Here is a 57,427-nt window from a genome sequence, read left to right as displayed (position 1 = left end):
GCTGCGCGGCTTCACCAGCGGCGATCTCCTGACCAAGCTCACGGGCACCCTCACGCATATGGCCTATGGCTGGCTGCTCGCCTCCGCCGCCGGCATCGCGCTCGGCGCCATGATCGGCTCCTCGAAGGCGATGCGCATCTACGTCGCACCGACCCTGGAGCTGCTGCGGCCGCTGCCGGTCTCAGCGATCATTCCTGTCGCCATCGCCGTTCTTGGACTGAGCCAGGGCATGGCGCTGTTCGTGATCGCGTTCGGCTCGCTGTGGCCGCTGCTGCTCGGGACGATCCACGGCTTCGCCGCGGTCGAGCCGCGACTCTATGAAGTGGCGCGGGTGCTGCACATGTCGCGGCTCGCCGTGATCTTCAAGATCGCGCTGCCATCGGCGGCACCCGACATCCTCGCCGGCATGCGGCTGAGCCTCACGGTCGCGCTGATCCTCGCCGTCGTCTGCGAGATGCTCGCCGGCCTCGACGGCCTCGGCCAATGGGTGCTGCTGTCGGCGCGCTCGTTCCGCTCGGCGGATCTGTTTGCCGGCGTGATGCTGCTCGGAATCATCGGCTACACGACCGCGCTCGCGATGGCCGCGGCCGAGAGCCGGCTGCTGCGCTGGCAGCACGCGCGGCGGTGAGGCTCAGGTCGCGCGCGATCGCGGTGAAATATTGCCGGAGGCCGCTCAAGCCGGCTTCCAGGAGCGCGACTGGACCGACCGCCCATGGCTCCGATTGCGGAGCCAGCACCTGACCCGCCCCCTGAAAGAAAGAGGCCGCCGACACACAAGGTGCAGGCGGCCCAAGTCCAGGGAGGAAACGCCCCAAGAAGGGCTAGGTTTTACTTACTAGATCAGGAGATTCGTGGGTATCCGGATGATACCGGAGGTTGTCATCGCGCTGACGGTTCCCTATCCTGACCGAGATACCGCCAGGTCACGCCGTCTGACGCTCCTCGTGGCGAACGAATTCCAGCGTGACCTTCTCGACATCGGAGTCGACCCACTCTGCTCTCCGTTCCTCCTCCTGCAGCGACTGTTCGAGCGGCGCGCGGGCGTCCTCGACGCCGGCGGCACAGCGAGAGCAGCGACGTGTAGGCGGCGATCTCAAATTTCTCGAATGCGTTGTTGGCGAAGGTGTTCTTCAGGAACTCGTCGCCGGACATCGCATGTCCGATGGCCGCCGAGAACGAATCCTTCTCAGCGCCACATGGTCGGTGTGACAAGATGCGCGCCATCGGACCGTTTCCGACCGAGAGCGCCAAGGCTTTGTGCAGCCTGATCGACATTGGGCGCGGGATCGATTGCGGGCGCGTGGTCGAGTTGGATCACGGGAACCGCGGCGGAATGTTCCGGAGCGCTGCGCTGATCGCGCGCGCAAGGAGAAGCGGAACTTACCGAATCACTCGGCTGGTCAACGGGGTCGTGCATGTGGCAGCTCCGAGCCCTGAAGCGGCGTTTACTAATCTCTTCCGAGACTAGGCGATATCAACTGCGTTAATCCATGCGCGATCTCGCCGCGTGCGGCCGATTCGCCCGCAACGCGACGAACCAGCGTGTGCTTGCCATCCGTTCATGGCTGCTCGATGACGCCTCCCGCACTGCACGCGAGATCGTGATGGGCGTTGCACCGGCATCAGCGCTCGCGCGCGCCGACGCGGTCGAGCAGTGCCGCACCGGTGCGAATGCCATTGTAGAAGCAGTCGATCGTCATGTTCTCGTTCGGCGCGTGATTGGCCTCGTCGGCATTCGCATAGGGAACGACGAAGGCCGGGACGCCGAGGATCTTGGTGAAGACGTAGTCCGGCAGACTGCCGCCAGTGCACGGAAATTCGAGGGGCGTGACGCCCTGTGCCAATCGAATCGCGTCGCGGATGATTGCGCCATAGGGCGAATCGAGCGGCACGCGCGAGGGCAGCATGCCGCCGCGGGGGATGAACTCGACCTCGGGCGCGTGCTTCCTGACATGGGCCTCGACCTTGGCCAGCACGTCGCCCGGCGTCATCGCTTCGACCAGGCGGATGTCGCATTTCACGACCGCCTCGCACGGCAGGACGGTCTTGCTGCCGGGGCCGCCATAGCCGCCGTGAAAGCCATTGATGGTGAGCGTCGGGTGGAACATCAGCCGCTCGTAGTAGCCGTGTTCTGCCGGCGCATCGAGGCGGCTGAGACCGAGGCTTGCCTTGGCGGCATCGAGATCGAGCGGCAAACGCTTCACCGCAGCGACGTCAAGCGCACTTGGCGGCACGATCGCGTCGTGGAGACCGTCGATGGTGATCTCGCCGGCGGCATTCTTCATCGTCGCAAGCAGATGCACCAGGGTCCAGATCGGATTCGGCACGATGCCGCCGAGATTGCCGGAATGAACGTCGCGGATGGCGTGCTTGGCGCGCAGCTCGAACGAGCACATGCCACGGACGCCATAGGTCATGGTCGGCCGTCCCGACGCATGCATCGGGCCGTCGGCGGTGACCACGAAATCGGCCTTCAACTTCTCGCGATGCGTGGCGACAAACTCGGCAATGCGTGGGCTGCCGATTTCCTCCTCGCCTTCGAGCAGGAAGACGACGTTGCACGGCAGCTCGCCGTGAACCTTGAGATGCGATTCGATCGCCATGAGCTGCGCGAAATGCTGCCCTTTGTTGTCGCCGATGCCGCGCGCATAGATGCGGCCGTCGCGGATGGTCGGCTCGAATGGCGGACTCAGCCACAACTCGAGCGGATCTGGCGGCTGCACGTCGTAGTGACCATAGAGCAGCACGGTCGGCACGCCAGGCTTCTTATTCCAGCGTCCCAGCACCATCGGATGACCCGCGGTCGGCACCGCCTCGGCCTCGAGGCCGATCTCCCGCAGCATCCTCACCAGCAGCGCAGCCACCTCGGCAATGCCGACATTGTGCGCGCTGATCGAGGGATGGCGCACATAGTCCATCACGCGGGTGAGAAAATGCTCCCTCTCGGCGTCGATGTGCCGGAACACGGCAGCGAGACCGGCGGAAGGAGATGGAACGGTGCGGGCATCGCTCATGAGGTCGTCTTTCGTCGCGTGACGTTGCAGTCACACCATGTTCGATCGAAATCCCCTCAAAAGCAAATGACGCGCGGAGCGAGTCCGCGCGTCACCCTCGATCACATTTGTCCGAGCCGAGGCGTTGTGCTCAGCCCTTCAAGGCGGTGATGACGATCTCGATCAGCGCGCCGCCGCCGAGATCGGAGACGCCGACCGTGGCGCGAACCGGCAGATCGTCGCCGAAAAACTCGGTCCAGGCCGCATCCATCTCCTTCTTCTTCGACAGGTCGGTGACGAAGATCTGGCCGGAGACGACGCGCGACTTGTCGGTGCCGGCCTCTTTCAGGAAGCCGTCGATCTTGCCGAGAATATTACGGGTCTGCTCGCCCATCGACACCGAGGTGTCGTCGGCGATGGTGCCGCCGATGAAGACGAAGCCGTTGGCCTCGACGATGCGGTGATGAATGGCGGAGCGGATCTTGCGGGTGATCGTCATCATGTCCTCATGTCGTTGACGAAGGGGTGGAAGTCTGAAAGCGCGCAATGCCGAGATCGCCGATGCGCGTCTGGGTGCCGCCGTGCACGATGAGCTCGGCCATCACCGCGCCGGCGCCGGGGCCGAGCTGGAAGCCGTGCGCGGAGAAGCCGAACTGGTGATACAGCCCCTCGTGCCGCGCACTCGGTCCAAACACCGGAATGTCGTCGCGCATGCGCGCCTCGATGCCGGCCCAGGCACGCACGATGGTCGCGCTGCGCATCACCTCGAACAGCTCCGCGACGGTGCGCGCGCTCTCCGATAGCTTGCGCCAGTCGAGCACGGTCTCGTTGCGATCCTGATAGGGGATGGCGAGGTGCCCGCCGCCGATCAGCACCGTGCCGTTCGGGAACTGCTTGAATGACAGTTTGCGGCCGCGCAGGATGACGACGGGATCGATGAAGTGCGCGACGGGAGACGTGATCATCAGCATCGGCGCGATGGTCTCGACCGGGACCGGCTCGCCGAACTGTTCTGCAACGCGGCCTGCCCAGGCGCCGGCGGCATTGACCAGCACCGGCGCGGCAAAGCTCTCAGGGCCGACGTCGACATGCCAGAGCTTGCCGTCCTTGCGGATGTTCGTCGCGGCCACGCCCTCGCGAATGAGGGCACCGAGCTGCTCAGCCTTGCGGCGGAACGCGGTGGTGGTTCGCGCGGGCTGCGCGGCGCCGTCGCGCCGCGACACCACACCGCCCGGACAGCTCTCCGCCACCGCCGGCACGAGGCGGCGCAATTCCGTGCCGTCGATCAGCTCCTCATGGGTGAAGCCGCGCGCATTGAGATCGGCGACGCGGGCACGGCAGGCGTCGAGCTCAGCGTCGTTCTCGGCGACCAGCACCTGGCCGAAGCTTTCGAAGCCGCAATCATCGTCGACCAGGTCGCTGATGTTCTCCCAGATGCCCATCGAGCGGATCGACAGCGGAATCTCCGCGACGTCGCGCGCGAGCTGGCGCACGCCGCCGGCGTTGACACCGGAGGCGTGGCGGCCGGCATAGTCCTTCTCGATCAGCACCGGCTTCAACCCGGCCAGGCATAGATGCAGCGCGGTCGAGCAGCCGTGGATGCCGCCACCCACGATGATGGCATCCTTCTTCACCGTCATCCGCGCACCACGGCCTTGGTGGCCTCTTCGGTCTTCGGCAGGCCTGCGAGCTCGGACAGCATGATCGGCTTCACCGGCGCGCGCAGCCGGTAGTAGCCGATCTCCTGCGGGCTCTTGCCGCGCGCCTGCGCCATCAGCTCGGTGACGGTGAGGCCACACAGCCTGCCCTGGCACGGCCCCATGCCGGTGCGGCGATAGGCCTTGAGCTGGTTCGGTCCGGTGGCCCCGATCGCGGCGGCGTCGAGCACGTCCTTGGCGGTGATCTCCTCACAGCGGCACACGATGGTGTCGCCTTGCGGGATACGGAACTGTTCTGCCGGCTGGAATAGAACGTCGAGGAAGACACGGCCACGCTCGGCGCGTTTCAACTGCGCTGAATAGTCCAAAACCTTTGCCTGGGGCCGAAGGGCCTTGATGGCGCTGGCTGCCGCGATGCGTCCGCGCCACAGCGCGGCCTGCGCACCGCCGATGCCGGCACCGTCGCCGGCAATCGCGATGCCCGGAATCGAGCTGTTGCCGCCGGCGTCCAGCACGGGCGTCCAGCACAGCTGCAGCTCATTCCAGCGATGCTCGACGCCGGCGGCCATCGCCAGATTGACGTTCGGCACCACGCCCTGATGCAAGAACAACAGCTCGGCCGGCAGCGTCTCGCGCTTGCCGCCCGCGGCGACATAGCTGACGGCGTCGAGCTTGCCGTTGCCGGTGGCAGCGAGCTCCGTCACGCCCGTGGTGACCGGCACCTTCGCGCGCACCTCGCGCATCATCGCCAGACCCTTGAGAAAATAGGACGAGGTCACGAAGGCGAAGGCGTGCGGCAGTGCTGTGATGTAGTTCGCGCGCGGCGTGGTGTCGAGCACGCGGTCGATGCGGCCGCCAAGCCGCAGGATCTGGGCGGCGAGCAGCCACAGCAGCGGTCCCTGCCCTGCGATCACCGTCGGACAATCCGGCACCAGCCCCGACGATTTCAGCATCGTCTGCGCCGCGCCCGCCGTCATCACGCCGGGCAGGGTCCAGCCGGGAATCGGGAACGGGCGCTCCTGCGCCCCGGTCGCGATGATGACCCGCCCGGCCTTGATGAAGGCCGAGCCGCCGCCGACGGAGACGCCGAGCTCGAGCTTGCGATCGAGGCTCCACACCGTGGCGCGATGGACGATCTCGGCCCCGCTGGTCTCGGCAGACTTTGCGATCTCGGCCCCGGACCAATAGTCGGTGCCGAGCAGCGCTTCACTCTTCACCGGCGTCGAATTGATCGCGCGCCAGACCTGCCCGCCGGGACCAGCATTCTCGTCCAGCAGCAAAGTCGACAGGCCGGCGCCGGCCGTCGCGGTCGCTGCGGCCAGCCCGGCCGGGCCAGCGCCGATCACCACGACGTCGTATTGATCATGCTTCGGCGCCGCGGTCATTTGCCGATCTCCCGCTTGCCCTTCTGGATTTCGATTTGCATGCCCTCGGCGACCGGGACCAGGCAGCCCTGCCGATTGCCGACGCCATCGATGGTGACCAGGCAATCGAAGCACACGCCCATCATGCAGTAAGGCAGCCGCTTGGCGCCGCTGACCGCGGTCGAGCGCCTGACGTCGAGACCCGACGCAAGCAGCGCCGCCGAGACCGTGTCGCCTTCGCGCGCGGTGACCGCCTGCCCCTCGACATGGATCGTCACCGATCGCCTCGCATCACCGTCAGCTCGTTTGAACATCATCGTCTCCGTGGCCGTCTCGGGCCGATCAATCTCAGTAGTAGCCACTGCCACCTGCTCCAGCATCGGCCGCGAAGCGCTTGGCCGTGAATGCGCCGACCAGCTCCGGCTCCAGCGCGCCGTCCTTGACCATGCGCGCGATGTCGAACGCGTGGTTCGCCGCGAGCGTCACGCCGGAATGGCAGCAGGCGACGAAGGCGCCTGGGTGGCTCTCCGACTGCTCGTAGATCGGGAAGCCGTCCTTCGGCATCACGCGGATGCCGGTCCAGCTCCTGACGACGTTGAGCCGCGCCAGATGCGGGAAGGTGCGCTGGGCGCGATCGGCCATGACCGCGTTGATCGGATGGTTCTGCACGCGATCGTCGAGCTCGTCCTCCTTGCTGTCGCCGATCATCACCGTGCCTTCGTCGGTCTGGCGGATCGTGGTCAGCGGATGCGGCAGGAACGGCATCGTGCGCTCGGTCACGACGATCTGGCCGCGCGTCGGGCCCATCGGCGCCGACAGTCCAACCATGGGGGCCAAGGCCTGGTTGGCATTCCCTGCCGCGAGCACCACCTTCGCTGCGCGTACCTCGCCCTGCGCCGTCGTCAGCCTGAACTCATCGCCCTCACGGGCAATCGCGCCGACCGCGCGTTCCGGCAGATAGTCGACGCCGAACTGCTTCATGCCGGCATGCAGGGCGCGGAAGGTGCGCAGCGAATTCACGTGGCCATCATAGGGACAGAAGCTTCCGCCGGAGACCTCCGGGCCGATCAGCGGCAGCATCTTCTTCACCTCTGCCGCCGGCAGCATCTCCATCTGGTAGTCGGCGGCGCCGACCTGATTGTGCATGCGCGCGACGAGTTGCGTGCGCTGCTCGTACTCGGCCTCGCCGAGGGTGAGATGAAAGCCGCCGTTCTGCTGCAGCACGACGTCGAGCCCGGTCTGAGCCTTCAGCTCCTCGGCAAGCTTCGGCCACGCCTTGGAGCCGCGCACCGTCCAGCCGGTATAGGCCGGCATGCCCAGGCCCTTGCTCTGCACCCACACCAGCGCGAAGTTGGCGCGCGAGGCGCGTTTGGCAATATCGCCCTCGTCGAGCACGGCGACGCGCTGGCCGAGCCGGCCGAGCCCCCAGGCAATCGCAGAGCCGAGCAGGCCGCCGCCGACGACGGCGACGTCATAGTCTCTCATCGTAGTGTCTCCTATCGTCCTGCGTCGCCGCCTTTGGCGGTGAGCACGCGGTCGAGCCCGTAGAAGCGGTCGAGCAGGATCAGGACGGTCATGGTGATGGCGATGACGCTGGCCGATACCGATGTCACCAGCGGATCGATGTTGTCCTGGATGTAGAGGAACATGCGCACCGGCAGGGTCTCGGTGCCGGGTGTCGCCAGGAACACGGTCATGGTCAAATCGTCGAACGACTGGATGAAGGCGAGCATCCAACCGCTCACGATGCCGGGCAGGATCGCGGGTAAGGTGACGCGGCGAAACATCGTCCAGCCGTCGGCGCCGAGCGAGATCGCGGCCATCTCGATCGAGCGGTCCATGCCGGTCGCGGCCGCAAGCGTCAGCCGCAGCGCGAACGGAAACACCACGACGACATGGGCGATCACCAGCGCCACGAACGTGCCGCCAATGCCGACCGACGTGAAGAAGCGCAGGAAGGCGATGCCGAGCACCACATGCGGGATCATCAAGGGCGACAGGAACAGCGCCGACAGCGCGTCACGGCCGTGGAAGCGATAGCGGCTGATCGCGAGCGCCGCCGGCACCGCGAACAATAGCGCCACGCACGACGACAGCGCGCCGAGCCACAGGCTTACGCCGAAGGCGTGGACGAATTCCGGATAGTCGGCGAGCGCCCTGAACCAGCGCAGCGAGAAGCTCGTGATCGGAATCGACAGAAAGCCTTCCGGCGTGAACGCGACCCAGCACACGACGAGTATCGGCGCCACCATGAAGACGACGAAGACGGCATGGAAGATCAGCGCCAGAGGACCGTTCCTGCTCATCGGAACATCTCCTGGTAGCGGCGCTCGATCAGCGCGTTGGAGCCGACCACGATCAGGACGAGCGCGATCAGCAGCAGCACGGCAACCGCGGCGCCGAGCGGCCAGTTCAACGTATTGAGGAATTCGTCATAGGCGAGCGTCGCGGCGACCTTGAGCCTGCGGCCGCCGATGATCGCCGGCGTCGCGAACGCGCTGGCGGACAGCGAGAATACGATGATGGCGCCCGACAGCACGCCCGGCATGATCTGCGGCAGCACGATGCGGCGGACCACCGTCAGCGAGCTTGCCCCCAGCGACAGCGCCGCATTCTCGACCTGCGGATCGAGCCGCTGCAGTGCGGTCCATACCGCGAGCACCATGAACGGCATCATCGCGTGCGCCAGCGCGATCACCATGCCGGTCTCGGTGAACATGAACCGAACCGGCGAATCGATCAGGCCTGATGTCATCAGGAGCTTGTTGGCGAGGCCGTTGTTGCCGCCGAACAGCAGCGCCCAGCCGAGCGTACGCGCGACGACCGAGATCAGCAGCGGCCCGATGATCACCAGCAGGAAGAGGCCCTTCCACGGCCCCTGCATGCGGTTGAGGATGTAGGCCTCGGGCACGCCGAACACCGCCGTTATCAAGGTCGCCAGCACCGCGACGCGGAAGGTGCGCCAGAACATCTCGGCGTAGTAGGGGTCGTCGAAGATCTCGATCCAGTTCTTCAGGATGAAGACCGGCTCGATGCCCTTGTACTGGCCCCAATCATGGAACGACAGCATCACCGTCATCGCCAACGGGATCACGACGACTCCCAGGAACAGCATCAAGGCCGGCAGCGCCAGTGAAAGGCCGGCGCGCGTCTCGGACGAGTTGGACGCGATGGTCGCGCTCATGCTGCAGCCTTCGCGGCGCGCAGGCTCATGTCCGAGACCTGCCAGACGAGATGCACCGCTGCGCCCTGCTCAGGCTGCGGCTGGCCGTCATTCTGCCGGATCACGATGGCGGGCCCGCATTCGGTGTCGCATTGGAACAGCCAGTGATTGCCCTGGAAGATGCGGCTCGTGATGCGCCCTGCAAGACCGGCGTCACCGAAGTTGATGCGCTCGGGCCGGACGCTGACGGCAACGGAGCCGGCCACGCCGGCCGGCGCCGGCGCGCTCCAAGATCCCGCGACCAGTCTGGCCTGCCCCCCGGTGCGGTCCACGGTCGCAGCAAACTCGTTGGTCTTGCCGAGAAATTGCGCGACGAAGGCGGAGGCCGGCTGCTCGTACACCTGCTGCGGCGTGCCGATCTGCTCGATCCTCCCCTTGCTCATCACGACGATGCGGTCGGATAGCGACATCGCCTCGATCTGATCATGGGTGACGAGGATGGTCGTGGTGCCGAGATTGCGCTGGATCTGGCGCAGCTCGATCTGCATGTCCTCGCGCAGGCGCGCATCGAGATTGGACAGGGGCTCATCGAGCAGCAGCACGCTCGGGCGGATCACCAGCGCGCGCGCCAGCGCGACGCGCTGCTGCTGGCCGCCGGACATGCGGCGCGGATGACGGTCCTCATAGCCGGCGAGGCCGACCAGCGCGAGCGCCGCGCGCACGCGCTCCTCACGATCCTTGCGCGCGACCTTGCGCATCTCCAGGCCGAAGGCGACGTTCTCGGCCGCCGTCATGTGCGGAAACAGCGCGTAGCTCTGGAACACGATGCCGAGCCCGCGCTTCGCCGGCGGCATCGCGACCAGATCCCTGCCCTCGAGCCGGATCGCGCCGTGCGACGGGTCGAGGAAGCCCGCGATCATCTGCAAGGTTGTCGTCTTGCCGCAGCCGGACGGCCCCAGGAACGAGATGAACTCGCCCTTGGCGACGCCGAGACTAAACTCCTCGACCGCCGTGTTGGGGCCGAAGGACTTGCCGACGCGATCAAGCTCGAGGAAGGACATGCTTTGGATCCAGATGGGCGAGGAATGCTGGCGCCGCGCGCACGGTGCACTCCCCTCCCCCTTGCGGGGAGGGGCCGGGGGTGGGAGGCGGCCCGAAGACCATTGGTGTGGTGCCTCCCTCCCCCGACCCTCCCCCACGAGGGGGGGAGGGAGAAGACCGCCGTCGACGAGAGAGGCTCGCAACAAACGACTGATTAGCGCTCGACCTCGCGATTCCAGCGCTTGGTCCATTCCTCGCGCTTCTCGTTGACCACGCTCCAGTCCGGCGCATAGACCTTGGCGGCGCGCTCGCCGATCGGCGCCATCGCGCCGACGCCCTCGGGGACCACGACGGACTTCACCACCGGGCCATAGCCATATTCCTTCAGCATCGTGAGCTGGATCTTCGGATCGAGCAGCAGCTTGATGAAGCTCGAGGCCAGCGGCGAGACCGACGGCTTGGCGATTGGACACGCCGTCGTCAGCAGGCTAACGGCCCCTTCCTTCGGATAGACGAAATCGACCGGGAAGCCGGTATTGGCGAAGCTCTGCACACGGCCGCTGCCCCACACGGCGATGACGGCCTGGCCCGATTGGAAGAGCTCGGTCATCTTGCCCGGCGACGGCTCGTAGGCCAGCACGTTCGGATTGATGTCGGTCTTGAAGATCTTGAAGCCGGCATCGACGTTGGCTTCGCTGCCGCCGTTCATCTTGGCCAGCATCAGCAGGACGTTGAGGCCGTAGGTGTTGTTGATCGGCGGGATGACGAGCAGCTGCTTGTATTTCGGATCCTTGAGATCATTCCACGACGTCGGCGCGGCCCAGCCTTTCTCGGCGAACACCTTTTTGTTGTACATCAGGCCGGTGGCGACGAGACCGATCGCGACCGCCTTGTCGTCCTTGAAGCGCGCGACATCGAGGAGATCGCCAGGCAGCCCGGTGACCTTGTCGCAGAAGCCGAGCTGGATCGCCTGGTACATCGGACCGTCGTCGACGATGGCGACGTCGATCTGCTGATTGCCCTTCTGCGCCTGCAGCTTGGCGAGTGTGTCGGTGGAGTTGCCGGCGACGTATTCGACCTTGACGCCGTTGGCCTGCTCGAACGGCGGGATCACTTCCTCGCGGATGGTCTTCTCGAACGAGCCACCATAGCCGGCGACATAGAGCGTCTTCTGCTGAGCCCAGACCTGGGAGGCTGAAGCCAGGACGGCGACGCTGACCGCCATCAGGAGTTTAGGGTGCTTCATCGGACCGATCTCCATCATCTTGGATATGAGACGGTATTAAATAACCGCCCCAGGGAGATCGGGCTTGGCCGATGCATCCGCAGTCCAGAAAACCCGGAGCTGACGAGCCTAAAAAACGAGCCACCCCTCACCCTGCCAAAAAAGATCGCAGCAGAGGCTTTGATCGTCCAATGAATAATGGCACCCTGTTCATACGCAAATGTTATGGACTGGAGGACTGATGGCGCGGATCAACTCGCGGCAGGTCGAAGCCTTCCGGGCGATGATGCTGAGCGGCAGTGTGACCGAAGCCGCCAAGCTGATGGCGGTGACGCAGCCGGCGGTCAGCCGGCTGCTGCGCGACCTTCAGGCGCTGCTCAAGATGGAGCTGTTCGAACGGCGCGGCACCGGGCTGGTGCCGACCGCCGCGGCAACGGCGCTCTACATGGAGGTGGAACGCTCCTTCGTCGGGCTCGATCGCATCACTGCAGCAGCCGAGGAAATTCGCGGCCGGCGCACCGGCACGTTGCGCATCGCCGCCCTGCCAGCTCTTGCCAATGGCTATCTGCCACGGCTGGCGGGCGGCTTCCTGCAGGAGCGGCCCAATCTCAATCTCGCATTTTTCGGCGTGATCTCGCCGATCGTGATCGACTGGGTGCTGAACGCGCAATGCGACGTCGGATTTGCCGAGGTGCCGATCGCCCATGCCGGCCTGCCGAGCATCAAGCTGCCGGCGCTGGCGCGCGTCGCCGTCCTCCCGGCAGGCCATCGGCTGTGTGCGAAGACAATCTTGGTGCCGCGCGACTTCGAGGGGGAGACCTTCATCTCGCTCTCGTCAGGCTCCACCAGCCGGCATCTGATCGATCAGATCTTCCATCGCGAGGATGTCAGGCGTGTGCTGCGGGTCGAGACGACGCTGTCGGAAATCATGTGCGGGATGGTGTCGTCGGGATTGGGCGTCTCGATTTGCGATCCGTTCACCGCGCGCGAATTCGACGGCCGCGGCGTGGTGATGCGGCCATTCACGCCGCGCATCGATTTCGAATTCGCCGCGGTGTTTCCGCCGCAGCGCAGCCCCTCGCCGGTGGCGCTGGACCTCGTCGAGTCGGTGCGACAGGCCCTGGAAGAGCTCAGCCGGGCATCAAGCGCTGGAGAAACCGGGGAAGGCTTGGTGGGGGCCCTGGTGGGCGCACCTACGACCTGCTGATTGAGCGGCGTATGATCCGGTCCTTCGCCTAGACCAGGGTTCAACTGGTCAGGCCGCGGGCGCTTCAGCGATTGCGCCCCCAGGGCCGGTATCGCGCGGAAAGCGCCATGTCGACAGCTCCGCAAGCTCAGCCTCGGGCCGTTGTGCGACGATTTCGCCGCGTCCCAGGTAGAGACGGCCCGTATTGCCGTCGACGGTGATCCAGTCGCCGGGGGACACGACCGCTGCGCCGATACGTGCCTGCTGCGCTTCACCATCGACCCGGATCGCGGCGCAACCGACCACGCAGGGCTTGCCCATCTGACGGGCGACAAGCGAGGCATGCGCGGTGCGGGCGCCAACGGCCGTGACGATCCCGGAGGCCGCGGCGAAGCCGGCGATGTCTGCGGTGCTGGTGTCGTGACGGATCAGGATGACCGGATCACCTGCCGCCGCGAGGCGTTCCGCGGACGCGCTGTCGAAGGCCGCCCGCCCCGTTGCGACACCGCCGGAAGCCGCAACTCCGACGGCTGCGGGCTGGCCGGCCGAAACGAGCGACGTCTCCGTGAGTGCCTCGACATCGATGCCTTCAAGTCTTCCCAGGGCCTCCTCCTGCGTGATCGATCCTTCGTGCACGAGGTCGACCGCGATGCGGAGCGCGGCGCGCGGGGTGCGCTTGGCTGCCCTTGTCTGCAGGATCCACAATCGGCCTTCCTCAATGGTGAATTCGATGTCCTGCACATCGCGAAATTCACTTTCCAGCCGCTTCAGAGTTGCACGCAGCCCCAGCGCCACATCCGGCAGCGCCCGTGACAGGGCCCTCTCGGTTTCCGGCGTCCTTCGGCCGGAGACGACGTCCTCGCCCTGCGAATCGAACATGACGTCGATGACCGGCTCGTCCGCTCCCGTCGAGGGATCGCGCGAGAATGCGACGCCCGCACCGGACGACATGCCGCCATTGCCGAACACCATGGCCTGCACCGTGACCGCCGTGCCCTCGAGATGCTCGAGGCCCTCGAGCCGGCGATAGGTCCGCGCCCGCTCACTGGTCCAGGATCGATAGACGGCCCGCGCCGAGCGTTCCAGCTGCACCGCGGCATCTTCGAGCCATCCGTCATCATCGGCCTCTTCCAGGAGCTTGTGTTCGTCGCAAACCAGCCGCTCGAGCGCCTCGCTGTCCAGCTCACGCTCGCTGCTGACGCCTTCAGCGGCAATCATCTGGCTCAATCGCTCGGCGAGCGGGCCGGGATCGATCCCGATGACCGTTTCGGCGTAGCTCTCGAGCAGGCGCCGCCGGCAGTCCCAGGCCAGCCGCGGCCGCCCCGTTGCGCGCACCAGACCGCGCACGGCGCGCGACGTGCAGCCGACATTGAGAACGGTATCCAGCATGCCCGGCATCGACCGCGCCGCACCGGACCTGACGGACACGAGCAGCGGATTGCGCGAGCAGCCGAACGACTTTCCGGTCGCCTGCTCGAGAAAGGCGATCCCTCCTTTCAGTCCGTCAACGAGCTGGCGCGTTGCCTGCCCCTTGCCGGCCACCACGTCGGCGCAGAGCTGCACCGGCAGCACGAATGCAGGCGGCACCGGCAGACCCAGCGCCGCCATCCGTGCGAGATTTGCCGCCTTCGCCCCGACCTCTTCGGCGCCAGGCAGCTCGCGCCGGCCATCCCCGATCCGCACCATCATCATCGCTTCGTTCCCTAGGCCGAGAGGTCACTCATCGTGTAGCGCCGCAGCAAATGGCCGAAGCTCGCCAGGCAGTCGGTCGCGCGCTCGATCGCCCGCGCGAGCTCCAGAGCGCCAAGAGAGGCTGCCAGATCGAGCCCGCCGGAGAACACGCTCGCAGTGATTTCCCGTTCTTTGGCATCCGCCTGGTGCTCGGCATCCATCAGCCGGGCAACCGCCGCCAACGCATCTTCCGAATCTGCCCGGCGGCCTTCCTGGACCTCGGCAGCGGCGGCGAGGCCCGACGCGGCGTGCTCGGTTGCCGACACCGCCACCAACGCGAGCGCCCCCAGTGCGGATCTGATCTCGGGCTTCAGCGCGCCCGGCGCCAGCGACGCAATGAACGCAGCCTGCTCCAACTCATCGATCGCCTGCTCGATCCGGTCGACCAGGTCGCCGATCACCGGCCGCGCAGCGAGCCGCGCGATTTCCGCACGCGCCTCGATGGCGATCCTGTCGGCCTTCCGCTCGATCCGGCCCGCCCGCTCCGCGAGCTGCCTGACCAACATCGGCTCCGGCTCGATCATCGACACGGCCTGTTGGACCAGCGCCGCCACATCGCGCGCCAGGCCGATCTGTCGGAGCACCATCGCGAGCAATCCGCTATCGACGCGATCGAGATGCCTGACCAACTCGGCGCTGATCCGGTCCCGCGCCAGCCGTGACGACTGCCCCTCGCGCAAAGCCTCGGTCGAGACCTGCAGGCACGTCTTGAGGAAACCGATCGCGGCCTCTCGCCCCAGCACCTGGTCGAGCCGCTCGCCGAAGCCGATGCGCGTCGGTGCCGCGCTGCGCACGGCTGCGCCGAGCAGCTCGCTGCCGCCAAGCTCCAGAAAGCCGCGGTGACCGACACGCTGCCGCGCCGCCCATTCCAGGATACGAACCGCATCGGTCTTGGCGACCCAGCTGCGCAGCAGTTTGCGCGCCTTGTTCCAGTCGATCAGGAACACCAGCGAAGATCCGATGGCGGCGAGCAATTCGTCGCGATCGTCGGGCGCTCCATACTCACAAGATCCGGTGACGAGATAGAACGTCCCGTCGTCCTCGAGCCCCGCGGCGGCATGCTTGTCCAGGCCGCTCCATTTCAGCGAACACTCGTCGAACAGCGATACGAAGAACTTCGCGCGCGCCAGATGAACGTCGGTATAGGTGATGGTCACGGCTCTCGCCGTGACCACGATGACGATCACATGCGCATCGGTGGTGCCGATGTCGTTCTGGATGACCAGCCGGTCGCCCACCCGGATTGCGGTCGTATCGAGCCCGGGATGATTGAACTTGAGCAGTCTCGTCTCGTTGAGCCCGCGCATGAAGCTCGCGATCGGTGCGCGATCGGCGTCCTGCACGCCGAAGACATGCGCGCCGGCGATGATCTCCTCCGAGTGGGTCGCGGCCAGACGGTTCAATGCCTTGTGCAGGTCCATCACCAGCCGATGCAGGCTGTCCGGTCCGTCATGCTCGACCCCGGTCAGCCGACCGACGCGGGCGATCTCGATCTCCGGCGTCGCTTCGAGGTGACCCGCGCTGCGGATCGAGGCCAGGCGTCTTTCGAACTGCTGGCCTTCCGACGGATTGCCTGCGGCGGCGGCACCGATCATCGCGAGAATATCGCCCTCGATGCCCCTCAGCAGAGGAGCGAGTCCCGGTGCCACCACCTTGTCATCGCCAGCAAGATGTGCGCCGCCGATCAGTGTGACGAGCGCCGCAGGCGCCAGCCCGGCAGCGCGGCTCTCCATCGCGAGATCAGGCACGTTCGCGCGCGGCTGTCTTGCATGTTGGACCGCGGCCTGCAGCGCGCTGAGGCGGAGCTTGATGCGATCGTTGGCGGCCAATCCCTCTGCCACGAGCTGCGGCAGCAGGATGTCGGGTTGTCCGAGCTCTCTGACAATTTCAGTTTTCATCGGCGCACGTCGCAGTTTGATAACGGCCTCGTAGCAGCCGGCGAACGGTGCAGTGTTGCGCTGGATCATTCATCGAAGTGTCACATTCGGCGATCAGCGCTGAAGCTCGGCAGTCCGCAGGTTACGCGCGTCTTTCCCAAAATGTCGCAGTCGTGCGATCGATGCCTTCGTCCAAGCCTGCGACGACAGAGCTGAACCTTTGTCTGGATCGAGAAAAAGGTTAGCCAGCGCCCCTTCAAAGGCCGACGTATCCCCCGGCCATGAGTCCGGGTACTAGAACTCGATCAGTACCTTCAGGGCGTGCGTACTGGCAGCTGCTCCGAAGGTCTCATAGGCGTCCAGGACCTTTTCGAACTTGAACCGATGGGTGATGAGCTTCTTCGCGTCGATCCTGCGAGATTGTACCGTTTTAAGCAGCATCGGCGTGGTGACAGTGTCGACGAGCCTTGTCGTGATCGCAATATTGCGGTCCCACAGTCGCTCCAGGTGCAAATCAACCTTGACGCCGTGAACACCGATATTGGCAATGACGCCGCCGGGCGCAACGATATCCTCGCAGACGATGAAGCTCGCCGGCACACCGACCGCTTCCATGGCGGTGTCGACGCCGCGACCGCCCGTCATCTCCATGATCTTTTCAACAGCCTTGCCATCCTTGTTGTTGATGACAGTTGTGGCGCCGAAGCGGGACGACATCTCCAGGCGATTGTCGTCGAGGTCGATCATGATGATTTCGGCCGGGGAGTAGAATTGGGCCGTCAGCAGGGCTGCCAAGCCGATCGGACCGGCGCCGACGATCGCCACCGTCGAGCCGGGCTGGACCTTACCGTTGAGCACGCCGCACTCGAAGCCGGTCGGAAGAATGTCGCTCAGCATCACCAACGCGTCTTCTTCGGTTCCGGCCGGCACATGATAAAGGCTGGTGTCAGCAAACGGAGTACGCACGTATTCCGCCTGCGTTCCGTCGATTCGGTTGCCAAGGATCCAGCCGCCGTTCACACAATGGGAATACATTCCGCGCCGGCAATAGTCGCAGGTCCCGCAGGAGGAAATGCAGGAGATGATGACGTGATCGCCCGGCCTGAAGGCGGTAACGGCGCCGCCGATCTTGTCGACGATGCCGACGCCCTCATGGCCAAGAATTCGGCCGGGTACGCAGGTCGGAACGTCGCCTTTCAATATGTGGAGGTCAGTCCCGCAGATTGTCGTCTTCACAAGCTTGACGATGGCGTCGGTCGGAGCCGAAATCTCGGGTTTCGGCCTTTCCTCAACGACCTTCTTTCCCGGACCATTATAGACGAGCGCCTTCATGACCATCTCCTCTGCGTCGCGGACGAAAAATTCGCAGAGGAAGCTAAATGGGCGACGATGCGCGAGCTTGATGTTGGTCAAACCTCTCCATCCGGCTGCATCACGATGATTTGTCGGAACCAAGATCCAGCATCGAAAGCCAATCCACCGCATGGCCGTTTGCCGCCGTACCTAGGCAGCTAGGCGGAGCGCGTGCACATCGACCTCACCCATGTGATGGATCTTGCCGCCTCATCTCCGCCGACGCTGCCCAAGGCACCTCGAACGCCGGACCGACCGGAATCTCGACCAACCTCTCGTTCCCTCGCTGGATAAGCAGGGCACTGAGGCCCTGCTCCTGCGCCAGCGCCTTGCTCTGCACCGGACCGAGGACCATGAATGCCGTCGCCCATGCGTCAGCATCCATGCAGCTTGCCGCGACGACGGAGACTGAGGCGATTGCGTTGTCGATGGGACCGCCGCGTGACCGGTCCATGGTGTGAGACAGACGTTTTCGCCCGAGATCGATCCAATGCCGGTAATCGCCTGAAGTAGCGACCGCCGCGTCCCATAATTCAATGACGCCAAGCGGACCGCGCCGTTCGTAGTCGGGCTTTTCCACCGCCACGCGCCACGGTGTTCCGTCCGCCTTGGCGCCTCGTGCTTTCAGCTCTCCATCCAGACTGACGAGCGCATTGGAAATACCGAAGGCCTCGACCGTTCGCATCATCTCGTCCACGGCGAAACCCTTGGCGATTCCTGAAAGGTCCAACGTAGACTGCGCGTGTTTGCGCACCCTGCTTCCCGGCACATCCAGCTCTAGAACCGTATGGGTTGGCGGCAGTCGCTCACGAAGCGCCATCTGGATCGCGTCCTTGTCGGGAGCAGAGGCAGCAGGTCCGAAGCCCCAGGCATTGACCAGGTGCCCCAGGCCGATGTCAAAGGCTCCGCCCGATGCATGTCCGATCGTCACGCCCCGTTGCAGAACTTGCATGATCTCGGCAGGTAGGGATACCCAGACGCCTTGCGCGGCCGAGTTCAATCGCATCAGATCGCTGTCCGGCTTCCATGTGGACATCTGGCGGTCGACGCGATCGACGGCACGAGCCAGGGCGGCCTCCAGTGCGGCAATGTCGGTGTCAGGAAAAGCATAGACCAGCGCCGACCAGCGCGTTCCCATCGTGGCGCCGCTCAATGCGTGGCGAACAAGATCAGTAGACATCTTCAGCAAGCCTCCCCTGGGCCTTGAGCACCATGGGCGTCAGGCCGGTCGGCGCGAGCACATCAGCTATCGCCTCCGTCACGCCCGCCGCCATGTCGCGCCCACCACACACCATGACCTGCGCACCACCGGCGATCAGGGCACGAAATCGATCGGCGTCCTTGCGCAGCCGATCCTGCACATAGCCACCGCCTTTCACGCGCGAGAAGGCGGTGGCGAGGCTCGTCAGCCGTCTGTCATTCAGCCAGCCGGCGATCTCGCGCTCATAGAGGAAGTCCGAGGCTGGATCGCGACCGCCGAAATAGAGATGCATGGGCCTGCGCGAGAAATTGGCGCGGACCAATCCCGCCAGGGGACCAATGCCGGTGCCGGCGCCGATCAGGATGACCGGCTTTCGTCCGCGCGCCGGACGGAAGGCTGGATTGGCCTTCACGAAGGCCTCGACGCTGTCGCCCGGCTCAAGCCCGTGAAGCAGGCCCGAGCAAAGCCCGCCGGGATGTTTGCGCACGCAGATCTCGACAAATCCATCGCTGGTCGAACTGGCCAACGAATAATAGCGCGGTGAGGTGCAGCCCGGCGGCACGATGCCTATGAGGTCGCCTGCCGTGAAGCGCGGCCAGCCGCCCCCTGCGACGCGCGCGAACATGTGGCTCATCGGCAGCGCGAAGCGCAGCACGCAGGTTGGCGCCTGCACCTCCGCGCCGTAGTCGACGCGGTCGACAAGCGTCAGGGTATGCGTGCGCGGCCGCTCAGGCACGTGCAGCAGCGCCAGCTCTTCGCCCGTGACCTGCGACAGCGCCTCGCCCCACCGCGCGAATTCCTGCGCGGATTGACGGTCAATCGTCTCCAGCGGCATCAGCGACGCCCAGCCCTTCCGCGCCAACGTCGCTTCGACGTCGCGAGCGAAACGGCAGAATTGCGGAAATTGCCGGTCACCGAAGCCGAGGACCGCGATCGGAAAAGCCGGTGGCTCTGTGATGCCGTCGAGGCGTTCGAGGAACGCGCTGGCCGACGCGGGAGCCGCGCCGTCGCCATAGGTCGCGGCCAGCAGGAACATGCGCCGCGCCGATGGATAGGATCGCAACAAGCTATCCATCGAGGCCGTATGAACCCTGTGTCCGCTAACCGTCAGGGCAGCGTGTAGCGTGCGGGCGAAGCCCCATGTGCTGCCACCCTCGCTCCCCACCAAGATCACGGTGTCGGCGTTCTTGGCGACAACGTTGTCAGCAATTGGAGCATATGCACGGCGCCGGCTCCACCACATCACAGCTCCGCTCAAGCCAAGTACCGGAACGTTGAGGGCGCTGACGCCCAGCAACAAGCCGAGCCACCACAGCCCTTGGCCGGTGTGCAGCATGTAGATGAATTCGTAGATCTGCCGGGCGAGCGAATGGGCGTTCCAGGCCAGCAGGCCTCCGCCCGCGGGATCGACATATCCTTCGCCGGTCGCGGTGGTCAGGTGAAAGAGATCGTCCGGGTTCGCCGGGTTGGGAAAAGTCAGCACTCGGAGCTGGGAAAGATCGATGCCGCGCAAGGCCGTGATTTGCTCGACGGGAAGAGCCGGGCCGCGGGTCGTCGCCGTCGGGAAAGCGGGCGCCTGCGACATGCCGTCCGAAATCAGTCCGAACGTGGTGAGCGACAGATAGAGCGCCGTCAGAGTTGACAGCAGAAGCCCACCAGCCGCCAGCCGGCCGAGGTCGGTATGTAGTCGCTGAATGCCATTGCCGCGCGCGCGATTGAGAATCCGTCCCCAGCCCCCCATGCGTCGGGCGGTCATCTGCAGGCCGGACAGTGTCAGCACGAGCAATCCCAATGCGCCGGCGCCTGCGGCCATGCGCCCACTATCGCCGAGAAAGAACGAGCGATGCAGGTTGGTCATCCAGCGTTCGAATGCCGAGCGCGTGTAGTCCGAAACAAATTCACCGCTCACAGGGTTCACCACGCTCGCGGCCGGGCCATCGTTCCCGGAATAGAAGGCGATGATCTTACCGGAGGGCAGGCGTTTGAGCTCCTCCACACCAGGATAGGTGCCGACGACTCGACCAGCCAAAGCGGCGACGGTGACACTGCTTGGCCAAATTGCTTCAGCCCGATCCCAGGCCGGAATCGCCGACAGCACCGAACCGCTGATCGCGAGTGCCATCAGCGGAATGATGACGAAAAGGCCTAGAATCCGATGAATCCAGCGCAGCATGACATCCATCCCTGTCCATAGGCCTACATGGCGTAGGTGAAGGAGCGGACGTAGCTTCGGCCCGCCGCGGGCCGACTTGCTCCCGCGGATGTCAGCGGAACGACCACCTCGGACGGGCTGTCCCGCATGTCCTCGGCGGCGGCATCGATGTGGAGCTTGTAGCCTGCATCAAAGAGCGCATCCGCGAGGTCCAGCGTGACTTTCAGCGTCCGGCCGGCACCGACGCTGGCCCCCGTAATGCCGTTGATTTCGGCGGGGTTTCCGCGGGATCCTCGGTTCCAACCGCTGAGATGGCTGTAATATTTGGACTTTGAGCCCGCCACCCACAGCGTGCCTTTATAGGCGCCCGTGGAATCGGTCACGTAAAGCGCGAGATAGGCTCCGTTCCCGCCATAATTGCTGAGCGTGGTGGTCAACGTGACAGGACGCGCCATGGCGAGCCCGGGAGCGGTCAGCGCGGTGGTGACGGCAAGGACGGCGAGCAGCGATTTCATTGTTGGTCTCCAGCAGTGGCGTATTGATCGCACCAAGACTGAAGACCGCAGATGACGTGCTCCTGAAGGTCGATCGGAATCTGCTTCAGGCAGCCGTCAGGTTGGACCTTTCCAAAACGGCAAACGCCCCGCAGCAGGCGGGGCGTCCTTGAACGCGATGTGTTCGTTCGCCTCAGGCAATGGAAGTCAATTGCGCCGACTCTCACCTTCTCTGATCACGGCTCCAACGAGATGGACTCCGTACCACGGCATCACTTGACTTCGGCCTTGGGGGCGGCACCGCCCTGAAAAAGCCCGTTGGAAGGCGGTACTCCCGCTGGCTCAGGGGCTCCCCCCGGCCCGGAGCGTCCACCACGCCGGGCACCGTCTTCCTCATCATCGCGGTTCCTGCCGTGCTCTCCACGCTTCTGTTTCACGCGGATCACGGCGAGCGATGCGGGATCCACCTTTGCCTCGATGTCACGACCGTTCTCGTCCTGCCCTCTAATCTCGAAGCATCCGTCGTCGATCTTGATCCTTCGCACGGTCCAGCCGCGCGCCTTTGCCATTTGCTCGACTGCTTCGCGCGGCTGCCATTGGGCCATGGGAACCTTGCAGTCGTCACTATCAGCCACCGCCAGACCCGGCGCCAGAGTGCCCATCAGAATGGCCACGATCACTGCTATCGCTTTCACGTTTCCTGCTCCCGTTCGAAGCCTCAACCTGTCGTCCTTGTGAGCCGGTTTCCTGACGGCGACCTGAAGACGCTGTGGCTTTTGCGTCAGGTCAACGTCAGATTCCCCTCTATGACTATCTATGATCCGAGATGGATGGGGGGTGGGCGGAATGAGGCGATGCGGATATTGCTGATTGAAGACGACACGATTCTGGGCGCTGCGGTGCGCGACCAGATCGTCTCCGATGGACACTCAGTTGACTGGGTTACCCGCCTTGATGCCGCGCAGGACCATCTGCGCAGCACGGCCTATGACCTGCTTCTGCTGGATCTGATGCTGCCCGACGGTCGCGGTATCAAGCTCCTGCGCGATCTCCGCACCGAGGGCACGGTGACGCCGGTCATCATCCTGACGGCACTCGATCAACTCTCCGATCGCATTGAAGGCCTCAACGCCGGCGCGGACGATTATATGATCAAGCCCTTCGATCTTTCGGAGCTTTCGGCGCGGTTGAACGCCGTCGCGCGTCGCTATTCCGGTAATCCGAATCCCCTTGTCGGGATCGGCGATCTCCAGATCGATCTGGCCGCCCGCTCAATCACCCGTGCAGGAAAGAACATCAACTTGACAGCGCGGGAATGGGTGCTGTTCGAGACCTTCGTGCAGCGACCGCGTCGGGTCCTGTCAAAGACCATTCTTGAGGAACGGCTCTATTCATTTGGAGAAGAGATCGAGAGCAACACCATCGAGGTGCACGTCAGTCGGCTTCGCAAGAAGCTCGGACACGACGTCATCGAGACGGTGCGTGGTCTCGGTTACCGACTGGGACACAGCGCATGATTCCGCCGCGCAGCTTGCAGTGGCGCATCTCGCTGTGGCTAGGACTCGGCATCGCACTTCTCTGGATCGTCGCAGCCGTCGCGACGGCTCAAAGGCTGCGCCACGAAATGAACAGGGTTTTCGATAGTGCGCTCGAGGAAACAGCCCAGCGCCTTCTTCCACTCGCAGTGCTCGACATCCTGGACCGCGAGGACGGCGACACCTCGCAGCGTATTGCGACCCTGAGGGAGCATGACGAGTACTTCACTTATATCGTACGCGACGCGCGCGGGTCCGTGCTGCTGCGCTCGCACCGCGCTGACGACGCGATATTTCCGCCTTTCGCCAAGACGGGGTTCGTCGACACACCGACCCACCGACTCTACTTCGACGCCGCGCTGCGAAACACGGTGACGATCGCCGTGGCAGAACCGCTTGCCCACCGTCGCGAGGTCGCAAACAAGGCTCTCCTCGGCCTGGCTCTGCCGCTCGGCCTCTTGGTGCCTCTCGGTCTTGTGGCGGTTTGGGGCGTCGTGCGCGTCTCGACGGCGCCGGTCAGGCGCCTGGGGAGGGGTATAGAGGCGCGCGGCAGCGGCGACCTGTCTCCGATTCCGGTCGCAGACCTGCCCTCCGAGATCGCACCGATTGCCGACGCTGTGAACCACCTCTTGGAAGGGCTTCGGCGTGCACTGGAAGCTGAGCGAAGCTTTACTGCCAACTCTGCGCACGAACTGCGTACACCGATCGCCGCCGCGTTGGCGCAGACACAGCGGCTGATCGCGGAGACGCAGGACGCTGCGGCGCAAAGTCGGGCACAGCAGATCGAGACGGCGCTGCGGCGGCTTTGGCGACTGTCTGAAAAGTTGATGCAACTGGCAAAGGCCGAGGGCGGGCGCCTTCAAGCCAAGGAGACGATCGACATCGCATCCGTGCTGAAATTAGTCTCAGACGAGATAATGCGCGATCCGGCCACGGCCGGCCGGCTTGTTCTCAATATTCCTGCCACGCCGGTTCTGTTGGATATTGATACCGATGCTTTTGCCATTCTGGCGCGCAACCTGATCGAGAATGGCCTCAAGCACGGAGCGTCGGACGCTCCGGTCACAGTGACACTTTCAAACATTGGCGTGCTCACGGTGACCAACGAAGGACCGCCGGTTCCGCCAGAGTTGCTGACGCGCCTGTCCCGCCCCTTCGAGCGCGGTCGTACTGATGCAGAAGGATCCGGCCTGGGCCTGGCCATTGCAAGAGCCATCGCCTCCGGCGTTGGCGGCGAGCTTATTCTAACATCTCCGTTGCCTGGAGCGCAGAGTGGTTTCCAGGCCCGCTTTTCCCTCCAAGCCTTGGGCCCAGTTGAAGAAAGTGCGAGTAAAAAGGGAAAAAACCCGGCGCGGTAGGCTCGACGCATTGCATGTGATGAGAATACGAAAAACCGGGCGCGTCCTCACCTGTCCACGACGGGAGGCCAGGCCGGCAGACCGACGGCCGCTAGGTCACTCCGGAAGGCGAGCGGCTGAACAGCGACGGCCGCCGCGAGGTTCTCGGCATGGACATCGTCCCTCCGAGACATTCTGGACGGCGTTCCTGCACGTGCTCGCCCGCCGTGGGCTGTGCGGCGTCAAACTTGTGATCTCCGACGCGGATGAAGGCATCAAGGCTTCAGTCAGCAAAGTCCTGTCCGCATCGCGCCAAGCTGCATTCGACCGATCCGATCGAGCGGCTCAATGGCGCGATCAAGCGCCGCACCGCGGTGGTCGGCATCTTCCGAAATGACCGCTTGTCGGAATGGCTTCACGGGATCAGCCAATTCGGGATCAGCCAAGAGTCCTTGAAAGGCTTGGTGGGCGCACTAGGGCTCGAACCTAGGACCCGCTGATTAAGAGTCAGCTGCTCTACCAACTGAGCTATGCGCCCGGATCTTGCATCCGGAGAAAGCCTTCCGCGAGAGCCGGTCGTTTAGCAAAGCGATTCCGAGATGTCCAGCGATCCCTGAGGATTTTTCGGCACTTTCGATGCAGAAAAACCGCCGGCGGGCGGCGGTTTTCCCCAAATGAAATCAGACGGATCGTTAAACGGCTGTCAGAGCCGCCCGGACTCGCGTTCCTCCTCGGACCAGCCCATGCGGCCCATCGGTCCCGGGCCGAAGCGATGCTCGCCGAAGCCCGAACCATCCTCCATGCCGCCCTCGCCGCGCTCCATCCAGCGGTGATGGCGCGGACCGTCCGGTCCCATCATGCGCCCCATCGGCCGGGTCAGCATCGACAGCCGGCGCTTCTGGCCGTCGTCGAGCGTCTTGTAGAGCGGGTCGGCGGCGTCGGCGACTTTCTTCATCCCATCCGCTGTGACCGCCATGGTGTCGGCACGCTCGCGCAGCCGCGCCACCGGATCGACATCCTTGTCCTGTGCCTCATCGGCGGCCTTCATTCGCGCGTTGGCACGATCGAACCGCAGCTTGACGAGATCGCGCACCGCGCTCTCGACCGGCGGCCACAATTTCTCCTGGTCCGCCGTCAGCTTCAGTCCGGCATGGACGGAAGCGATGCGCGCATCGAGCATGGCGGCGCGATCTTCCGGATTCATGCGCGCATGGTGCATGTGATCATGAAACCAGCCGCGCTGGGCGTAGACCGCGGTCGAGCCGGCGATGGCGAGCACGGCGACTGCGGCGATGGTGAACCTTCTCATGCCAACCTCCTTGGAAACTCGGATCAGCATGAGCCTGCCGTTCCGCGCCTTCAACTTACAGTTTGGACAGAGTGTACGACCTTACGAAGATGTAATTGCTTCAAACACCTTTCAGTTCTTGCAAATCAGTTTCAGTTTGTTGCCGCGCCTCAAAGCATCCCCAGCATGCGCGGCAACCACAGCGAGATTTCCGGCACGTAGGTGACGAGCGCGAGGAAGCCCAGCATCGTCAGCAGCCAGGGCATGACGGCGATGGTCAGTTCGGTGATGCCCATCTTGGCGATGCCGGAGGCCACGTAGAGGTTGAGCCCGACGGGCGGGTGGCACATGCCGACCTCCATGTTGACCACCATCAGGATACCCAGATGCACCGGATGGATGCCGAGCTTGACCGCGACCGGGAACAGGATCGGCGCCATGATCAAGACGATCGAGGTCGCCTCCATCACGTTGCCGGCGAGCAGCAGCAGGATGTTCACCACCAGCAGGAACACCGCCCAGTTGACGCCGGCGCCTGCCATCCAGTTGGCGATCTGCTGCGGGATGTTCTCGTTCGCCATCAGGAACGAGAACAGCACGGCATTGGTGATGATGTAGAGGATCATCGCGCTCATGTTGGCCGAGCCGAGCAGCACCTTCGGCACGTCCTTCAGCGACATGTCGCGATAGACGAACACCGCGATGACGAAGGCATAGACGGCGCTGACGGCCGCGGCCTCGGTCGGCGTGAACTTGCCGGTGTAGATGCCGCCCAGCACGATCACGATCAGCAGCAGGCCCCAGATGCATTTGCGGAACGCGACGAGGCGCTCGGCCCAGCTCGCCCGCGGCATCCGCGGATAGTCGTTCTTCCAGGCGCGGTAGAAGGTGGTGAAGCCGAGCAGGCTCGCCAGCATCAGCCCAGGGATCACGCCGGCGATGAACAGCTGACCGACCGAGGCCGAGGAGACGCGATGGCCGGCCGGATCGAGCGCGATGCTGCCGCCGGTGGCGACCGCATAGACCACCATCACGATCGACGGCGGGATCAGGATGCCCAGCGCGCCCGAGGTCGTGATGACGCCGGCGCCGAAGCGCTTCGGAAAGCCCTGGCGAACCATCGCCGGCAGCATGATCGAGCCGATTGCGATCACCGTCGCCGGCGACGAGCCGGACACGGCGGCGAACAGCGCGCAGGCCATCACGCCGGCAAGGCCGAGGCCGCCATACCAGTGCCCGACCATCGAGGTGGCGAAATTGATCATCCGCCGGGCGACGCCGCCATGGGTCAGGAAGTTGCCGGCCAGGATGAAGAACGGGATCGCCATGATCTCGAAATTGTCGATGCCCGTGAACAATTTCAGCGCGACCGATTCGGTCGGCACGTTCGTCATGAAGAACACGAACGACAGCACGGTGAGGCCGAGCGCGATCGAGATCGGCATGCCCGTCAGCATCAGGAAGATGAGCAGGCTGAAGATGAGGAGGCTGCTCATCGCGCGGCCTCCACGCCCGTCGTCTCGATGCCCTCGACGGCCGCATGATCATGATGCGGTAGCTCGTCGTGGCGCAGATAGTGCCAGGCGACCTGCAGGAAGCGGAAGCACATCAGATAGGAGCCGAGCGGGATGCAGAGGTAGACGAGCCAGCTCGGCAGCTCCATGTCGGGCGTCACCTGGTCGGTCTGCGACAGGCCGTAGACGAACTTGGCGCCCATCGTGCCGATGATGGAGGTGAACAGCGCTCCGCACAGCAGGCCGAACAGCACCGTCACCTTGCGCAGCGATGGCCGCATCATGTTGACGACGACGTCGACGCCGACATGGATGCCCGTGCGCACGCCATAGGCGGCGCCGAACTTCGCCATCCACACGAACATGTAGATGCAGAGCTCCTGCGCCCAGGACAGGTCGATCGGAAACAGGATCGGATAGAACAGCGGCACGCCGACCAGATAGCGATGCAGCACCGCCAGGAAGATGATCGAGGTCGCCGCCGCGATCAGGAATGCGATCAGGATCTCCTCGAGCCGATCGAGGATGCGCAACAGAAAGCCCAAGTCCCCTACCCCCACAATCAAACGTCCGCGGCGCTTGGCTGCGCCGTCTGCCTTCTTGCGCGCCGAGTGCTTCACCCCCTCGATGCGCGGACCATGGCCCGCGCACCGCTCGCCTCACGCCATCAGTTGGTCGTGCCGCGCGTCTCCTTCAGGAACTCGTCGATCAGCGGCTGGCCGACGCGCCCCGCGACGTCCTTGTACACCGGCATCATCGCCTTGCGCATCGCCTCGTCCTGGGCCGGCGTCAGCTTGACCAGCTCGGTCTTGCCGGATTTGCGGATCTCCTCGAGCGCGTCGTCGTTCTCCTTCGCCGACTGGTTGTTGCCGTAGGCGGTCGCTTCCTTCATCGCCTTCTCGCAGGCGGCGCGGATATCCGGCGGCAGGCCGTCCCAGAACTTCTTGTTCACGACCACGACGTAGCCGATGTAGCCGTGATTGGTCAGCGTGATGTACTTCTGCACCTCGTGCATCTTCTGGGTATAGATGTTCGAGGGCGTGTTCTCCTGGCCGTCGACGACGCCGGTCTGCAGCGCCTGGTAGACTTCCGAGAACGCCATCACCTGCGGAATCGCGCCGAGCGTCCGGAACTGCGCGTCCAGCACCTTCGAAGACTGGATGCGGAACTTCAGACCCTTGTAGTCGGCGGGATCGACGAGCTTCTTGTTGGCGCTCATCTGCTTGAAGCCGTTGTCCCAGTAGGCGAGCCCGATCATTCCCTTGGGCTCGAGCAGCTTCAGCAGCCTGGCGCCGAGCGGGCCGTCGGTCACCTTCCGCAAGGTGGCGAGGTCGGGCAGGATGTAGGGCAGATCGAACACCTCGAATTCCTTGATGCCGATCGGGCCGAACTTCGAGTTCGACGGCGCCAGCATCTGCACCGCGCCGAGTTGCAGCGCCTCGAGCTCTTCCTTGTCCTTGTAGAGCTGCGAGTTCGGATAGACTTCGACCTTGACCTTGCCGTCGGTGTATTTCTCGGCCAGCTCCTTGAACTTGTCGGCAGCGAGGCCCTTCGGGGTGTTCGAGGCCACCACGTGGCTGAACTTGATCACGATCGGATTGTCGGCAGCGAGGGCCGGGCCGGCCAGAGCGAGCACCGCGAGCGAGGCGGCGGTGGCGATCACATGGCGAAACTTCAAGTGCAAGGTGTCCTCCCGACGTTTCGGGGGACATTGCAATGACGCCCCCGCTTTGTATGCCAAGGACATTGTTAGCGGGTCGCCGGCCGGAATGCCATTGACCGTTAGCCGCAGAGGCGGGGATTCCCGTGCTGCAGCGCAAAAATGGTGGTGACTGTCATTCCGGGGCAGCCGCGCAAGCGGCTGACCCCGGAATCCGGAGGTTATTGGCGCTGGCGCAAGCCAAGCTCGGGATTCCGGGTTCGACGCTGCGCGTCGCCCCGGAATGACGAAGCAAGGTTCGGCCCCAACCGACGATCGTGAGCTCAGCTCGCCGCTGCGGCCGCCGTACCCGCGCCCTGCGCCACGTCGCGCTGGCGCTTCATGACCAGCTTGTTGAGCGCACCCAGATAGGCCTTCGCAGATGCCACCAGCGTATCCGGATCCGCCGCGCGCGCGGTCATCGAGCGGCCATCCTGCGACAGGCGGACCGAGACCTCGGCCTGCGCGTCGGTGCCCTCGGTGACGGCATGGACCTGGTACAGCTCCAGCTTGGCCTCGTGCGGCACCAGCGACTTGATGCAGTTGAAGACGGCATCGACCGGCCCGTTGCCCTCGCTCTCCTCGATCTTCGTCACGCCGTCGACGTCGAGCTTCATGGTGGCGCGCTGCGGGCCACGGGTGCCGGCAATCACCGACAGCGACAGCAGCTTGATCCGGTCATGGGCACTGACCATGCCCTCGTCGATCAAGGCCTCGATGTCCTCGTCGTAGATGTGCTTCTTGCGATCGGCCAGCGCCTTGAAGCGGACGAAGGCGTCCTCGACCTGGTTGCCTGCCAGCTTGTGGCCCATCTCCTCCAGCTTGTGGACGAAGGCGTGACGGCCGGAATGCTTGCCCATCACCAGCGAGGTCTGCTTCACGCCGACCGTCTCCGGCAGCATGATCTCGTAGGTCTGCGCGTTCTTCAGCATGCCGTCCTGATGGATGCCGCTCTCATGCGCGAACGCATTACGGCCGACGATGGCCTTGTTGTACTGCACCGGGAACGAGGTCGCGGCCGAGACCACCTTCGAGGCGTGGGTGAGCTGCGTGGTGTCGATCTTGTTCCAGTACGGCAGCTTGTCGTTGCGCACGCGCATCGCCATCACGACCTCTTCCAGGGCCGCGTTGCCGGCGCGCTCGCCGATGCCATTGATGGTGCATTCGATCTGGCGGGCGCCTGCGCGGACGCCGGCCATCGAGTTGGCGACCGCCATGCCCAGGTCGTTGTGGCAGTGGACCGAGAACACCGCCTTGTCGGAGTTCGGCACGCTCTCGCGCACGCGCTTGAACAGGTCGTAATACTCTTCCGGCACGGCGTAGCCGACGGTGTCGGGGATGTTGATGGTGGTGGCGCCGGCCTTGATCGCAGCCTCGACGCAGCGGCACAGGAAGTCGAACTCGGTGCGGGTGCCGTCCTCGGACGACCACTCGACGTCGTCGGTGTGGTTGCGCGCGCGCGTCACCGAGGAGATCACCAGCTCGTAGACCTGCTGCGGGTCCATCTGCAGCTTGTACTTCATGTGCACCGGCGAGGTGGACAGGAAGGTGTGGATGCGGCCGCGCCTGGCCGGGCGGATCGCCTCCGCACAGCGGTCGATGTCCTTGGCGCCGGCGCGCGACAGGCCGCAGATCACCGCGTTCTGGGACCGCTTGGCGATCTCGTTGACAGCCTCGAAGTCACCGTCGGACGCGATCGGGAAGCCGGCCTCGATGATGTCGACGCCCATGCCGTCCAGCATGGCCGCGATGTTGAGCTTCTCCTCGAAGGTCATGGTGGCGCCGGGGCACTGCTCGCCGTCGCGCAGGGTGGTATCGAAAATGACGACGCGGTCCTTGTCGGACTGAACGGGATTGGACATCTGCTTTCCTCGAACTTTTCGGGTGGTGCGCGTGGCTTCCAGAGGCGCTGAAGGGTGTTTCGGTGTCGAAGCAGCCCCCTGAGTGCCCAGGCGCATCCCGCCCAGCCGGCCCTCAGGGGCAGCTAAGAAGCAGAAGCTCGATCGCGCCGATCAGGTCGGCGGGCTGCAGCGCGGCGAGCGCGATCGTCCGGGCGTCTGCCCCGGCGATGGCCTCGATCTCTGCGCTGCGAATCAGCATTGCCAAACCCTTTGCGAGAACACGAAAACTGTGCGGCAAAACCGTTGACGGTTTGTTGCCGAGGTGCCCTCGACAGCGCTTTTACTGGGAATGGGAGGGTCTCGCAACGCCGAATAATGGTCAGGAGGGGTGACGTATTGGGGCGGGCACGCGCCGCTCTCCCTATAAATAGTGTCATCCCGGGCAAGGCCGCCAACGCGCCAGCGTTGGTGGACGCCGACCCGGGATCCATACGCCGCGGCGGATTTGGCTGGGCGAGTTGGAGCGGCCATCGTGCCTCGCAGATCTCCCTGGGGTTATGGATCCCGGATCGGCGCACGCGTGACCGCGCGCTTGTCCGGGATGACGGTGAGGGTGTGGTTGTCGGCATCTGCACCAGCACGCATTTCACGCCCCCGCGACACATCCGTGCCCGAGTTGTTCACCGGCATCGAACCCTCTTCCATCAGAGGGTGCAGGGAAGACCGGGCGTCTGCCGACACCCGCGGCCCCCGTGCGATAGAAAATGCACGGGGCAGGAACCACAGGATCGGCCAGGACAACCCGGCCTTCCCTGCGCAACGGCTTTACGGCTTACTTCGCGCTCTCCCTGGGGATCGGCGTTCTTGCCCCCATCGCCCGCGCCGCGGCTTCGCGCAACGGCACGAACTTGACCTCAGCATCGGGAGGCCAGGACCACACGACTTCGCCGTCCGCAAAACGCCGGTCGTCCACCGGCGCCTCACGGCCATCGCTCCCCGCACTCCACGTATCGTGACGACGCGTACGCCCCTCTTCGACGAGGCGGGATGGCGCATACAATCATGATTTCTGAAAAAAAGAAAGTAGAATTTTTGTGCATAATGCAGCGACACGGCCTGTGATAGGCACGAGCCATGACCAACCGCCTCTTTCTCCACGGCGTCCCCGATACGCCCGCGATCTGGGGCCCGCTGATCGCAGCGCTCGGCGAAACCGTCGCCGTGCCCTGCCTGCCGGGCTTCTGCGGCGAGCCGCCCGCGGGCTTCGCAGGCACCAAGGACGCCTACGCGGACTGGCTCCTGGCGCTGATCGAGGCGCAGCATGCGGCGTTCGGGCCGATCGATCTGGTCGGGCATGATTGGGGCGCGCTGCTGGTGCTGCGGGCGGCGTCGCTGCGGCCCGAACTGGTGCGCTCCTGGGCCATTGCGGGCGCGGCGCTCGATGCGGACTATCGGGGACATCTGATCGCGCGGATCTGGAACACGCCGATCCTGGGCGAGCTGTTCATGGCGCTGTCGTCACAACGCATGATGGCGCGTGCGTTCCGCCAGAGCGGCCTACCAGCAGAGCTTGCTGCGCGCGAAGCCGCGGCATGGCAGGCACCGATGCGCCGGTCGATCCTCGCGCTGTATCGCTCCGCCAACGCGCTTCGCTTCAGCGGTGACTGGATCGAACGGCTGGCGAATCTGCCACGCCGCGGCCTCGTGATCTCGGGCACGCGTGATCCTTACATGTCGCTCGACACCCTCAGCCGCTTCGCGCAGCGCCATGGCGCCCAGCTCCATGTCGAGCAGGACGCCGGCCACTGGAGCATCGTCGAGCGGCCGCAGAGCATTGCCGCCGCGCTGCGGGCGCATTGGTCCGACCGAGAGGGCCGATGAGGATGATTGCCGGCCACACATTCGCTGTCGTCCCGGGCAAGTCCGACAACGCGCGAGCGTTGGCGGACGCCGACCCGGGACCCATACGCCGCGGCCGACATGGCTGGGCGAGAACGGTCGGCCATCGTGCCTCACACATCTCCCTGGGGCTATGGATCCCGGATCGGCGCGCGCGTTGCGCGCTTGTCCGGGACGACACCGGGTATGAGGCGAGCGCCGGTGGCAGTATGACGGCGCGCGGCGATCATCACGCAATCTTTGATTGATTGTCGCGCTCTGATAGCATGTCCTACGCCCCGTTCGCCGGGGGAATGCCATGTTGCGTGTCAGGACCGGATTCTGGTTTGCCGTCGCCCTGCTGCTCGTCTGTCCGCTCACGCCCCACGCGGCCGCCGATGAGGCGAGCCGAGCCGGCTTTCCGCAATCCGACTGGCCAATCGCCACCCCCGAGGATGAGGGGATGGATTCGGCGGCCTTGGCGAAGCTCGTCGCCGCGGGCAAGACGTTCAGGTTCGACAGCCTGCTGATCACGCGCCATGGCCGCATCGTGCTCGATGCCAGCTACGCGCCCTACAAGGCCGACGAGCCGCACATCATCAATTCCGCGACCAAAGCCGTGGTCTCGACGCTGATTGCGATGCTGCTCAAGGACGGCGTGCTCGACAGTCTCGATCATCCGGTGCTCGACTTCTTCAAGGATCGCAAGATCGACAATGTCGACGCGCGCAAGCAGGCGCTCACGGTGCAGCACCTGCTCAACATGACTTCCGGGTTCGACTGGGACGAGGGTTATAGCGGCGGCGCCGAGACATCCCTCTACGAGATGGGCCGGAGCCCGGATTGGGTGCAGTACATCCTTGACCGGCCGATGGCGCAAGCGCCCGGCGAGATGTTCTACTACAACAGCGGCAACTCCCATCTGCTCTCCGCGATCGTCACGAAGCTCACCGGCAAGAGCGCAGAGGACTTCGCCAAGGAGAGGCTGTTTGGGCCGCTCGGGATCACCGAGCACGCCTGGTTCAAGGATGCCCAGGGAATTTCCGCCGGCGGTTTCGGGCTCGCGCTGAAGCCGCGCGACATGGCGAAGATCGGCTACCTCTATCTGCGGCGCGGCCGCTGGGGCGAGCAGCAATTGCTGCCGCCGGACTGGATCGAAGCCGTCAACCACGCCACCGTCAGCATGAATGCGAAGTTCGATCCGGGGCTCTCCTACGCCGATCAGTTCTGGGCCCTGCCGGACAAACACGTGTTCATGGCGGTCGGCTACCACTGCCAGGTCATCATGGTGCTGCCCGACCGCGACATCGTGGCGGTGATGACCGCGCGCGAGTTCTGTCCATTCCGCAAGCTCGCCAACACCATTTCGGCCACTGTGGCATCTGACAGCGCCCTGCCTGCGGCGCCGGAAGCGGCAGCCGCGCTCGCCGCTGATGTCCGCGAGGTCGCGACGGAAACGCGAGGCCCGGTCGGAGCCGTGCCGGAGATGGCGGCTTCCGTCTCGGGCAAGACCTACAGCTTCCCGCCCGGCCCGCTCGGCATCAACACGATCAAGCTGGACCTCACGGGACCGGAACCGCAGGTCACCTGGGACATCCCCTCGCGGGACCGCGCCGGAGGCACGGTGCATCTGCAGAGCCCGATCGGCCTCGATGGCCTCTATCGCAAGACCGCGCCGCCCCATCCCTGGCAGCCCTTCACCTACCGGGCCATGAAGGGCAGCTGGATCGACGCCACGACCTTCGTGATCGACGCCCAGTTCGTTGGCCAGGGCGAGGAGCGCAATTGGCGACTCAGCTTCGACGGCGACAAGGTGACGTTCCGAACGAAGGGCCGCTACGGCAAGGACGTGGTGGTCGAGGGTCATGCGGCGCCATGAGTCCTCGGCGGCTCTGCGCAGCCTAACGAAAGTCGAGCGCAAATGCTGCAGCACTGATCGGCTCCGTTCGGCTGGGCGGAGACATGCCGCACGGCGAGAATTGGAACAGTTCTCATAGCGCTCTGCGTGCCGCGGGCGGCGGATGCGATCTCCCGTCGTTTTCTCAACCAACGCATCTCGTGTATGTCTGCCCTCCCGCCGAGGCTCTCACTCCGCGGCGGGGGATCGTTTTTCGATTGCGGTGGCATAATGTTGAGATTGCTGGAGCGTCTGGGTCTCCGTTTCGAGGATACCGTCGAGGAGCGGCGTTTCGTCGACCATTACGTCCGCGGCAGCACCGCCTGGACGCAGATCGCGATGCTGCTCGGCGCCCTCACCTTTGCCGGCTACACGCTGTGGGACTGGGTGCTCTATCCCGAGATCGTGCCGACCACGTTCGCGATCCGCGGCGGGACCGCCGCGCTGGTGCTGCTGCCGCTGACGGCTTTGCTGTCGACGCCGGCGCGCCGATGGGCCGAGCCGATTCATCTGGTCTATTGCGTGATCCCCGGCTGCGTGCTGCCGACGATCTACTGGGTGCTGCCCTCGGGCTTCACCTACTCCGCGGCCGGCATGATCATCGTCATCCTGTTCGTATCGACCATGCTGCCGTTGCGCACCGGCTCCTACGCGATCTTCTGTGCAACGAGCTGGAGCGCGCTGGCGGTGGCCGAGAGTCTTGCGACCGAGCCGCTGCCGCCCGGCCTGCGCTTCATCGATCATTCGCTGGTCGGCAATGCCTGCCTGCTCTCGCTCTATGCCGTCGGGGCGCGGGAGTACCAGGCACGCAAGCAGTTCCGCACCGCCGAGGCGCTGCAGCGCGAGAAGGAACGCTCCGAGGCCTCGTTGCGCGATCTGCATGCCACGCAGGCCCATCTGGTGCAGGCCGAGAAGCTGGCCTCGCTCGGCCAGCTCGTCGCCGGCGTCGGCCACGAGGTCAGCACGCCGCTGGGCCTCGCGCTGACCACGTCGACGGCGATGGAAGGCGACGTCGAGGCGATCGCCCGCATGCTCGGCGGCGGCCCGGTGCGCCGCTCGGATCTGGCGCGGGGGGTCGAGCGGCTGCAGCAGGGTCTGCACCTGACGACGCAGAGCCTGCACCGTGCCTCCGAGATGGTGCACAGCTTCAAGCAGGTCGCCGTCGACCAGGCCAACGAAACGCTGCAGACCTTCGAGCTGCAAAGCTGGATGAGCGATCACGTCGCGAAGCTCCGCCCGCTGCTGGCGCGTCAGGGACTGACGGTCGTGCTCTCCTGCCCGGAGGGCATCGTGCTCACCAGCTATCCCGGCGCGCTCGGACAGGTCATCAGCATCCTCGCCTTCAATGCGGCGACGCATGCCTATCCTGGCGACATCAGCGGCGTCTTCACCGTGGAGGTCGCACGGACCAGCGGTGACTCCGTGCGCATCGTTTGTGCCGACCAGGGCGTCGGCATGCGCGACCACGTGCGCGGCCGGGTGTTCGATCCGTTCTTCACCACGCGCCGCGAGAAGGGCAATGCCGGCCTCGGCCTGCACATCGCCTTCAACCTCGTCGCGTCCACGCTCGGGGGCCGCATCGAGCTCGACAGCCAGCCGCAGCAGGGCACGCGCGTGACGCTCGACATTCCGCTGATCGGGCCCGGCAAGCCGGCGGAGCTGGAGCTCGCCGCGGCACAATAGTCCCGGCCGATCGCGCGCATCGATGGGGCACGATGAGCGCGCATTCCGGCACGACGTATCCGATGCGCTGACAAGGGTCGGCGCCGAGTCCCGAAAAATGAGACCGACGGTGCTTCATTCGCCAAAGCGGGTGAAGAAGCGTCGCGCATGCGCAACGTCTGCGCGTTCGTGCATCGGTCTGCGCACGCCATGATCAGTTCGCGCGCGAGGTCGCAAAGCTGCCGTGTGACGGCGCAGGTCCGAACCAATTCAGAACATTTCGGCGCCGCGCTGCTTAGAGCAATTCAACTCAGCGCGGCGTGTTCATCGCTCGACCTCGTTGCTACACACCACGTCATGCAAACCGTTCGCTTGAACGGCGCGACGTTGGAAGTGAAAGTAAACGATGACGAAGATGGAAGGCCGGCGCGATCCGCGCTCCGGCATGTGTCACACGATTGCAATCCTGAGTGCCCTGACCGCCGACCTGCTCTGCTCCTCCACACTGCATGCCCAATCCGAGCTGCCGCCGGTGACGGTGGACTCGTCGACACCGAAGCGTAAACCTCAAGCCACCTCTAACGCGCCACAGCGCCGCGCCCAGGCGCAGCCGGCACGGCGCGCCGCGCAACCACCGCCGATGCCGACGCGCGCCGAGCGCGCCGCAGCCGAGGCCGCGGTGCTCGATGCCGCCAAGCTCAACTACAGGGCCATGCCGAGCGCGACGACCCTGCGCAGCGGCGCCTCGCCGCTCGATGCGGCGCAGTCGGTCAATGTCGTGCCCGCGCAGGTGATCAAGGATCAGTTGCCGCGCAATCTCGACGACGCACTCGCCAACATCTCTGGCGTCACCCAGACCAACACGCTCGCCGGCACCCAGGATGCCGTGATGCGGCGCGGCTTCGGCGACAACCGCGACGGCTCGATCATGCGCAACGGCATGCCGCTGGTACAGGGGCGCAGCCTCACCGCCGCGGTCGAGAGCGTCGAGGTGCTGAAGGGGCCGGCCTCGCTGCTCTACGGCATCATGGATCCCGGCGGCATCGTCAACACCATCAGCAAGCGGCCGGAGCTGTATCAGCACGGCTCGGTCACGCTGCTCGGCTCGGCCTATGCCAACGACAAGACCGGCGCGGACGGCACCGTGGACGTGACGGGCCCGATCGGCGATGGCGGGCTCGCCTATCGCTTCATCGGCTACGGCGTCAGCGAGGACTATTGGCGCAATTTCGGCCGCCACCGCGAGATGCTGGTGGCTCCGTCGCTCGCCTGGTACGGCGACATGACGACCGTCCAGCTCACCTACGAGCACCGCGAGTTCATCAGCCCGTTCGATCGCGGCACCGCCTTCGTCAACGGCGCGCCGCTCGCGATCCCCGCGACGCGGCGGCTCGACGAGCCCTACAACAACATGTGGGGCCAGTCCGACCTCGTCCAGGCCTCGGTCGAGCAGAGGCTCAACGAGGACTGGAAGCTGACAGCGGCCTACAGCTACAACACCGAGACCTACAGCGCCAACCAGTTGCGCATCACCTCCATCGACGCGACCACCGGCGCGGAGACGCGCAGCAACGACGGCACCTGGGGCTCGCTCAGCAGGGTCAGCTACGGCACCTCCTATCTGCAGGGCGGCTTCTGGATCGGCGGGATGCGCAACGAGGTGCTAGTCGGCGGCGACGCGCAGTATCGCACCATCTATCGCCAGGACCTCATCCGGCAGAAGGTCTCGACGTTCAACATCTACAACCCGGTCTATGGGCTGATCCAGCCGGGCACGACGATCTCGGCCACCGACAGCGACCAGACCGACAAGCTCGGCACCTACTCGCTGTTCCTGCAGGACACGCTGCATCTCACCGACAAGCTCGCGCTGGTCGGCGGCGTGCGCTACATGGACTACGAGCAGATCGCCGGACGCGGACGCCCGTTCAAGGCCAACACCGATGTCGCCGCCGACAAGGTGCTGCCGCTCGGCGGCGCCATCCTCAAGCTCAGCGACCAGCTCTCGCTCTATGCCAGCTACACGCAATCGCTGAAGCCAAACTCGACGATCGCCCCGCTCAGCGGCGGCGTCGTGCTCGGCTCCAGCATCGCGCCGGAAGAAGGCACGGCCTGGGAGGCCGGCTTCAAGTTCGACCTCGACAAGCGGCTGTCCGGCACCGTCGCCGTCTATGACATCGACAAGCGCAACGTGCTGGTTTCGCAGACCAATGCCAGCAACGTGGTCGAATACACCACCGCCGGCAAGGCGCGCTCGCGCGGCGCCGAGATCGACGTCACCGGCAAGCTCTCCGATCACTGGAGCATGATCGGCAGCTACGGCTACACCGACGCAAGGGTCACGGAGGATCCGGTGTATGCCGGCAAGCGGCTGCAGAACGTCGCGCTCAACACCGCCTCGCTCTATCTCGTCTACGATTTTGGCACCGCCCTGCCCGGCCAGCTCCGGCTCGGCGGCGGCGCGCGCTATGTCGGCGACCGCGCCGGCGATGCCGCCAACAGCTTCGTGCTGCCGTCCTATGTGGTCGCCGACCTCTTCGCGACCTATGAGACCAGGCACCAGAACCTGCCGGTGATCTATCAGCTCAACGTCAAGAACCTGTTCGACAACGTCTACTACCCCTCGGCCGTGAGCGCGCTGAACGTCGCGGTCGGCGATGCCAGGCGGGTGTCGCTGTCGGCCACGGTGAAGTTCTGAGAAGGAGAAGCGTGCGTGACGTCCTTCCGCATCAAACCGGCGCTGCTGCAGATCCACTCTGTCCTGGGTCTTGCGGCCGCGCTGATCCTCTCCCTCTTGGGCATCACCGGCGCGATCATGGGTTTCGAGGACGAGATCCAGGCCGGTCTCAACGCCAAACTGTCCCACGTCGCGCCGCGTACGGAAGCGCCGCTTTCGCCCGCCGAACTGGTGGCGCGGCTGCAGGCTGATCCGGCGCTCGGCAAGGTCTCGGCGATCACGCTGTCGCGCGATCCCCTGGCGGCCGTGCGCGTCCGCTTCGCGCGCAATGAGGATGGCGGCCGGTCCTCCTCGCTGCTGGTCGATCCCTATTTCGGCCGCGTGCTCGGTGAGCCCCGCGGCGAGGCGTTCTTCACGACCGTGCGCCACCTGCATCGCTGGCTGCTGCTGCCGGGCGACGGCAATGGCGCCGGCCGCCAGATCACCGGCGCCGCGGTGCTCGGGCTCGTGGTGCTGCTGATCACGGGCCTCGTGCTGCGCTGGCCACGACGGGCCGGCAGCGCGACGCTGTGGCTCAAGCCGCAGCTCGGCCTGAACGGTCGCGGCCTGCATCGCTCGCTGCACAGCGTGATCGGCACGTGGGTACTGCCAATCTACCTTGTGATGGCGCTGACCGGTCTTTCCTATTCCTACGCCTGGTACAAGGACGGCCTGACCTGGCTGCTCGCGCCGGCATCGTCGGGAGCATCGATGCCCGGCAAAGCTCCGCGCGAGGGCCGCTCCGGGCCTGCGGACGCAAAGCCTGTCGCGCTCGATCTGGTGTGGGCCACGTTGCGCGAACAGATCGGGGATCGCTTTGCCGTGATGCAGATCACCTTGCCCACGGGCGTCGGCACGGCGGTGCGCGTGCGCACCTGGCCGAGCGAGGCGCACGACGGCAGGCGCGACGAATTCCGCATCGACGGCGCGACCGGCCGGCTGCTCGCGGCCGAGCGTTACGCCGACAAGACCGTGGGCGAGCGCGCCCTGGCGCGGATCCTGGATATCCACCGCGGCAGCATTCTCGGCTGGCCCGGCCAATTCGTCTCCATGCTCGCCGCCGCGCTGATGCCGCTGTTCGGGATCACCGGCGTGCTGCTCTACGTCTCGCGCAGACGGCTGCGCCGTCGGCCAGAGCCGGCACGGACGATCCAGCTCGCTCCGGGTGAATGAGGACGCGCGCTCAGGCCACCGCGCGGGCGTGCGGCGCGCGCCGGACGGCGTTGGCGGCGATGATCACGTGCGGCAGCAGCGACAGGCCGCCAGCAGCGCTGCGGCCATGAACGCGGCACCGGCAACCCAGTGACGGGTGAGAAGGTCCAGTATCACCTATTGATGTGCGAGTCGGCTGACTTGCCAAGCCGGGTTGTCCCGGAGCGACGCCGCCTGCTCCGGGAGGCTGCGGCCTCATGTCCCGTCGCAGCCTCCAAACCTTATGGGGCGCGGCGCGACCTACTTCAGCAGCACCAGGCATTCGCCGGCCGGCGTGGCGTTGGCGCGGGCGGTGTCGCGATCGAACTTGCCGGCCATCACCAGCGGCCTGACACGCTCGACGATCGCGTCCTTGACGACGCTGTCCGGGCCGATGGCCGGCGCGGTCACGTCGTAGATCTGCTTCGCCACCGGCGACAGCTTGGCGGCGCAGCTGTCGGCGGCGGCGCGGTTGCCGGCCAGCGCGGCCTGCGACAGAAGACATTGGGAGATGGCGATGATTGTGACAAACGGGAATGCGACGCGCAGCATGGCAATCAGTCCTTCGTTCAAATGAGGTTCAGCCCGGTGCAAGCAGGCTCGGCCCGGAGCCCATCCACTCATTGTCCGGCCGCCCGCATGCGGGCTCTGATCTAACCCGAGCCGGCGGCAACGCCTACTCGATTTCGCCCGTCCGCCAGCCAAGGTCCAGACCGTGCAGCAAGCTCCTGAAATGCTTCGAAAAACCCCGGTGCAGAAGCGCACGCGGCAGACCCTGGACGTGATCTTCGAGGCGACCGCTCAACTTCTGCAGAGCGGCGGCGGCAAGGGCCTGAGCACGAACGCCATCGCCGAGCGCGCGGGCTTCTCGATCGGCACGCTCTACAGCTACTTCAGGGACAAGACCTCGCTGTTGCGTGCGCTGGTGCTGCGCGAGTTCGCCCGCCAGGAGGCGCAGTTCGCGGAGGCGCTGGAGACGCATCGCGGGTTCGGCCGCGAGGCGATCGTGCGCGCGGCGGTGCGCCAGGGCTTTGCCCCGTTCGCCGGCCGTCACCGCGTGCGGCGCTATCTGCTCGGCCTGTTGGGCCATGACGCGGAGCTGCAGAAGGCGCTGCACGAGATGGTGGACCGCATGACCGAGCGGCTGATCGAGGCGGCGGGATTGCGGAGCGAGACGATGCCGGCCGCGCGCCGCTTCATCCTGGTGCGCGCTGCGCTGGGACCGATCCGGGCCGCCGTCATGCGCGAGCATCGCCTCGTCGGCACACGCGAGCTGGAGGACGAGCTGGTGCGGCTGATGCTGTTTCTGATGGAGCAGGACACGGCGCCGGCGCGATCGGTCTAGTCACGAGCGATCGCGCCGCGCAGCCGACGAACGCCGTGCGGGTCTGTTCGGCGCGGTCTCGGATGGCCGATGGCGGCGCAGATCGCGGATGGCGCGCGAGAGCTCCTGATCCGACATCGGATGCACCAACGGATCGGAGCGGCCGTCGTTCCCCACCGTGCTGCTCTCGCCATCGGCAGCTGCACCGCCGAACAAGCGCCGGACCAGGTCGAGGAACGCAATGTGGGGCATGACTGTTCTCCCGAGGCGGCGCCCGGTGACATTACCCGCATCTTCTGCGCTCAACTTTAGTTCGGAACTGCCGGCGGCATCATCTCATTTGATATGCGAGAGGACGACACGGGCACGATTGCGATGGAAGCGAACCGGACCGTCATCACCAAGCTCAAGGAGCATTCGCAGCTCTCGAACGACGACGTCGCCGAGATCAAGACGCTCAGCTTCGCCGCGCGCGAGCTGGTCGATCATGAGGACCTGATCCGCCAGGGCGACGAGCCGGACCGCTCCGTCGTCGTGCTGTCCGGATGGGTGGCGCGCTATCACCTGCTGCCGAGCGGCGCACGGCAATATCTCTCCTTCCACATGCCAGGCGACTGGCCTGACGCCCAGGCGCTGTTCCTCGACCGCATGGATCACGCCGTCTGCGCGATCGGGCCGGCGGTGGTGGCGAGCATTGCGCACAAGGAGCTGATCCGCGCGATCAGCCGGCGGCCGGCGCTCGGCTTTGCGATCTGGCGCGAGACGCTGATCGATGCGTCGATCTTCCGCGAGGCCGTCACCAACAACAGCGCGCGGAGCAAGCCGGCGCGCATGGCGCATCTGTTCTGCGAGCTGTTCTATCGCGCCAGGGCGCTCGGCCACGTCCGGGACGATCAGTTGCCGTTGCCGGTGAGCCTGGTGCAGCTCGGCGAGGCGCTGGGCATGGCAATCGCGACGGTCAACCGCACGCTGGTCGATCTGCGCGCCAGCCGCGCCGTCGATTTCCGCAGCGGCATGCTGACGGTGCACGATTGGACGCGGCTATGCGCGATCGGCGAATTCGATCCCGGCTATCTGCACCTGAAGAAGCAGCCGCGCTGAGGCACAGGTCTCAGCGCGGCCAATCGCGTGGGATCGTAGATCCCACCTCTTACGGCGCGTCAGCTCAGGCGAGCTTGGTGACGAGCGTGACCGCGTAGGCGTACGGCCCGTTCGGGCTCTTCTCGGCGATCCAGGCGCAGTACCAGTCGGAGCCGTAGCGCAGGCCCGTGTCCCATCCCGAGCCGCCGCCATGCTCGTTGTCCCACGACCAGGCCTTGCGGTCCTTCTTCGGATCGGAAGGGAAGCTGCTGCCGCTGTAGACGGAGATCTGCCCCTGCTGCGCGCGGAACGGGGCGTTCGTGCTCCACTTGAGCCACAGATTGCCCTGTTCCTCGTAGGACGTGAGCGACCATTGGAAGGACGCCGAGGCGGTCTGCGGGTTGGTGCTGGTGGTTGAGGTCTGCTCAATGACTGCCATGATGGTCTCCGTTCAAAATGAGATGAAAAATCTTCACGATAGTGGCTGCCCAAAAGACAACCATTAATTGCATAACTGATAAAGCTCGCCCCGACAACGTGCGCTGTTCGCACAACGCCGTGATCGCGCGGCGGGCGTCGCGTTCAGCCATGGCCGCAGGTCACTGCGCTCAGATGCAGAGACCGATCACCTTGATGCTGAGGTGGCAGTCCTTGGAGGAGGATGTCGGCGGCTTGGCGCCCCAGCGCGTCGCCGGCGTGGCGTTGCCTTTCTCGGATCGGGTCGCGGTCTGCGCGACGATGGCCTTGGCCTTGCTCTTCGGAGCGCCCTTCGGCTTGTCGGCGTCGTAGTCGCCCGCGATCACCATCGCCCAATAGGTGCGCTTGCCGCTGGCATTCTTTGCGCTGGCGACGCCGACCTTGGTCGCCTTGGGCAGCAGCAGATTCTTGCGATGACCCGCCGAGTTGATCCACTGTCCCAGCGTCTTGTCGAAATTGTCATAGCCGTAGGCGATGTTCTCGGCCGCGCGGCCGGCCTTCGACGGCGCCACGCGGCGCGTGAACGGGCCGAGCACCTCGTGGCTGAGATCGTCCTTGTCGGCCATCGCGCGCGCCTGCTCCATCGCGATGCGGTCGAGCGTCGCGTCGCGCGTCACGCGGCCTTCGCCATGCGCGAACCGGAACGCCGAGATCTGATCGGCCGGTGCGGCGTCGCCGGCAAATGCCGCATGGGCCGACAGCGCCAGCAGCGCTGCAACCAAAACCGCGCCAAAGCCGCGCAACGTGAAACGAAGCTCCCGCATGCTAGGACACGTACTCATCAATCCGGAGTGGGTAAGCGCAGCTCGATCGCCGCTTCGGTCCGAAGCGACGGACGTGCTGCACCGCCGCGGAACCACCCGATATGACAATGCCGGAATTCAGTCCAATGCGGGAGGTCGATACTTCTCTATTCTATTTCGACACTTTGTGCCAAGTCGGCGCCACCGTGCTGGCGGGCGCGGCCTCCGAGATCGAGAACGTCAGCCACGTGTTCCAGCCCGACGGCCGGTTGGCGGCGTCGAACTCGCCATATCCCTTCAGCCCCAGGAACGCCTGATTGCTGCCGATCTGGAAAATATATCCGATCTGCGGGCCAACGCCGAGGACGCGCGAGCGGAAGCCGCCGAGAACGGCGGGTTGACCGAAGTCATCGGTAATCTGCTGATAGGCGTAGCCGACGAAACCGACGAAGACCTGCTTCGACAGGAACTGCGACACGCCCCAGTCCAGATGGAAATCGATGCCGCTCTGGTATTGGGTATCGGGATTCTTGAAATTGTAGGTCAAGCCGCCGACGGCCGAGAATTCCGTGCCGGTCGTCGGATTCAAATAAGTGTAGCCGCCGCCAAAGTCGATGGCGCCGTGACCGATGCCGATGTTGGCCAGCCGGTTCCGACTGTAGTCGCCGACGGGAATATCGCCGGCGCCGTAGACCATGGTGTTGTGGACGCCGTTATTCCACTTCAGCTTCACGGTCGGATAGAGATCTCCGTAAGAGACGAGTGCGTCTTCGAGGAATCCGGTGCGCGTGCTGACGATCGGACCGGCAACCGTCGTCAACGTACCGGCGATGCTCGCGGAATTTCTGCCGTAGACGCTGGCCAGCGTCGCCGACAACTGGCCGCCGAGTACGGGCGTCGCAAACGTGTAGGTCGGCGCGATGAACATCAGATCGGCCTGGCCGCGCAAAGCCAGATTGAGATCGATGTTGACGGTCGGAGAAAATCGTCCGACCTGGAACTCGCGCGACGCCGCGGCCGCGCCTGAGGCACCCACGCTCGTATGGTAGTAGATGGCAGCCACCGACCAGCCCGGCGTGGCAGGCGTTGCGGCGAGGCTGCCGTACAATCCCGGCAGCCAGAACGAAATGCCGCTCTCATCGGCATGGGCGACCAGAGGCGAAAACGAAGCGAACGCGGCGGACGTGAAAACGCCGCTCAGCCACAATCGCAGGAAGCCGGACCTGCGTCCCGATCTATCGCGCTGCAATCGTACCCCCCACGCTCCCATTTCAGGCGGCATGCCTGAGTTGTCGTCGACGACTACGGCTTGTAGTCGCTCATCCCAGGTCCGGTCTTGTCGTAGACATTGAAAAACTCGTCCGACATGATCGTAGCGATACCACTTTTGGGTACCTCGGTCAGATCTTTCTCAAGCGTCTTGATCCGGAACTTCCACCCGGGCGGGAGCTGCTTGAAGTTGCTTGCTCCTGCGGCAACGAATTGTTCGAAGGTATGCTGCGGCTTGAGGCCTAGCTGGAATCCCTTCATGATCCAGGTATTGCCCTCGGCATCGTCGAGAAGAAGCGCCAGGGCGCCCTTTTTCCAACCGAGCCCGCTCTCCCGCGCGATGGTGATCGGCTTGTACGGAGTGGTTTCCGAGACGCTCACGTTGCTGCCAAGGTTCAACTGGGCGACCCATGCGGTGGCGATTCCGTTGAACTCTCTTTGCTTTCCGACGGTGACCTCGACCCAATCCGGCAGCCAGATTTTCGGACCATTCAACGATGCGCCGAGCACGCCGAAGTCCTTCTTCATGGCCTCGAAATCAAGGCCTTCGACCAACATTTGCGGGGCAGTGTCTCTCGACGCGGGGATTCCCTTCGAGGTGAATATGCTGTTGTGGCAGGCGGCAACCACCTTCCCCGTCTTCGCATCTCGACCTGCGAGAAAGATCTCGATGAAACGAACCTTGCTGGTGTTATCGAAGCGCCTGCTGACAGCGCCGTTGCCGTCAGCGAGAACCTCGGGCTCCGCGGTGCCTGCATTTTGCGCGACCGCTCCCCCTAGGCTCGAGGCCAGAAGGATCGTCGCCAGAATGGCTGTCTTCATTGCCGCTCCTTCTCAAGGGACCGATCACTGACCTGGCGAGCGAAGAGCGCATCAATCGGACAGTCCCTTCTTCAACGCCGCTGCCTTGCGGGCTTGGACGGCTTCTTCAGTGTCGGCCTTCTTCATATCCACTAGATCAATCGTCACCTTGCCGATCTTGCCTGTGAACTTGAACGGCATTTTGTAGGCCTCGGTAACAGGCGTGCCTTCATCGGCGCCGACGTCAGCGCCTTCGTCCGCGGAGTAGAAGCAGCATTGGGTTCGTTCGATCCGGCCGGTCGCGACGGTCTTTCCGTTCACGAGGATCGTGCCCACGCCACCCTTGCCCAGGCCGCCACCGTCGTAGGCGAACTCAAAGCGCAATGCGGCCTTGCCTGCCGGAAGAGCCTGCTTGGCGGTTACGGTGTATCGCTGCAGACCGAGAAAATTATACGTGTAGGTCGGCTTGCCGTCCTTCAGGTAGAAGCTCCAGCCACCGAACCGTCCGGCCTGGGCGATGATGACGCCATTGGCCCCGCCCTTCGGGATATCCAGATCGGCAGTAATGGCGTGCGATCGGTTCTTCAGGTTGATGAAGACATTCTCCGTCATCCCGATCATGCCTTCGTAGACCGTCAGGCTGGTGCGGCCGGCCATCAGGTCGGGACGTCCGACCAGCGCCGCGTTGGCGCGCTCCAGGGTGCGGTCGTCGAGCGGCAGCACGTTGTATTTCACGGCTTCCCTCAGGAACAGCTCCTGCATCTCCTTCAGCTTGTCCGGATTTTTGGCCGCCAGATCGTTGCTCAGGCTGAAGTCCGATCGCGCATCGTAAAGCTCCCAGATATCCTGCTGGAGCGGCCGCCGCGGCTTGGTTTCCCAGGCCGCCCGGTGCACCGTGCCGGCCAGCCAGCCGTCGCTGTAGATCGCGCGGTTGCCGAAGATTTCGAAATACTGCGTCGCATGCCTGCTCGGCGCCTTGGCGTCGGCAAAGCTGTAGGCCATGCTCACGCCCTCGATGGGAGTCTGGACCGTTCCATTTACGCTCTTGGGCTCGGGCAGTTTCGCTGCTTCGAGAATGGTCGGTACGATGTCGATGACGTGATGCCACTGCGGGCGAAGCTCGCCTTTCGCCGCGATCCCCTTCGGCCAATGGACGACCATGCCGTTGCGGGTGCCGCCATAGCTCGAGGCCACTTGCTTGGTCCAGGTAAACGGAGTGTCGCCAGCGACCGCCCAGCCGGCGGCGTAATGACCGTAGGTGTTGGGACCGCCGAGTTCGTCATAGTGCTTCAAGACGTCCTGGACGGTTTCCTGCACTCCATTGAAATAGGTCATCTCGTTGTACAGGCCATTCGCGCCGCCTTCGGCGCTCGCGCCGTTGTCGCCGACGATGTAGAAGATCAACGTATTGTCGAGTTGGCCCGTTGTCTTGATGGCGTCGATCAGGCGGCCGATCTCTGTGTCGGTGTATTCGCCAAATCCAGCGAATACTTCCATCTGGCGCACGAACAGCTTCTTCTCGTCAGCGCTCAGCTTGTCCCAGTCCTGGATGGCGTCCGGCTTCGGGGCGAGCTTGGTATCGGGTGGCACCACGCCGAGCTTGATCTGCCGCGCCAACGTCTCCTCGCGCAGCTTGTCCCAGCCCTGATCGAACTTGCCCTTGTACTTGGCGATCCATTCTTTGGGCACCTGATGCGGGGCATGGGTGGCGCCGGGTGCAAAATACATGAAGAACGGCTTGTCCGGCGTCAGCGATTTCTCCGACCGCATCCAGTCGATCGCCTTGTCGGTCATGTCGGTCATGAAATGATAGTTCGGGTCCTTCGACGGCTCCACCTGGGTCATGCCATCGTAAATCAGCGGCGCCCATTGATTGGTTTCGCCGCCCATGAAGCCATAGAACTTGTCGAAGCCCTGGCGCGTCGGCCAGCGGTCGGTCGGGCCGGAGGGACTGACCTCCCATGCCGCGGTCTCGTGATTTTTGCCGAAATGCGCCGTGCTGTAGCCGTTCAACCGCAGCATCTCCGCGACGGACGCGACATTGTTGGGACGCTGGCCCGTCTGTCCCGGAAAGGTCGTCGCGGTTTCCGCGATCGATCCGAAATTGTTCATGTGATGGTTGCGACCGCTGAGCAGCGCCGCGCGGGTCGGCGAACAAAGCGCCGTGGTGTGAAACTCGTTGTAGCGGAGACCCTCGTTGGCGAGGCGGTCGACCGTCGGCATCCTGATTGGGCCGCCAAACGCGCTCGACTGGCCGAAGCCCATGTCGTCGATGAGCACGATCAGTACATTGGGTGCACCGGCCGGCGCCTTGACTTCAAACCGCGGCGGCGGCGTCGCATCGCGCGCATCGAATACGGTGCTGTGTGGAGGGTGCGGTTCAGGAATCGGCAGAACCGATCGCTCGGTCGGCAACACAGCACTCGGCGGAGCCGACTGTTGGGCCAATGCTGGAAGCACGAGTAGCGTCGTCAACGACAGCGCCGACACAGCCAACTTCACTATTTGCTTCATGATCACTGCCTTCAAATGAGACAATTTGACACGGCTTCTCGCTGCCGGAACAATTCCTGCCCGCAAATCGCGATCATCGGCGCGGGCAATGACGTTCGGCCAGCCCAACCGGCTCAAGGAGAAGCGAAAATTCTAGCGTCTGCCGACGCGATTGACCGGCCCGCCTCGATTCATCGGCGTTCCCCGCACGCGCACGCCTGGGGTCACCACGGCGCGCGCCACCGGGCGGGGCCGCAGCACGACGCCGGGCCTCACGACGCAGCCGACGGGATACTCGACATACTGACAATACACCACGGCACTAGCCCTTTCAGTGCTCGCGGCTACGAACCCCGTCACCAGCAACAGCCCTGTTAGGGCAATTGATAATTTCATCTTGGCATCCTCCCATCGGACAGCTCATCATCGGGGCCTCCGGGAGGCACGCGTTGATGCAGGTCAAGCGACCTTGGCAAACATTCCTGCATTTGCGGAGATGACCGACGGAGCAGCTTGATCGCAAGCTGACCAATTGGGCCGTGAGGTAAAAGCGTTGACACGCAGGCGGCCAAAAGCCGGCACGAAGGGATCGCGGAAGGGATCCGCCGCGGCCCCATCACCGGCTGCACCGCAGGATCGGCTTGCTTCCGGCGAAACGGCCTTCTCCAGGCGCGCGACCTGGATTGCAGTAGCGGTCACGATCGCGCTCGTGCTGGTGGTCGGCATGGTTTTTCATCTCCTCAAGGCCGGCGGACCGGCCTCCGCGGCGCAGGCCTCATTCGTCGCCACCTATGTGGGCAGCGAAAGCTGCGCCGGCTGCCATCAGGCAGAAGCCAAATTATGGGATATTTCGCAGCACAAGGCCGCGATGGCGCACGCGACCGACAAGACCGTGCTCGGCGATTTCAACAAGAGCTTCGACTATTTCGGTGTGCAGTCCCGCCTCTTCCGCGATGGCGGAAAATTCATGGTCGAAACCGACGGGCCCGACGGCAAGCTTGCCGTGTTTGAGGTGAAGTACACGTTCGGTGTCGATCCGCTGCAACAATATCTTGTTGAATTTCCAGATGGGCGCATCCAGGCGCTGCCGATCGCATGGGACGGCCGGCCCAAGGACAAAGGCGGCCAGCGCTGGTTCCATCTCCATCCCGAGGAAGAGATCAAGCACGACGACGTCCTGCACTGGACCAAGCTGAACCAGAACTGGAATTTCATGTGCGCGGAATGCCACTCGACCGGCCTGCGCAAGCATTACGACGCCGCGACGGATCGCTTCGCGACGACATGGGCGGAAATCAGCATCGGTTGCGAGACCTGTCACGGTCAGGGCTCCGCCCACGCCGCCTGGGCGCGTGACAAGCAACGCTGGTGGCCGTTCGGCAAGCACGAGGACCCGAGCAAGGGATTGCTGGTCCGTTTCGACGAACGGCGTGGCGTCACTTGGCCGATCGATCCGCGGAGCGGAAATGCGATGCGTTCAGCCGCGCCGGCCGCGCTGCGAAAGGAGATCGAGACGTGCGGGCTATGTCACGCGCGCCGTGCCGGCTTCAGCGAGGACTGGGCACCCGGTCAATCGCTGTCCCAGACCCATATGGTCGAGGCGCTCGCGCGGACCACTTATCATGCCGATGGCCAGATCCGCGATGTGGAGGAGCCCTATAACTATACGCCGTTCAAGCAAAGCAAGATGTTTGCCGCCGGCGTTACCTGCAGCGATTGTCACGAGCCGCACGGCGCAAAGCTCCGAGTCTCCGGCGAAGGTGTTTGCCTGCAATGCCATGCGTCCGAAAAATACGCCGATGCGAAGCATCGCCATCACGCGGGCGCCGATCCGGCGCCGACCTGCATGTCGTGCCACATGCCGGCGCGCACCTATATGCAGATCGACCCGCGTCACGATCACGCCTTCCGCGTTCCGCGACCGGATCTTTCGGTCACGTTGGGGACCCCGAACGCCTGCAACGACTGCCACAGCGACAAGCCGGCGCAATGGGCCGCCGCCGCGATCGAGCAATGGTTCGGGCCGGACCGAAAGGGCTTCCAGACCTATGGGCCCGCATTCCACGCAGCACGCAGCGACCAGGCCGACGCCGCCGCGCTGCTTGGCCTTCTGGCCGCGGACAGGAACGCGCCGGCCGTGGCGCGTGCGAGCGCGCTCGGCGAACTCGCCTCGCGCATCGCTCCGGCGAACATTGCGACCGCACGGGCAGGCCTGGCCGATCCCGATCCCATGGTGCGGATCGGCGCGCTGGACATGCTGGAAAACGTGCCTGCCGGCCAGATCTGGCCGCTGGTCTCGCCGCTGCTCACCGATCCCGTGCGTGGCGTGCGGATCAGGGTCGCCTCCCTGCTCGCTTCCGTTCCGACTGCAAGCCAGCCGCTGCCCGATCGCGCACGCTTCGATCAGGCGGCAGGCGAGTTCATCACGGCGCAGCGCGCCAATGCCGAACGGCCCGAGGCCCGCACCGCACTGGCAAACTTCCTGGCCTTGCGCGGACGGACCGGGGACGCGGAGACCGAGTACAGGGCAGCCCTCAGGCTCAGCCCGCACTATGCGGCGGCCGCCATCAATCTGGCCGACCTCTATCGCCAAATTGGCCGCGACGGCGACGGAGAAACTGTTCTGCGCGGAGCAATTGCGGCATCACCTGCCGACGCGGCCGCGCATCACGCACTCGGCCTGACCTTGACCCGGCTGAAGCGGCACGACGAGGCGCTCGCCGAGTTGCGCAGAGCAACCGAACTCGAGCCAGGTCGCGCACGCTATATCTATGTCTACGCGGTGGCGCTGCATTCCGGCGGGCGAGCCGACGAAGCAATGACGGTCCTAAAGGAAGCTCTGGAAAGCCATCCCAATGATAGGGATGTGCTGTCCGCTCTGGTTTCGCTCAGCCGCGCGACAGGCGATGCAAAGGCGGCGCTGGGCTACGCCGAAAGGCTCGCAATCATGACGCCGGAGGACCGGAATCTGGCGGCGTTCATCGGCGAGATCAGGCGGCAGATTGACAAGCCAAACTAAGATAGCTGGCTCTCCTGCCTTAGCTCACAAAGGGCGCCCGAGAACTCAAATGGAGCGAGCGCGAAATCGACGCTGAAATGACAGGGGACGCAACAAAGTCGAACGGGTCTTCAATGAGATCAAGCACTGTCGGCGGATCGCAACGCAACCACCTCGATCGGGTAGACGTCGATCGCCGGCTCCTCATAGGGATGCGCAGCGCGGATCGCCTGTAGCACGGCCTTCAGCCGGTCCTCGGCGCAGACGGTCTCGATGCGCTCCTCCTCGACCGTCTCGAGCTGGCCGACCGCGCCGATGGTTGGATTGGCGCCTGCCAGCGGACGAAACCGGCCCACGCCCTTCGCGGTAAACGAACAGTGGTCGTAATTGCCGATGCGGCCGGCGCCGGCCTCGCCCATCGCGTGGCGCACGGCGTCACCCGCCGCTTCCGGGACATAGACGACGATCTTGTAGGTCTTCATGCTGGCCTGGATCCGGACGTCGATCACACGGCCGTTACCATCGCGTCGACGCTGGCGCAATTTTCAGAGGGTCACGGCGGGTCACAATCGCGCCAACGGCCGGCGCCGGTGACCAGCCATTCCGAAACACGCCTTGTGCGACGCAGCAAAGCCGATACGTATGGGTGCCCATTTCCGCATTTCCCTACACCATGGAAGGCCCGCGCCTTGGCTGATACCAGTGCCGACACCATCGAGATCGTCCGTCACCGGCCGATGGGCTTCACCGAATTCGTCATCGTGGTCGCCGCGATCATGGCGCTCAATCCGCTGGCGATGGACATGATGCTGCCGGCGCTGCCGAACATCGGCGCCTCCTTCCACATCGACGTCGCCAACCGGCTGCAGACCGTGCTGTCGGCGTTCGTGATCGGCTTCGGCCTCGGTCAGTTCGTCATCGGCCCACTGTCCGACAGCTTCGGTCGGCGCCCGGTGCTGATCGGCGGCATGGTGCTGTATGCGGTCGCCAGCCTGTTCGCGATCGCTGCCCCGTCGTTCGAGCTGCTGCTGCTGGCGCGCGCGCTGGAAGGCCTCGGCACCGCGGCGACGCGCGTGATTGCGACCTCGATCGTGCGCGACTGCTATGCCGGCCGCCGCATGGCGAGCGTGGTCTCGCTGGCGATGATGGTGTTCATCGCCATCCCCGTGATCGCACCGTCGTTCGGGCAGGCGGTGATGCTGCTGACGCAGTGGCGTGGCATCTTCGTGGTGCTGACCTTGTACGGCATCGTCGCGCTGCTGTGGACCGCGGTGCGGCTGCCCGAGACGCTGCCCGAGAGCGAGCGCAAGCCGTTCTCGATCGCCGCGATCACCGCCGCCTTCCGCAACACCCTCACCAACCGCCAGACGCTGGGCTATGCGCTCGCGGCCAGCGGCATCTTCGGCGCCATCCTCGGCTATGTCCTGTCCTCGCAGCAGCTATTCACCGGCGTCTATCATCTCGGCCACTACTTCCCGCTCGCCTTCGCCGCGATCGCGGTGACCATTGCGGTGGCCGGCTTCCTCAATGCCCGCCTCGTCGGACGGCTCGGCATGCGCATGATCTCGCACGGCGCGCTGGTCGGCAGTGTCGTCATCGCGCTGGCTTGCTTCAGCGCGGCGATTCTCGGCATGCTGCCGCTGTGGCTGTTCATGCTGCTGTCGGCCGGCATGATGTTTACGTTCGGCCTGATGTTCGCGAACTTCACCGCCCTGGCGATGGAGCCGCAGCGGGCGAATGCCGGCACCGCGTCCTCGCTCTACGGCTCGATCACGACCCTGCTCGGCATGGCCGCCGGCGCCATCGTCGGCCAGGCCTTCGACGGCACCGCGCTGCCCTTCGCCGCGGGCTTCCTGGCCTGCACGTCGAGCGCGCTCGTCATCGTGCTGATTACCGAGAAGGGCCGGCTGTTCCACGGCTCCGGCAAGCCGGTCTGACCGCCGCCGAGGGCCTCAGATGCAGGGGCCCTGGCCGCGCTGCGGGCACAGCTTCAGCACGCTCGACAGCGTCAACAGCAGACGCGCGCTGCGCGTCGAATTGTCGGGTGCGCGGTAGCTGAGCGGCACGGCGACGCCGAGATCGGCGCGCCAGTCGTTCGGGAAGGTAAAGCGCACCCCGGCGCCCGCCGAGGTCAGCGCCACGCCGTCGGACGGCCGGAAGCCATCGTTCCAGGCGAGCCCGGCATCGAAGAAGCCGTAGAGCTGATAGCTCGTGAGATACTGCCAGTTCGGCTTCTGCTCGAAGCGGACCTCGAACGTGCCGGCGACGCCATTGTCGCCGCTGATCTCGGCGCTGCCATAGCCGCGGCCATAGGCGAGGCCGCCAAGATAGAACTGCTGCGAATTGTACAGCGGACCCGACGCAAGCTGGCCGGCGGCGGCGAGCTTCAGCGACCACGCCTCGGACAAGGTCTGATAGCGCGCGAACCAGCCGTTGAAGACCGAGAAGCTCGGCGAGGCGCCCGCGCGCGAGGCGAGTGGATCGTCGAGCCGCGTCGCCCCGAACGCGTTCAGGCCCTGCCGGTAGGCCAGTGTCAGGTAGCTGTCGCCGCCGACATCATCCTTCCAGCGGTAGTCGGCGGTGAAGGTCAGCGTCCGGATGCGATCGCGATACCAGATGCCGAACAGGTCGCGCTCGGTCACGTCGCTGAAGGCGGCCGCGAGATTGAGCTTCAGCGAGGCGCGCTGCGACTGGATCGGCGCGAGGCCGCCGCGCAGCTCGAGCGTCTCGGTCACGGTGTTGTCGTTGAACAGCCGTCTCCAGTCGCCCGGTCGCACCTCGCTATACAGCGCGGAAGCGCCGATATGCGCCCCGTCGGTGCCGACCGGCACGTCGTAGGACAGTCGCCCGAACGCGAGTTGGCGCGGATCGCCGGGAGTTGTCGACATGTTGGCCGTGAGCGTGTCGCCCGGCAGCAGATAGGAGTTGAAGGCGGCGGTGGCATAGCTCTGCCACGGGCCCACCGTCGACGAGCCGAGATTGTCGATCCCGGTAAAGCCGTAGACGTGCCAGGTCTGCAGCTCGATCACCAGGCGGAACCGGCCGGTGGTGCCGCCGATCTCTTCCAAGGAGGAATCAACCAGACGGACGCCGCCGCGGCCGTTGATCAGCAGCAACTGCCGCTCCAGGGTCTCGAGCCGGGACGGCTGCTCCGCCAGCACGGGGCCAAGCATCGGCCTGATGCCGAACTCTTCCGCGCCGGCGCCCTTCAAGGCCACTTCGGTGATGCTGCCTTCGACGATCTGGATCCGCACCCGGCCATCGCGGATGTCCTGCGGCGGGATGATCGCACGGCTGAGATGATAGCCGGCGGCGCGATACTGATCGCTGATCGCTGTCGCGATCGCAGCGAGGTCGGCCTGCGACACCGGCTTGCCGAGATAGGGCTGATAGCTCGCGGCGAGCTGCTCGGCAGGCAGCGCGGACGCCCCCGTCAGGGTGACGGCGCGCATGGTAAACAAGGGCTTGCGATCGCCGCCGCCCTGGGTCGCGAATTGCGGCGCCCGCGGCCGCGGCGGTACCGGTTGCGTTGAGCGCGACTGCTGCTCGTCGAAATATCGCTCGGTCTGCCGCGGATCGAAGCTCGGTTGGCTGACCTGCTGCGCGTGGGCCGTCGCTGCAAACAGCGCCGCCGACAGCGAAATGCCGGCGGCAAGCGCGGCTCCATGCAGCCGTCGCGAGGCGTGCGGTATGATGGCCCTGTCGCGCCAACCCGCAGCCCTTCCAGTTCGCTCAACACAACCAGCGCGCATGCCTCGTTTTTAGTTTGTTAAGGTCAATGAAGCGTAAATGCGGGAAGCAAACACGGCTGCAACTCCTAAGGGTCTCTTGAAACATTTCGATTAGTTTCAAAAGCCGCCAACGACGCGAGTTCGTGCCATGTCCTTCAAGCGCTTCCTGATACCGGCGTTAGTCGCCGCGTGCCTTTTCGGTGCAACGCCGGCCGCATTCGCGGCCGACGGTGAGCCGTGGCTGGTGAGCAAATCGTCCGGTGAGGTCTGGGTCACCACCCAGGGCGCAGCGCAGGTGTCGCTCGGTCGCGAGGACCCGCTGAAGCCAGGCGATACGATCCGCACCGGGCCGACCGGCCGCGTCCGGCTGACACGCGGCGCCGAGACGATCGTCATCGCGCCGAACTCCGAAGTCGGCCTGCCCGCCGCGCCCAAGGACGGCATGGCGACGACCATCCTGCAGCGCGCCGGCTCGATCCTGCTCGACGTCGAGAAGCGCAATGTCCAACATTTCGAGGTCGAGACGCCCTATCTCGCCGCCGTCGTGAAGGGCACGCAGTTCAGCGTCACGATCTCAGGCCGCAGCACCAAGGTCGAGGTCAGCCGCGGCCAGGTGCAGGTGTCGGATTTCAAGACCGGCCAGATCGCCCAGGTGATGCCCGGCCAGGCCGCCACCGCCTTTGCGACCGGCCGCTCCGGCCTCAGCCTGTCCGGCGCCGGCACCTTCAGCCCGATCGAGCACGGTCGCCCGCGCGCCTCCACGATCGATCGCGTTCCGGTGCCGCGCGACGGCCTGCATCCGCCGCGCGAAGCGAAGGGGAGCGTGATCCACGCACTGAACGCCAACGGCTCGGGCGCAACGGTCGTCGCACAGCAGCATTCTGCAACGGGCCTCGGCGGCACGAAGCCGGGTGTCGTGCGGATCTCGTCATCGATCGGCGAGGTCAACCTGAACATCCAGAAGGCGACGCGCGGCCTCGCCCATGGCGCCCACACGCCGAGCGCCGGTGCAGGACGAAGCACCGCCTGGAATGACGCGCGCGGCAACGGCGGCAATGCGACGAGCAACTCGGCCACCGCGAGCGGCACGTCGGGAGATTCCTCGATCGCAGCCGCCGTCACCGCAGCGATCGGCTCACCGAGCGGCTCCGCCAGCGCCAATGCCGCCAGCAATGGCAACGGCGGCAACGGCAACAACAATGGCGGCAGTGGCAACGGCAACAACGGCCACGGCAACAACGGCCACAGCAACAACGGTAACGGCAACGGCGGTAACGGAAACAGCGGCAACGGTAACAGCGGCAACGGTAACGGCGGCAACGGTAACGGCGGCAACGGAAACAGCGGTAGCGGCAACGGCAATAGCGGCGACCATGGCAATGGCAGCCACGGCAACGGCAATGCCCACGCCTACGGTCACAACAAGAACTGAGGATCGCCATCGAGCTTCACGCCGGCATGCGTGGTCGTGGGGGAGCGCAGGCCAGCAGGGTTCCTGATGGCTCTGCGCTCGGAATGGGATGAGATTGGGATCGCGAAAGCGGGCGTCGACGTGGCACGCAGTCATTGGGGAGAGGGCATGTTCAGGCGGTTCATGCCGCATATTCTGGTGGTCGTTGCGCTGCTGACGGTCGGCCTGTCAGGCGGCCACGAGCTGTTGAGCCAAGCTCTCGTCGATCTGCGCTTCCGCCTCGACAACCGCCCTGCCAGCGGCGAGATCGCGGTGGTCGCGATCGACCCGCGCTCGATCGAAGCCATCGGCGTTTGGCCGTGGCCGCGGACCCAGTATGCGCACCTGCTGGAGCAGTTGCAGCGCGCCGGTGTCCGCGACGTCGCCTTCGACGTCGATTTCAGCACGCCGTCCGACGCGGCCGGCGATCAGGCCTTCCTGAACGCGTTGCAGAATGCCAAGAGCTCGGTCGTGCTGCCGGTCTTCAGGCAGCTCGATGCGGCGGGGAAGGAAACCGCCATTCACCTCAACCGACCGCTGCCCCAGTTCGAGCAGCTCGCATGGTCGGCCTTCGTGAACATCGAGGTGGCACGCGACGGTCGCGTCAGAAGCTACGCTTTCGGCGAAAATGATGAGACCGGCGGCGCGAAGACCTACCTGCAGTCCATGGGAGCGTTCCTCGCCGGAAGCGATGCGGTCAAGCACAGCTCGTTCCTGGTCGACTACGGCATCGATCCATCGTCCCTGCCGCGCGTGTCGTATGTCGACGTCGTCCGCGGCGACGCGGCGGCGCTGGCCAGGCTCAAGGACAAGCGGGTGATCGTCGGCGCGACCGCCATCGAGCTCGGTGACTACTACAGCGTTCCGAACGGCCGCGTTCTGCCCGGCGTCATGCTGCAGGCGCTGGCGGCCGAGTCCATCATTCAGCACCGCACCCTGCTCTCGACATCGACGACGGCCACCATGGCCGGCCTGCTGCTGATCGTCATCATCATGCTGGCGAGCTGGCGGCAGCTCTCGGCGGCGCGGCGCGCGCTGCTGATCGCCATGATCAGCGTCCTGATC

The 57,427-nt window shown here is 65.0% G+C and carries 52 protein-coding genes, 1 tRNA gene and 1 pseudogene (2 of these 54 running past the window's edge); 17 read left to right on the top strand and 37 right to left on the bottom strand.

Translation table 11 applies throughout. From position 1 onward, the window contains the following. Positions 1–628, top strand: partial view of an ABC transporter permease gene (locus QX124_RS04280; protein WP_315713245.1) — the 3' portion only. 140 nt of this gene lie to the left of the window's left edge; the window shows 628 of its 768 coding nt (coding positions 141–768); the start codon falls outside the window, past its left edge; it ends in the stop codon at positions 626–628. Positions 629–879: 251 nt separating this feature from the next. Here QX124_RS04280 and QX124_RS04275 read toward each other — a convergent pair whose 3' ends face one another. Continuing rightward, positions 880–1,152 (bottom strand): hypothetical protein, encoded by a 273-nt coding sequence (locus QX124_RS04275; protein ID WP_315796619.1) that lies wholly within the window; start codon positions 1,150–1,152, stop codon positions 880–882. On the opposite strand from QX124_RS04275, the gene QX124_RS04270 reads away from it, so the two are divergent. Continuing rightward, entirely contained in the window at positions 1,115–1,468 is a 354-nt protein-coding gene (locus tag QX124_RS04270) for a hypothetical protein (RefSeq protein WP_315796630.1), read from the top strand. The two genes, QX124_RS04275 and QX124_RS04270, sit on opposite strands and share 38 nt — an antisense overlap. Before the next feature lie 154 nt (positions 1,469–1,622). Here QX124_RS04270 and QX124_RS04265 read toward each other — a convergent pair whose 3' ends face one another. The 10 genes from QX124_RS04265 to QX124_RS04220 all read right to left on the bottom strand — a co-directional run bounded on the left by QX124_RS04265 (position 1,623) and on the right by QX124_RS04220 (position 11,465). Further along, positions 1,623–3,014, bottom strand: a complete 1,392-nt coding sequence (locus QX124_RS04265) for a M20/M25/M40 family metallo-hydrolase (RefSeq protein WP_315796429.1) — start codon at positions 3,012–3,014, stop codon at positions 1,623–1,625. A gap of 130 nt (positions 3,015–3,144) precedes the next feature. Then, the gene (locus tag QX124_RS04260; protein ID WP_315737085.1) at positions 3,145–3,492 is read right to left on the bottom strand and encodes a RidA family protein; all 348 of its coding nucleotides are present in this window, start codon (positions 3,490–3,492) and stop codon (positions 3,145–3,147) included. A gap of 7 nt (positions 3,493–3,499) precedes the next feature. Next, positions 3,500–4,633: an FAD-dependent oxidoreductase gene (locus tag QX124_RS04255; RefSeq protein WP_315796427.1), complete on the bottom strand. Its 1,134-nt coding sequence runs from the start codon at positions 4,631–4,633 to the stop codon at positions 3,500–3,502. Continuing rightward, entirely contained in the window at positions 4,630–6,036 is a 1,407-nt protein-coding gene (locus QX124_RS04250) for an NAD(P)/FAD-dependent oxidoreductase (protein WP_315796426.1), read from the bottom strand. Before QX124_RS04250 ends, QX124_RS04255 begins: the two co-directional genes overlap by 4 nt. Then, positions 6,033–6,329 (bottom strand): (2Fe-2S)-binding protein, encoded by a 297-nt coding sequence (locus QX124_RS04245; RefSeq protein WP_315796424.1) that lies wholly within the window; start codon positions 6,327–6,329, stop codon positions 6,033–6,035. The genes QX124_RS04250 and QX124_RS04245 overlap by 4 nt, the downstream gene beginning before the upstream one ends. 34 nt (positions 6,330–6,363) lie before the next feature. Next, positions 6,364–7,500 carry an FAD-dependent oxidoreductase gene (locus QX124_RS04240; protein ID WP_315796423.1) on the bottom strand — a complete coding sequence of 379 codons (1,137 nt, stop codon included), beginning with the start codon at positions 7,498–7,500 and terminating at the stop codon, positions 6,364–6,366. 11 nt (positions 7,501–7,511) lie between these two features. Then, on the bottom strand, positions 7,512–8,321 hold the full coding sequence (locus tag QX124_RS04235) for an ABC transporter permease (RefSeq protein WP_315796422.1): 810 nt from the start codon (positions 8,319–8,321) through the stop codon (positions 7,512–7,514). After that, positions 8,318–9,199 (bottom strand): ABC transporter permease, encoded by an 882-nt coding sequence (locus QX124_RS04230; protein ID WP_315736974.1) that lies wholly within the window; start codon positions 9,197–9,199, stop codon positions 8,318–8,320. Before QX124_RS04230 ends, QX124_RS04235 begins: the two co-directional genes overlap by 4 nt. Then, positions 9,196–10,239 (bottom strand): ABC transporter ATP-binding protein, encoded by a 1,044-nt coding sequence (locus tag QX124_RS04225; RefSeq protein WP_315736973.1) that lies wholly within the window; start codon positions 10,237–10,239, stop codon positions 9,196–9,198. Before QX124_RS04225 ends, QX124_RS04230 begins: the two co-directional genes overlap by 4 nt. A 194-nt stretch (positions 10,240–10,433) precedes the next feature. Then, the gene (locus QX124_RS04220; RefSeq protein WP_315771625.1) at positions 10,434–11,465 is read right to left on the bottom strand and encodes an ABC transporter substrate-binding protein; all 1,032 of its coding nucleotides are present in this window, start codon (positions 11,463–11,465) and stop codon (positions 10,434–10,436) included. Positions 11,466–11,685: 220 nt separating this feature from the next. Here QX124_RS04220 and QX124_RS04215 point away from each other — a divergent pair, with 220 nt between their 5' ends. Further along, positions 11,686–12,651, top strand: a complete 966-nt coding sequence (locus tag QX124_RS04215) for a LysR substrate-binding domain-containing protein (protein ID WP_315796419.1) — start codon at positions 11,686–11,688, stop codon at positions 12,649–12,651. A gap of 48 nt (positions 12,652–12,699) precedes the next feature. Here the strand turns inward: QX124_RS04215 and QX124_RS04210 are convergent, their stop codons facing one another. The 7 genes from QX124_RS04210 to QX124_RS04180 form a co-directional block, all read right to left on the bottom strand. After that, positions 12,700–14,322, bottom strand: a complete 1,623-nt coding sequence (locus QX124_RS04210; RefSeq protein WP_315796417.1) for a PEP/pyruvate-binding domain-containing protein — start codon at positions 14,320–14,322, stop codon at positions 12,700–12,702. 11 nt (positions 14,323–14,333) lie between these two features. After that, positions 14,334–16,259, bottom strand: a complete 1,926-nt coding sequence (locus tag QX124_RS04205) for a hypothetical protein (RefSeq protein WP_315796415.1) — start codon at positions 16,257–16,259, stop codon at positions 14,334–14,336. A gap of 273 nt (positions 16,260–16,532) precedes the next feature. Continuing rightward, positions 16,533–17,570 carry a zinc-dependent alcohol dehydrogenase family protein gene (locus QX124_RS04200; RefSeq protein ID WP_315796618.1) on the bottom strand — a complete coding sequence of 346 codons (1,038 nt, stop codon included), beginning with the start codon at positions 17,568–17,570 and terminating at the stop codon, positions 16,533–16,535. A 205-nt stretch (positions 17,571–17,775) separates the two neighbouring features. Continuing rightward, a complete protein-coding gene (locus QX124_RS04195; RefSeq protein ID WP_409997656.1) occupies positions 17,776–18,780 on the bottom strand; it encodes an FAD:protein FMN transferase in 1,005 nt (334 codons plus the stop codon). After that, positions 18,761–20,965, bottom strand: coding sequence for a PepSY domain-containing protein (locus QX124_RS04190; RefSeq protein WP_315796411.1), 2,205 nt, complete (start codon positions 20,963–20,965; stop codon positions 18,761–18,763). Before QX124_RS04190 ends, QX124_RS04195 begins: the two co-directional genes overlap by 20 nt. 23 nt (positions 20,966–20,988) lie before the next feature. Further along, complete coding sequence (locus tag QX124_RS04185) at positions 20,989–21,459, bottom strand: DUF2271 domain-containing protein (protein ID WP_315736963.1); 471 nt, start codon at positions 21,457–21,459, stop codon at positions 20,989–20,991. A 251-nt stretch (positions 21,460–21,710) separates the two neighbouring features. After that, positions 21,711–22,133 (bottom strand): PepSY domain-containing protein, encoded by a 423-nt coding sequence (locus QX124_RS04180; protein ID WP_315771633.1) that lies wholly within the window; start codon positions 22,131–22,133, stop codon positions 21,711–21,713. Between the two features lie 159 nt (positions 22,134–22,292). Here QX124_RS04180 and QX124_RS04175 point away from each other — a divergent pair, with 159 nt between their 5' ends. The 3 genes and pseudogenes from QX124_RS04175 to QX124_RS04165 all read left to right on the top strand — a co-directional run. Next, on the top strand, positions 22,293–22,955 hold the full coding sequence (locus QX124_RS04175) for a response regulator transcription factor (protein ID WP_315736961.1): 663 nt from the start codon (positions 22,293–22,295) through the stop codon (positions 22,953–22,955). Beyond that, the gene (locus tag QX124_RS04170; protein WP_315796408.1) at positions 22,952–24,331 is read left to right on the top strand and encodes an ATP-binding protein; all 1,380 of its coding nucleotides are present in this window, start codon (positions 22,952–22,954) and stop codon (positions 24,329–24,331) included. The genes QX124_RS04175 and QX124_RS04170 overlap by 4 nt, the downstream gene beginning before the upstream one ends. A gap of 116 nt (positions 24,332–24,447) precedes the next feature. After that, positions 24,448–24,810, top strand: a pseudogene (locus QX124_RS04165) (transposase); the annotation flags it as partial. Here QX124_RS04165 and QX124_RS04160 read toward each other — a convergent pair. The 8 genes from QX124_RS04160 to QX124_RS04125 form a co-directional block, all read right to left on the bottom strand. Further along, positions 24,773–24,848, bottom strand: a tRNA-Lys gene (locus QX124_RS04160). The pseudogene QX124_RS04165 and the gene QX124_RS04160 overlap by 38 nt on opposite strands. A 165-nt stretch (positions 24,849–25,013) precedes the next feature. Beyond that, positions 25,014–25,619, bottom strand: coding sequence for a Spy/CpxP family protein refolding chaperone (locus tag QX124_RS04155; protein ID WP_315796405.1), 606 nt, complete (start codon positions 25,617–25,619; stop codon positions 25,014–25,016). Positions 25,620–25,768: 149 nt separating this feature from the next. Then, positions 25,769–27,094: a TRAP transporter large permease subunit gene (locus tag QX124_RS04150; protein ID WP_315771638.1), complete on the bottom strand. Its 1,326-nt coding sequence runs from the start codon at positions 27,092–27,094 to the stop codon at positions 25,769–25,771. Then, positions 27,091–27,657 carry a TRAP transporter small permease gene (locus QX124_RS04145; RefSeq protein WP_315796403.1) on the bottom strand — a complete coding sequence of 189 codons (567 nt, stop codon included), beginning with the start codon at positions 27,655–27,657 and terminating at the stop codon, positions 27,091–27,093. The genes QX124_RS04150 and QX124_RS04145 overlap by 4 nt, the downstream gene beginning before the upstream one ends. A 122-nt stretch (positions 27,658–27,779) precedes the next feature. Continuing rightward, positions 27,780–28,796 carry a TRAP transporter substrate-binding protein gene (locus QX124_RS04140; RefSeq protein ID WP_315796402.1) on the bottom strand — a complete coding sequence of 339 codons (1,017 nt, stop codon included), beginning with the start codon at positions 28,794–28,796 and terminating at the stop codon, positions 27,780–27,782. Positions 28,797–29,095: 299 nt separating this feature from the next. Next, complete coding sequence (locus tag QX124_RS04135) at positions 29,096–30,673, bottom strand: 2-isopropylmalate synthase (protein ID WP_315736950.1); 1,578 nt, start codon at positions 30,671–30,673, stop codon at positions 29,096–29,098. A 112-nt stretch (positions 30,674–30,785) separates the two neighbouring features. Further along, positions 30,786–30,911 (bottom strand): hypothetical protein, encoded by a 126-nt coding sequence (locus QX124_RS04130; RefSeq protein WP_284423887.1) that lies wholly within the window; start codon positions 30,909–30,911, stop codon positions 30,786–30,788. A gap of 296 nt (positions 30,912–31,207) precedes the next feature. Continuing rightward, positions 31,208–31,342: a hypothetical protein gene (locus QX124_RS04125; protein WP_315796401.1), complete on the bottom strand. Its 135-nt coding sequence runs from the start codon at positions 31,340–31,342 to the stop codon at positions 31,208–31,210. Between the two features lie 444 nt (positions 31,343–31,786). Between QX124_RS04125 and QX124_RS04120 the strand changes: the two genes are divergently transcribed. The 5 genes from QX124_RS04120 to QX124_RS04100 all read left to right on the top strand — a co-directional run bounded on the left by QX124_RS04120 (position 31,787) and on the right by QX124_RS04100 (position 39,978). Further along, positions 31,787–32,533 (top strand): alpha/beta hydrolase, encoded by a 747-nt coding sequence (locus QX124_RS04120; RefSeq protein WP_315796400.1) that lies wholly within the window; start codon positions 31,787–31,789, stop codon positions 32,531–32,533. Positions 32,534–32,849: 316 nt separating this feature from the next. Further along, positions 32,850–34,409 (top strand): serine hydrolase, encoded by a 1,560-nt coding sequence (locus tag QX124_RS04115; protein WP_315796399.1) that lies wholly within the window; start codon positions 32,850–32,852, stop codon positions 34,407–34,409. A 249-nt stretch (positions 34,410–34,658) separates the two neighbouring features. Beyond that, complete coding sequence (locus QX124_RS04110) at positions 34,659–36,110, top strand: HAMP domain-containing sensor histidine kinase (protein WP_315796398.1); 1,452 nt, start codon at positions 34,659–34,661, stop codon at positions 36,108–36,110. Positions 36,111–36,495: 385 nt separating this feature from the next. Further along, a complete protein-coding gene (locus tag QX124_RS04105) occupies positions 36,496–38,787 on the top strand; it encodes a TonB-dependent siderophore receptor (RefSeq protein WP_409997655.1) in 2,292 nt (763 codons plus the stop codon). A 15-nt stretch (positions 38,788–38,802) separates the two neighbouring features. After that, positions 38,803–39,978, top strand: a complete 1,176-nt coding sequence (locus QX124_RS04100) for a PepSY-associated TM helix domain-containing protein (RefSeq protein ID WP_315796397.1) — start codon at positions 38,803–38,805, stop codon at positions 39,976–39,978. Positions 39,979–40,257: 279 nt separating this feature from the next. Here the strand turns inward: QX124_RS04100 and QX124_RS04095 are convergent, their stop codons facing one another. Beyond that, complete coding sequence (locus tag QX124_RS04095; RefSeq protein ID WP_315756329.1) at positions 40,258–40,548, bottom strand: hypothetical protein; 291 nt, start codon at positions 40,546–40,548, stop codon at positions 40,258–40,260. A gap of 199 nt (positions 40,549–40,747) precedes the next feature. On the opposite strand from QX124_RS04095, the gene QX124_RS04090 reads away from it, so the two are divergent. Further along, entirely contained in the window at positions 40,748–41,341 is a 594-nt protein-coding gene (locus QX124_RS04090) for a TetR/AcrR family transcriptional regulator (RefSeq protein WP_315796396.1), read from the top strand. Here the strand turns inward: QX124_RS04090 and QX124_RS04085 are convergent, their stop codons facing one another. After that, the gene (locus QX124_RS04085) at positions 41,342–41,572 is read right to left on the bottom strand and encodes a hypothetical protein (RefSeq protein ID WP_315796394.1); all 231 of its coding nucleotides are present in this window, start codon (positions 41,570–41,572) and stop codon (positions 41,342–41,344) included. A gap of 123 nt (positions 41,573–41,695) precedes the next feature. Here QX124_RS04085 and QX124_RS04080 point away from each other — a divergent pair, with 123 nt between their 5' ends. Then, positions 41,696–42,421 carry a Crp/Fnr family transcriptional regulator gene (locus QX124_RS04080; RefSeq protein ID WP_315796392.1) on the top strand — a complete coding sequence of 242 codons (726 nt, stop codon included), beginning with the start codon at positions 41,696–41,698 and terminating at the stop codon, positions 42,419–42,421. Between the two features lie 64 nt (positions 42,422–42,485). On the opposite strand, the gene QX124_RS04075 is transcribed toward QX124_RS04080, so the two are convergent. The 7 genes from QX124_RS04075 to QX124_RS04045 all read right to left on the bottom strand — a co-directional run bounded on the left by QX124_RS04075 (position 42,486) and on the right by QX124_RS04045 (position 48,909). Further along, on the bottom strand, positions 42,486–42,839 hold the full coding sequence (locus QX124_RS04075; protein ID WP_315736933.1) for a hypothetical protein: 354 nt from the start codon (positions 42,837–42,839) through the stop codon (positions 42,486–42,488). A gap of 169 nt (positions 42,840–43,008) precedes the next feature. Further along, entirely contained in the window at positions 43,009–43,641 is a 633-nt protein-coding gene (locus QX124_RS04070; protein ID WP_315796390.1) for a CAP domain-containing protein, read from the bottom strand. 151 nt (positions 43,642–43,792) lie between these two features. Beyond that, entirely contained in the window at positions 43,793–44,821 is a 1,029-nt protein-coding gene (locus QX124_RS04065) for a transporter (RefSeq protein ID WP_409997664.1), read from the bottom strand. A gap of 101 nt (positions 44,822–44,922) precedes the next feature. Beyond that, on the bottom strand, positions 44,923–45,711 hold the full coding sequence (locus QX124_RS04060; protein ID WP_315796388.1) for a hypothetical protein: 789 nt from the start codon (positions 45,709–45,711) through the stop codon (positions 44,923–44,925). A 51-nt stretch (positions 45,712–45,762) separates the two neighbouring features. After that, positions 45,763–48,321: an arylsulfatase gene (locus QX124_RS04055; RefSeq protein WP_315778645.1), complete on the bottom strand. Its 2,559-nt coding sequence runs from the start codon at positions 48,319–48,321 to the stop codon at positions 45,763–45,765. 15 nt (positions 48,322–48,336) lie between these two features. Beyond that, positions 48,337–48,579: a hypothetical protein gene (locus QX124_RS04050; RefSeq protein ID WP_315736927.1), complete on the bottom strand. Its 243-nt coding sequence runs from the start codon at positions 48,577–48,579 to the stop codon at positions 48,337–48,339. Between the two features lie 63 nt (positions 48,580–48,642). Next, positions 48,643–48,909 carry a hypothetical protein gene (locus tag QX124_RS04045; protein ID WP_315736926.1) on the bottom strand — a complete coding sequence of 89 codons (267 nt, stop codon included), beginning with the start codon at positions 48,907–48,909 and terminating at the stop codon, positions 48,643–48,645. Here QX124_RS04045 and QX124_RS04040 point away from each other — a divergent pair. Then, complete coding sequence (locus QX124_RS04040) at positions 48,893–51,202, top strand: tetratricopeptide repeat protein (RefSeq protein WP_409997654.1); 2,310 nt, start codon at positions 48,893–48,895, stop codon at positions 51,200–51,202. The genes QX124_RS04045 and QX124_RS04040 overlap by 17 nt on opposite strands. 119 nt (positions 51,203–51,321) lie before the next feature. Here QX124_RS04040 and QX124_RS04035 read toward each other — a convergent pair whose 3' ends face one another. After that, positions 51,322–51,663: a YqfO family protein gene (locus QX124_RS04035; protein ID WP_315736923.1), complete on the bottom strand. Its 342-nt coding sequence runs from the start codon at positions 51,661–51,663 to the stop codon at positions 51,322–51,324. A 207-nt stretch (positions 51,664–51,870) separates the two neighbouring features. Between QX124_RS04035 and QX124_RS04030 the strand changes: the two genes are divergently transcribed. Continuing rightward, positions 51,871–53,118, top strand: coding sequence for a multidrug effflux MFS transporter (locus QX124_RS04030; RefSeq protein WP_315796387.1), 1,248 nt, complete (start codon positions 51,871–51,873; stop codon positions 53,116–53,118). Between the two features lie 15 nt (positions 53,119–53,133). Here QX124_RS04030 and QX124_RS04025 read toward each other — a convergent pair whose 3' ends face one another. Beyond that, positions 53,134–54,933: a ShlB/FhaC/HecB family hemolysin secretion/activation protein gene (locus QX124_RS04025; RefSeq protein ID WP_315796385.1), complete on the bottom strand. Its 1,800-nt coding sequence runs from the start codon at positions 54,931–54,933 to the stop codon at positions 53,134–53,136. Between the two features lie 127 nt (positions 54,934–55,060). Here QX124_RS04025 and QX124_RS04020 point away from each other — a divergent pair, with 127 nt between their 5' ends. Further along, a complete protein-coding gene (locus QX124_RS04020; RefSeq protein WP_315796383.1) occupies positions 55,061–56,344 on the top strand; it encodes a FecR family protein in 1,284 nt (427 codons plus the stop codon). A 147-nt stretch (positions 56,345–56,491) separates the two neighbouring features. Beyond that, positions 56,492–57,427, top strand: partial view of an EAL domain-containing protein gene (locus QX124_RS04015; protein WP_315736919.1) — the start only. 1,833 nt of this gene lie beyond the right edge of the window; the window shows 936 of its 2,769 coding nt (coding positions 1–936); the start codon lies at positions 56,492–56,494; the stop codon falls past the right edge of the window.

This window comes from Bradyrhizobium sp. SZCCHNRI3043, from assembly GCF_032377735.1.
Taxonomy (GTDB): Bacteria; Pseudomonadota; Alphaproteobacteria; order Rhizobiales; family Xanthobacteraceae; genus Bradyrhizobium.
Note: the sequence above shows the minus strand (reverse complement) of the source record. Positions and strands in the feature narration are given on the sequence as shown.

Excerpts from the sequence above, each read along its gene's own strand:
- QX124_RS04275 (WP_315796619.1), bottom strand. The coding sequence starts at position 1,152 with ATGTCCGGCGACGAGTTCCTGAAGAACACCTTCGCCAACAACGCATTC.
- QX124_RS04265 (WP_315796429.1), bottom strand. The coding sequence starts at position 3,014 with ATGAGCGATGCCCGCACCGTTCCATCTCCTTCCGCCGGTCTCGCTGCC.
- QX124_RS04260 (WP_315737085.1), bottom strand. The coding sequence starts at position 3,492 with ATGACGATCACCCGCAAGATCCGCTCCGCCATTCATCACCGCATCGTC.
- QX124_RS04255 (WP_315796427.1), bottom strand. The coding sequence starts at position 4,633 with ATGACGGTGAAGAAGGATGCCATCATCGTGGGTGGCGGCATCCACGGC.
- QX124_RS04250 (WP_315796426.1), bottom strand. The coding sequence starts at position 6,036 with ATGACCGCGGCGCCGAAGCATGATCAATACGACGTCGTGGTGATCGGC.
- QX124_RS04245 (WP_315796424.1), bottom strand. The coding sequence starts at position 6,329 with ATGTTCAAACGAGCTGACGGTGATGCGAGGCGATCGGTGACGATCCAT.
- QX124_RS04240 (WP_315796423.1), bottom strand. The coding sequence starts at position 7,500 with ATGAGAGACTATGACGTCGCCGTCGTCGGCGGCGGCCTGCTCGGCTCT.
- QX124_RS04235 (WP_315796422.1), bottom strand. The coding sequence starts at position 8,321 with ATGAGCAGGAACGGTCCTCTGGCGCTGATCTTCCATGCCGTCTTCGTC.
- QX124_RS04230 (WP_315736974.1), bottom strand. The coding sequence starts at position 9,199 with ATGAGCGCGACCATCGCGTCCAACTCGTCCGAGACGCGCGCCGGCCTT.
- QX124_RS04225 (WP_315736973.1), bottom strand. The coding sequence starts at position 10,239 with ATGTCCTTCCTCGAGCTTGATCGCGTCGGCAAGTCCTTCGGCCCCAAC.
- QX124_RS04220 (WP_315771625.1), bottom strand. The coding sequence starts at position 11,465 with ATGAAGCACCCTAAACTCCTGATGGCGGTCAGCGTCGCCGTCCTGGCT.
- QX124_RS04215 (WP_315796419.1), top strand. The coding sequence starts at position 11,686 with ATGGCGCGGATCAACTCGCGGCAGGTCGAAGCCTTCCGGGCGATGATG.
- QX124_RS04210 (WP_315796417.1), bottom strand. The coding sequence starts at position 14,322 with ATGATGATGGTGCGGATCGGGGATGGCCGGCGCGAGCTGCCTGGCGCC.
- QX124_RS04205 (WP_315796415.1), bottom strand. The coding sequence starts at position 16,259 with ATGAAAACTGAAATTGTCAGAGAGCTCGGACAACCCGACATCCTGCTG.
- QX124_RS04200 (WP_315796618.1), bottom strand. The coding sequence starts at position 17,570 with ATGAAGGCGCTCGTCTATAATGGTCCGGGAAAGAAGGTCGTTGAGGAA.
- QX124_RS04190 (WP_315796411.1), bottom strand. The coding sequence starts at position 20,965 with ATGCTGCGCTGGATTCATCGGATTCTAGGCCTTTTCGTCATCATTCCG.
- QX124_RS04185 (WP_315736963.1), bottom strand. The coding sequence starts at position 21,459 with ATGAAATCGCTGCTCGCCGTCCTTGCCGTCACCACCGCGCTGACCGCT.
- QX124_RS04175 (WP_315736961.1), top strand. The coding sequence starts at position 22,293 with ATGCGGATATTGCTGATTGAAGACGACACGATTCTGGGCGCTGCGGTG.
- QX124_RS04170 (WP_315796408.1), top strand. The coding sequence starts at position 22,952 with ATGATTCCGCCGCGCAGCTTGCAGTGGCGCATCTCGCTGTGGCTAGGA.
- QX124_RS04155 (WP_315796405.1), bottom strand. The coding sequence starts at position 25,619 with ATGAGAAGGTTCACCATCGCCGCAGTCGCCGTGCTCGCCATCGCCGGC.
- QX124_RS04150 (WP_315771638.1), bottom strand. The coding sequence starts at position 27,094 with ATGAGCAGCCTCCTCATCTTCAGCCTGCTCATCTTCCTGATGCTGACG.
- QX124_RS04135 (WP_315736950.1), bottom strand. The coding sequence starts at position 30,673 with ATGTCCAATCCCGTTCAGTCCGACAAGGACCGCGTCGTCATTTTCGAT.
- QX124_RS04130 (WP_284423887.1), bottom strand. The coding sequence starts at position 30,911 with ATGCTGATTCGCAGCGCAGAGATCGAGGCCATCGCCGGGGCAGACGCC.
- QX124_RS04125 (WP_315796401.1), bottom strand. The coding sequence starts at position 31,342 with ATGCCGGTGAACAACTCGGGCACGGATGTGTCGCGGGGGCGTGAAATG.
- QX124_RS04120 (WP_315796400.1), top strand. The coding sequence starts at position 31,787 with ATGACCAACCGCCTCTTTCTCCACGGCGTCCCCGATACGCCCGCGATC.
- QX124_RS04115 (WP_315796399.1), top strand. The coding sequence starts at position 32,850 with ATGTTGCGTGTCAGGACCGGATTCTGGTTTGCCGTCGCCCTGCTGCTC.
- QX124_RS04110 (WP_315796398.1), top strand. The coding sequence starts at position 34,659 with ATGTTGAGATTGCTGGAGCGTCTGGGTCTCCGTTTCGAGGATACCGTC.
- QX124_RS04105 (WP_409997655.1), top strand. The coding sequence starts at position 36,496 with ATGACGAAGATGGAAGGCCGGCGCGATCCGCGCTCCGGCATGTGTCAC.
- QX124_RS04095 (WP_315756329.1), bottom strand. The coding sequence starts at position 40,548 with ATGCTGCGCGTCGCATTCCCGTTTGTCACAATCATCGCCATCTCCCAA.
- QX124_RS04085 (WP_315796394.1), bottom strand. The coding sequence starts at position 41,572 with ATGCCCCACATTGCGTTCCTCGACCTGGTCCGGCGCTTGTTCGGCGGT.
- QX124_RS04080 (WP_315796392.1), top strand. The coding sequence starts at position 41,696 with ATGGAAGCGAACCGGACCGTCATCACCAAGCTCAAGGAGCATTCGCAG.
- QX124_RS04075 (WP_315736933.1), bottom strand. The coding sequence starts at position 42,839 with ATGGCAGTCATTGAGCAGACCTCAACCACCAGCACCAACCCGCAGACC.
- QX124_RS04070 (WP_315796390.1), bottom strand. The coding sequence starts at position 43,641 with ATGCGGGAGCTTCGTTTCACGTTGCGCGGCTTTGGCGCGGTTTTGGTT.
- QX124_RS04060 (WP_315796388.1), bottom strand. The coding sequence starts at position 45,711 with ATGAAGACAGCCATTCTGGCGACGATCCTTCTGGCCTCGAGCCTAGGG.
- QX124_RS04050 (WP_315736927.1), bottom strand. The coding sequence starts at position 48,579 with ATGAAATTATCAATTGCCCTAACAGGGCTGTTGCTGGTGACGGGGTTC.
- QX124_RS04045 (WP_315736926.1), bottom strand. The coding sequence starts at position 48,909 with ATGCCGACCACCAGCACGAGCGCGATCGTGACCGCTACTGCAATCCAG.
- QX124_RS04035 (WP_315736923.1), bottom strand. The coding sequence starts at position 51,663 with ATGAAGACCTACAAGATCGTCGTCTATGTCCCGGAAGCGGCGGGTGAC.
- QX124_RS04025 (WP_315796385.1), bottom strand. The coding sequence starts at position 54,933 with ATGCGCGCTGGTTGTGTTGAGCGAACTGGAAGGGCTGCGGGTTGGCGC.
- QX124_RS04020 (WP_315796383.1), top strand. The coding sequence starts at position 55,061 with ATGTCCTTCAAGCGCTTCCTGATACCGGCGTTAGTCGCCGCGTGCCTT.